This window comes from Dietzia massiliensis, assembly GCF_018390595.1.
Classification (GTDB): Bacteria; Actinomycetota; Actinomycetes; order Mycobacteriales; family Mycobacteriaceae; genus Dietzia; species Dietzia massiliensis.
Genome location: NZ_JAHBAV010000016.1, coordinates 1 through 55,751, shown reverse-complemented (window position 1 = coordinate 55,751; position 55,751 = coordinate 1). Strand labels below are relative to the sequence as shown.

Sequence of the window (55,751 nt, the reverse complement as noted above, 5' to 3'; positions counted from 1 at the left end):
GGGCGTGGCCCTGGGCCTGGTCGTGACGCTGGTCTGGCTGTACATCGAGATCCTGCGCCTCATGAGCTACTTCCGCGACTGACAACCCGGTCGGCACGCACCCCGCGCGCAGCGCGTCCGCGGCCCCGGCACCCTGCCCCAGGGAGGCCGGGGCCGCGGCGATTCTGGGGTCGGGGAGGCCGTCCCGCGGTGGTTGTGCACCCCTTTCGTCGCCTGGCGCCGGGGTTGTGCATCCGTTATGTCGTCGAACGGAAGCGCAACCGGGCGGGGTGCCGACGAATCGGAAGCACAACTGCCAGAAGCCCCCTGGCCGGACGCGCTCGACCGGCGACCGGCGGAAGCGACCCCGTCGTGGCCGCTCGCGGAGTAAAGTAGCGCCCCGTCACATCCCGCGACGAGAGGAACTCACCATGATGCCCACGCGTCCGACCGGCCCCCTCGGCGGCTTCCTGGCCGACCTGTTCGACGCCGCCGTCACCGGCCTGGCCGCCGCGAGCTCGGCTGTCGGGAGCGACTTCGAGCAGGTCGTGTACGACAACGCGTCGGTGGGGATCGCCCTCATCCCGTTCGCCGTGGGCAGCGGCCTGCTGGACCAGGCCGGTATCTGAGACGGCACGGCCCACATCCGCGCGACCGGACAGACGACGAGCCCCGCACCTGCTCAGAACAGGTGCGGGGCTCGGGCGTACCGCCCGCGGGGGATCAGCTCAGGCGCTCGAGCACCATCGCCATGCCCTGGCCGCCGCCGACACACATGGTCTCGACGCCGAACTGCTTGTCCTCGGCCTGCAGGTTGTTGATGAGCGACGCGGTGATGCGGGCGCCGGTCATGCCGAACGGGTGGCCGAGCGCGATGGCGCCGCCGTTGACGTTGAGCTTGTCCTCGTCGATGCCCAGCTCGCGGGCGGAGCCGAGCACCTGGACGGCGAACGCCTCGTTGATCTCGAACAGGTCGATGTCGGAGATCGACTTGCCGGCGATGCGCAGGGCGTTCTTGACGGCCTGGATCGGCCCGAGGCCCATGATTTCCGGCGACAGGCCGGACACGCCGGTGGAGACGACGCGCGCGAGCGGGGTGAGACCGAGCTCCTTGGCCTTGGTGTCGGACATGATCACCAGGGCGGCGGCGCCGTCGTTGAGCGGGCAGCAGTTGCCGGCCGCGACGGTGCCGTCGGGACGGAAGACCGGCTTGAGCTGCGAGATCTTCTCGTAGGTGGTGCCGGGGCGCGGGCCGTCGTCAGCGGTGACGACGGTGCCGTCGGGCATGGTCACAGGGGTGATCTCGTTGGCGAAGTGGCCACGCTCGACGGCCGCGACCGCGCGGTTCTGCGACCGCACACCCCAGTGGTCCTGCTCCTCGCGGGTGATGCCGGTGATCTGGGCGACGTTCTCGGCGGTCTGGCCCATCGGGATGTACACGTCCGGCAGGACGCCCTGGTCACGCGGGTCGGTCCACACGTCGGCGCCACCCTCGGCGCGCTGGGCGGTGCGGGCCTCGGCGTCGGCGAAGATCGGGTTGTGGGTGTTCGGGATGTGGTCCGAGGTGCCGTACTGGAAGTTGGAGACGGTCTCCACACCGGCGGAGATGAACACGTCGCCCTCGCCGGCCTTGATCGCGTGCAGCGCCATGCGGGTGGTCTGCAGCGACGACGAGCAGTAGCGGTTCACCGTGGTGCCGGGGACGGTGTCCATGCCGGCGAGCACGGAGACGACGCGGGCCATGTTGAAGCCCTGCTGGCCGCCGGGCAGTCCGCAGCCCAGCATGAGGTCGTCGACCTGGGCGGGGTCGAGCTCGGGCACCTTGGCCAGTGCCGCCTTGACCATCTGGGCGGTGAGGTCGTCCGAGCGGATGCCCACCAGGGACCCCTTGTTGGCGCGCCCGATGGGGGAACGGGCGTAAGAGACGATCACGGCTTCCGGCATGGAAGGCTCCTTCGTGTCTGGTGGCTGCTTCGTGTGTGGCAGGTGAGGGTCAGGTCTGGTCGGTCGGTTCGCCCGGGTGGGGGTCGTCCCGGGTGAGGCGTGCCAACCGGAGGATCCGGCTCCGTCGCCGGAGGGTGTCCGCGGCCTCGCGGGCATCCCCCGTGCTCTCCGGATCGGCGTCCACGTCCTCATTATGCAGGAACGCGTTTTCGCCCTCGTCGCCCGTGTCCTCGTGGGTGCGGACGAAGTCGGTGAGGCGTTTGGTGAGGCGGGCGACCACGGACTCACGGTGTTCGGCAGGGCCGGAGGCGTCGGCCGGTTCGGCGGCCTCGGCGGCGACGTCCGCGGCCTCGAGTGACGCGGCGGCCTCGGCGGCATCGTGCGGCAGATGCTCCTCGGGCACCTCGTCCCACACGCCCAGCGCCACACAGACCGCGGGCAGCAGCAGGCCGGCGGCGAGCTCGTAGCCGGCCGAGTTGGGGTGGAAGCGGTCGGGGGAGAACAGACTCTCGCCGCGACGGTGGAACTCGGGGGCCAGGGTCTCGGCCAGCGACACCGGGACGCCCCCGGCCCGGCGGACCTGCACGGCCTGCGCGGCGGCCAGTCGCCGGCTGAGCGTGGCCATGACCGACCGCAGCGGCTGCGGCACCGGCTTGATGATGCCCAGGTCCGGACACGTGCCCACCACGACGTGGGAACCGCCGTCACGCAGAGCCTGCACGGCTTCCCCGACGCGGCGGGCCGACGGGCCGATCGCGTTGCGCGAGGTGATGTCGTTGCCGCCGATGAGGATCACGGAGATGTCCGGCCGACCGTGCGCGACCTGCATCGCTTCGACCTGCCCCGCCAGCCCCTTGGAGGTGGCGCCGACGATCGCCTTGATGCTCAACCGGACGTCCCAACCGGCCTCCTCGGCGAGACCGCGGGCCAGCAGGACACCCGGTAGTTCGTCGGGAGAGTCGGCGCCCAGCCCGGCGGCCAGCGAGTCGCCGAAGATCATCATGTGGACGTCGCACGTCATGCCCGGCCGCCACGGATCTGGAGACGCCGCCCCGGGGCGGTACAGCCCGTCGCCGTCGTAGGGGCGGGAGGTGGGCTTCGGGATCACCCGGCGGGCGATCCTGGCCTGCTGTGCGAGCACCTCGTACGCGCCGCGATACGCGCCGACCGTCCCCACCGCGGCCAGCGCGAGACTCACCATGAGTCGGCGGGCGGGATCATCGGCGTCGTTCATCTGGCGTGTCGTCTCCCTTCCGTGCGGTGGCGGGCGGCGGGTGCACATGCGAGGGTGCGCGCGTGCTCGGCCAACTCGACGATAGCCCGACGGCTGTCGGCGGGGCCGCCGGAGAGGTCGACGGGGTACTCGACGATCGAGATGTCCGTGTGCACGATCCGCCGCGGCTGGGGAAAATCGTCACGCCGCTGGGCGGGGTACACCAGGTACGCGCGATCGACGCCGAGCGCCGTGCAGGCGGCCAACAGCCGGTAGTGCTCGGCCGCGCGGGTCCGGCGGTCCGTGGGATAGGTCGGTACGAACGTGGCGACCGGCTCGCCGTCGACCTCGTACACCAACCCGGTCCGCACCGAGATGTGGTCACCGTCCCCCGCGGCGGCGCGGTGACGGCCGGACGGGGTGTCACCGTCGGCCTCGGTACCGGAGTCCAGATTGACGACGGGGTTGTGCAATAGCCGCCCGCCCCGCCCGTCGAGGGCGGCGGTCAGCTCGGCCTCCACGTACCGTTCGAACAGCTCCGGCATCTCGGTGACGAACGCGGCCGACGCCGCGTGGCCGTCCTCGACCTCCACCGAGATGCGCCGCACGATGCGGTCCGCGAGCGACAGCGCGTCCTGGAACCGGGCGTTGAGCCGGCTCGGCGTCCACGCGGGCACCGGCGCCCCCTGGCCGATGAGCGAGGCGTCGGACAACCTGGCGTCGACCATGGCGAGCCGGCGGCGGGTCGCGTCGGGCAGCTCGGGCAGGAACTGCAGGCGGTGTGCGGCCGTGCGCAGGATGCGGTTCTCGGCGATGTCCGGCGTGAACTCGGAGTATGTGACCTCGAGCGGGATGGTCATGCCCGGGTGGCGGCGGATCTGGTCGCCGAGCCGGATCCTGCCGCGCACGGTGGTCAGCGCCTCGTCGACCCTGCGGTACCCCCGCAGCAGCCCGGCGGCCAACGCCTGGTGCGCCAGCCGCGCCATCGACTCGGCGACGGAGGACCACAGCTCGTCGTCGTCCCGCGCCTGGACGGCCGAGGCCAGGAACGCGTCGTCGGCCGCGTGATCCAGCAGGAAGAACAGCTGCGTCAGCCCGAGGCTCGCGGCCGGCAGGACCCGCACGGACAGGCCCTCGACCCGCACCGACCCCACGGCACCGCTGGGGATGAGCCGCCACGTGTCGCGGCCTGCGGGCAGGACCTCCACCAGCCCGGTCTGCGACAGGTGCTGCGCGCCCTCCCAGCTCAGGGTGACGAGCCTGCCCCGACGGTCGAACTCGTCGAACTCCAGGGACATCAGCTCGGACGCCCCCGGACCCGTCGAGGTCGCGGTCACGCCCGCCCGATCTTGCGGCGCAGCGCCGCCAGGCCGAACCGCTCGTGGACCTCGGCGCGGGTGAGCCGCCCGTAGTAGTGCTCCTCGAGGAGCGGCAGCAGGTCGTACCGCCAGATCGCCTCGAGGCCGCCGGGCTCGGTGGCCTGGTCCTTCATGAAGTACGACGGCCCGATCCGCAGGTCGCGGTCGGAGTCGTCGATCTCCGAGTTGAGCGCCTCGAGCAGCTCCGCCGGCTCGGTCGACGCGCCGCGTGCCTCTAGGTGACGGCGCAGCACACCGGCGACCGGCGGGGTGTCGGGGTGCAGTTCCATGAACGCGAAGCGGCGGCGGATGGCCGCGTCGACCATGGCGATCGAGCGGTCCGCGGTGTTCATGGTGCCGATGATGAACAGGTTGCGCGGCAGCCGGAACGACGTGTCGGGGGAGTACTGGGGCAGGACCGTGCGGTCGCGGTACTCGAGCAGGAAGTACATCTCGCCGAACACGCGAGCGAGGTCGGCGCGGTTCATCTCGTCGATGATGAGGAAGCTCGGGTGCTCCCGGCCCGACTCCGACGTCGCGCGCGCGGCCTGCCGACGCAGCGGGCCGGCCTGCAGCGCGAAGCCCGGCTGACCGGATTCGGTGAGGGTGGGGCGGTAGCCCTCGAAGAAGTCCTCGTAGGCGTAGCTCGGGTGGAACTGCACCAGCTGGACGCGGCTCGGGTCGTCGGGACCGGCGAGGAAGCGCGCGAGCTCCTGGGCGAGATACGTCTTGCCGGTACCGGGCGGGCCGTAGAACACGATCTGCTGACGCTGCTGCAGCGTGTCGACGATCTCCTGCAGTTCTTTGCGCGGCATGTGCAGGCCGTCGGCGAGCTCGTCGGTGACCTCGGGCAGCGTGGGCACCGCGCCCGCGGCGGGGGCCTCCGCGACCTGCGACTCGGTGGAGTGGCGCCCCGGGTGCATGGCCGAGAGCAGCGCGTCGAGCCCGTCGGTGAGGTCGACGACCGTGCCGGGCTCGCCGATCAGCTCGGACAGGGGGCTCGGCAGGGACTCGAGATCGAGGGTGACGGCGCTCCACAGCACCGACCGCTCGAGCTGCTGCCCGCCGTCCTCGACGTACCCGAGGTCGTCGGTGAGGGTGCCCAGGTGCAGCTTGGCGTCGGCGACGGTGGCCACCACGTCCTGCGGGCTCATCCGGGACAGGAACGTGTGCAGCTCGGCGGTGAGCTGGAAGCGCGCCTGGTAGTCAAGGTGCGGGTAGCCCTGCTCGACGGCCTGGGAGACCTCTAGCCGGCTGGCGTGGGCGGGGATACGCGGCAGGTGGGAGGCGGGCAGCGCGATGCGGTTCTGCGCGACCCACTGCCCGGACTGGCCGACGCCGCCCCTGCCGGGTCGCACGAGCCACGCGCGGCGGGAGTGGTCGTCGCGGTGCCGCTGCCACTGGTTGGCCACGGAGCCGCGGTACCAGTCCACGGGCTGACCGAGCTGCGCGGACAGCACCTCCGAGATCCGGTGGAGGTCCTGGTCGATGTCGAGCTCGTCGATACCGGACGGCCCGCCGATGAGGTCGGCGAACGCGTCGCGGATCCGCGTCTTGTGCTCGTGCTTGACGATCGGCTGGAAGTAGCCGGGCCACACCAGGTACTGGAGGCTGTAGCGGATGGCCCGCCAGTCGCCGGGCGTCGAGCGCGCGGCCCGCTGGAACTCCCACGGGTCGGACAGGGCCGCGTCGCGGACGGACGCGTCGAGCTCGGCCCAGTGGACGATGAACGAGCACAGCCAGCGCAGGTGCTCCCGCATCTGCACGTTGAAGCCCAGGCCGCCGGTCAGCGGGCCCTTCTCCGTGAGGACCTCGTCGAGGTCGGCGGGGATCTCCGGCGCCTCGTCCATCCAGGACAGCACGTCGCGGACGCGGCCCCGCTTGAGGCGCGCGGTGACGGTGCTCAGCGGAAGTTGCTGGATGTACAGCAGCTCGGCGGCCAGCAGCACCACCGGCCGCGGGGCGCCCTCGAGCTGGTCGTGCAGCGCCTGCATGACCGGGGAGCGGGTCGACCCGGGCGCCGCAGCCCCGGTCGGGCCCGCCCCGCCGCCGGCGGCGCCGTCCTCGGGATCGGCGTCCAGGCGGCGGGCGAGCTCCTCCGCGACCTCGGGGGTCCAGGTGTAGAGATCGTCCTCGAAGGGTGACTGGCCGGTCCGGAGTGCCGGACCCAGGACCCTCGCTGCGGCCGCCTCGATCGTCGGGGCAGGGCCGTGGGGCCTGTCCTGGGAACCGTCTGACACGTTGGAACTCCTGCTACGCCGGCGCTGAGTCGGGCGCGTCTGGGCGACCCGACATTCGTGAAGAACCTACCACCGGGATCTCCACGGAGCAGGTCAGCTCTGGTACGGCTCCGCGGTCACGACGGTGACGGAGACCTTCTTGCCGTTGGGGGCGGTGTACTCGCGGGTCTCACCGTTCTTGGCGCCCAGCACGGCCTTGCCGAGCGGCGAGTCGGGCGAGTAGATCTCGAGGTCGTCCTTGCCGGAGCCCTCGCCGCGGGTGCCGATGAGGAAGGTCTCCTTGGTGTCCTCGTTGCCGTTGTAGTACGCGCGGACGACGGAACCGATGAGCGCGACGCCGGACTCGGTGGGCGTCTCGCCGACCTGGGCGTTGGCCAGCAGGTCGTCGATGGTGCGGATCCGCGCCTCCTCCTGGCCCTGCTGCTCGCGCGCGGCGTGGTAGCCGGCGTTCTCCTTGAGGTCGCCCTCCTCGCGCCGTTCGTTGATCTCGGCGGCGATGACCGGACGGTTCGCGATCAGCGCCTCCTTCTCGGCCATGAGGCGGTCGTACGAGTCCTGGGTCAGCCAGTGGACCTGGGTGTCGTTCGCCATGAGCGCACTCCAATCTGTTCGCGTGCGTGAGTTAAGAAAAACACGGCCCCGCGAAACCGGGAGCCGTGCTGAAGCGCCAATATTAACACAGACGCCGCCGCGCGAGGGCGGCGGTCGGTCGGGCTCCCGGGCGCTCTACCTGCGCAGGTAGTCCGGGACGTCCTCGCCGCAACCGTAGACGTCGGCGATGAACGCACGGTCGGTGGTGAACACCGACGCGGTGATCTCGACGGTGCCGTTCTCGGACGGAGGAACGTAGACCTCACGCCGGCCCAGCTCGCCCTTGGACTCCTCCTGAGCCCGGATGATGCAGTAGGCGGGGGTGCCCGGTTCCTCGCGGGTGACGGTGAACGTGAGGTCGACCCGGCCGGAGTCCACGACCTCCACGCCGGTCGCCTCGCCCGAGATGTCGGGCGTCTGGTTGAGGCGGTACATCGTCACCACGCCGGCCACCAGCAGCGCGCCCACGAGCAGGACGAGGAGAACGGCGACGACCTTGCCGGCCAGGCCCGAGCCGCGGTCGGCGTCGGCGTACCGGTCGGCGGGCGGCCCCACGGGGCGCTGCGACGGGGCGTCCGACCTCGGCTCACTCATGGGGGCCAGGGTATCCGGGCGCGTCGGCGACGACGGTCGGGGGTCCACCGGGGCACGGGCCGGGGGCACGCCGCGCGACGACGCCCATAGAATGGTGCGGTCCTCCACCTACTCGAGAAGAACGGCAGGTGCACCCGATGGCCGGTCTGCGGCTGATGGCGGTCCACGCCCACCCCGACGACGAGTCGTCCAAGGGGTCGGCGACCATGGCCAAATACGTCGCGGAGGGTGTCCACGTGCTGGTCGAGACGTGCACCGGGGGAGAGCGGGGCGACATCCTCAACCCCGCGATGGATCGCCCGGACATCGTCGCGGATCTCCCAGCGGTGCGCGTGCGCGAGATGGCGCGCGCCGCCGACATCCTGGGCGTCGACCACCACTGGCTGGGCTACGTGGACTCGGGGCTGCCCGAGGGGGATCCGTTGCCGCCCCTGCCGGAGGGGTGCTTCGCCCTGGCCGACGACGACGAGGTCACCGAGGCCCTGGTCCGCAGGATCCGTGAGTTCCGGCCACACGTGATGATCACCTACGACGAGAACGGTGGTTATCCCCACCCGGATCATCTGAAGGTGCACTCGGCGTCGATGGCCGCCTACGAGGCCGCCGCGGACCCCACCCGGTATCCGGACGCGGGCGAGCCGTGGGCCATCGCGAAGGTCTACTACACGCACGGCTTCCCCAGGCGCCGCCTCGAGCTGCTCGACGAGGAGCTCTACGCCCGCGACGGCGTCCGCCACTTCGACGAGTTCCTGTCCCGCTGGAAGGACCGTCCGGACGTGATGGAGCGGGTGACCACCCGGGTGGAGTGCGCGGACTACTTCGAGCAGCGCAACTCGGCCCTCCTGGCGCACGCCACCCAGATCGACCCCAACGGCTGGTTCTTCGCCGCGCCGGTGGAGATGCAGCAGCGGGTGTGGCCGACCGAGGAGTTCGAACTGGCAGCCAGTCGGGTGGGCTTTCCTCAGCTCGGTGAGGGAGAATACGAGACAGACCTCTTCGCGGGAGTCGACCCGTCGGTCGAGCTCCCTGTCGGACCGAGCACGAGTGAGGACCCGAGATGATCACCCTGGGACCGGACGTCCAGATCCTGGCGTACGAGTCGGCGATGATCTTCGCTCAGAACCAGTCGCCCGGCACCCCCGGGTACAACGACAACCCGGTCGGCCCCGAGTTCGGCAAGGCCTCGCCGCTCGGCATCCCCCTCGTGCTGCTGCTGCTCATCGCCACGGTCCTGCTGGTGCGCAACATGAACAAGCACATCAAGAACCTGCCGGAGAGCTTCGACGTCGAGAACCCGGCGCCGGACCAGCTCGCCGACGAGGGCACCGACCGCTCGGGAGTGATCGGTGCCCCCGGTAGCGACGAGGTGGGCGACCCGCGCTGACGTCCCGCGGCGTCAGGCGGGCCGGCCGGGTGCCCGGTGCCGCTGCCGGTTCAGCGTCCCAGGAGATCGCCCATCGGGACGAAGTCGCTGAACTCGTCGTCGTCGCCCCGTCGTCCCCGCTTGTCATCCGCGCGCGTCGGCTCGACCGCGCCGGCGGTGACCCCCGCGAACCGCAGCATGTAGTCGCCCAGTTCGGTCCCCACCCGGACGGCGCGCGTCCGTAGCGAGTTCTCGTCGCCCGCGGTGGACACGGCGCCGAAGTCCTCGGCGGCCGCGAACACGGTGGTGGGCACGACGTCGGCCTTGAGGTAGGCGAACATCGGCCGCACCGCGTAGTCGACCGCCAGCGAGTGCCGCGCCGTGCCGCCGGTCGCGCCGAGCGCCACCGGCACCCCGGCGAGGGTGCCCGGCTCGATGACGTCGAACAGCGACTTGAACAGGCCCGAGAACGACTGGTTGTAGATCGGCGTCACCGCGATCAGCCCGTCCGCGCGGCCGATCGCGTCGGATCGCCGCGCTCAGCTTCTCGCCGGGGAAGCGGGTGAACGTCGCGTCGACGACCTCGTGGGCCAGCTCGCGCGCCTCGAGTACCGTCACCTCGACGCGCTGCCCGTGGCGGGCGAGGGCGTCGCGGGTGGCGGAGGTGAGGTGGTCGGCGAGCATCCGCGTGCTGGAGGGAACGGAGGTGCCCGCGGTGACGACGACGAGGTTGAGCGACCGCTCGTCAGGGGCGGTGTGGTCGGTCAGGTGCTCGGAGCTCACTTGGACTCCTTTCCGGCCGGCGCCTCGGCGAGGCGGGCCTGGGTGCGGCGGTTGCGGGCCAGCGACTCCTGCTGTGCCCGCTGCCCGCCCTCGGCGGTGAGGCCCGTCCAGTTGTCGCCGGTGCCGAAGCGGTAGGCGTCGGAGTAGGCGGGCTCGCCGGCGGCGGCCAGCTCGGCGTCACGGGCGGCGACCCGCGCGGCGTGCGTGGGGCCGTCCGGCACGTGGGCCGGGCGCAGGGCGTCGAGCTCACGGCGGAGGGTGGGGACGATCTCGGTGCCCAGGATCTCGATCTGCTCGAGCACCGTCTTGCGCGGCAGGCCGGCGTGGTCGACGAGGAACAGCTGGCGCTGGTAGTCGCCCACGTGCTCGCGCATCGTCATGTAGCGGTCGATGATCTGCTGCGGCGAACCCACGGTGAGCGGGGTCTGTGCGGTGAAGTCCTCGAGCGACGGGCCGTGGCCGTAGACCGGGGCGTTGTCGAAGTAGGGGCGGAACTCGTTCACGGCGTCCTGGCTGTTGGCACGCGCGAAGAACTGGCCGCCCAGTCCGACGATCGCCTGATCAGCCGAGTCGTGGCCGTAGTGCTCGTAGCGGCGGCGGTACAGCTCCACCATCTGCTTGGTGTGGTGGATGGGCCAGAAGATGTTGTTGTGGAAGAAGCCGTCGCCGTAGAAGGCGGCCTGCTCGGCGATCTGCGGCGAGCGGATCGAGCCATGCCACACGAACGGGGCGACGCCGTCCAGCGGGCGGGGCGTCGAGGTGAACTGCTGGAGCGGCGTGCGGAACTTGCCCTCCCATTCCACCACGTCCTCGTGCCACAGGCGGTGCAGCAGCTCGTAGTTCTCGATGGCCAGCGGCAGGCCCTGCCGGATGTCCTGTCCGAACCACGGGTACACCGGGCCGGTGTTTCCGCGGCCCATCGTCAGGTCGACGCGCCCGCCGGACAGGTGCTGCAGCATCGCGTAGTCCTCGGCGATCTTCACCGGGTCGTTGGTGGTGATGAGCGTCGTGGCCGTCGACAGGATGATCTCGCTCGTGCGGCCCGCGACGTAACCCAGCGTGGTGGTGGGAGAAGACGTGACGAACGGGGGGTTGTGGTGCTCACCCAGCGCGAACACGTCCAGACCCACCTGTTCGGCCAGGTTGGCGTACTCGACTATCGCCTCGAGCCGCTCGTGCTCGGTGGGTATGCGCCCGGTGGTGGGGTCCGGGGTGATGTCCGCGATGCTGAAGATTCCGAACTGCATGGTGGTCCCTCTCGTTGTCGATACGCCCAGCCGTGTGTCGATGCGCCCAGCGTACGTTGCTGACATGTCAAACAAAAGGGGGGCCGGCCGTATTCCCCTCATCCGGCGGTGCCGTGGCGACCCGCGCGCGGGGATGCCCGCCGACACTGCCGCCGCCCCTCGCCATGGCGCCTGGCCTGCGCTTCGGTGCGCGCGAGACGCCATGGCGAGGGGCGGCCGCGGGAGCGCGCGGCACGATCAGTGGCGAGTCACCACATCCGCGAGCGGCTGCGGCGGAGGCGTGGCGATCGCCGTTCGCAGTGACTCCGGTCAACCCCCGTCGTGGATGCGGCATTCGACGGATTCGTCGCTATCCGCACCGGAGCGATGTCACGATTCGTGGCATCCGGCAGAGGAGGGCCAGTGACCGAGTGGAAAGTCCGGCGGTGGCGTCGCTACGGCCACGACCGCCTTTACGCGTCGACGCCCGGTGGCACCGACCTCGGCTATCTCGACCTCACGACGGGCCGGTACCGCTCCGACGACATGTCTAACCTGCCATTGCTGCGCCGGGCGATCGAGGACCACCTCGCCGCCCAGCGACCGCCGCATCAGGGCCCCGGAACGACCCCGGCCCCGGCGCCTGGCCCGTCGGCAGCTCCTGGCCCGGCGCCGACGCGGTCCCCGGAGTTGGCGCGTACGGACACGCCCGATGCGGTAGTCCATGGCCGGGTTTCGCCGCCTCCGCCTCCGCCTCCTTCGCCGTCGCAGTCGCCGTCGCCGGGCCCGACCGGACCGAGGTGGCACGATCTCGCGGACGTGCGGGCGGGCGCCTCCGCACGCGAACGCGCGGTGGCCGAGCGTGCGGCGCAGGGCACGATTCGCCACCTGTTCGCCCGGCTTGTCGACGCGAGGACCGACGAGCGAGCGTGGCGGATCGGCGCCGACGGCGAGGAGGCGGTCGCTGAGCAGTTGGCCGGGCTGGGCGTGCACTGGCGCGTTCTTCATGCGGTGCGGGTGGGCGATCGCGGGGCGGACATCGATCACGTGGTGGTCGGCCCGGGTGGGGTGTTCACCGTGAACGCGAAGAACCACCCGAAGGCGTCAGTCTGGGTCGGCGGCGACGTCTTCCTGGTGAACGGCCAGCGCCACGACTATGTCCGCAAGAGCCGTTTTGAGGCGGAGCGGGCGTCCCGGATGCTCGCGGAGCACGTCGGTTTCCCGGTGCCGGTCACGGGCATCATCGCGGTGGTGGGTGCGCGGCGCGGGTTCACGGTGAAGGCTCAGCCGGCGGATGGCGCGGTAGTTGTGGTGCCGCGGCGCGGTATTCGCCGTTTCTTGCAGTCCCGGCCATCGCGATTGGGGCTTCGCGAGATCGACGCGATCCACGAGGTCGCCAGGCGATCGAGTACCTGGCAGCGCTGAGCGCGCCCGGGGGCCGGGCGGGATGTGGTCTGGCGGCGTGGCCTATGACGAGCGATGGCGGCGTTCGGCGCCGGGTGGGTTGGTGAGGTGGCCGTCGTCGGCGATGAGTCGGTCGAGGTGTTGGTGCCAGCGGTGGTCGAGGATGCGGTCGCGGGCCTGGGCCAGGGGGCCGTGGGGTCTGGTGTGGTGTTCGTGTCCGGTCTCGGTGATGATGGTCAGCTCGCCGAGCGGTCCGGGCCGGTAGGCGCAGTGGCCGAAGGTTTTCTCCCGGTGGTGTTTTCGGCACAGGCACACCAGGTTCCATTCGGCGGTGGGCCCGCCCAGCTCGGGCCGTTGGTGGTCGAAGGCGATGACGAGATCGATCTCACAGTCGTGGGCATCGACCGTGCACCCCGGGTGGCGGCAGGTGCCGTCGCGCAGGCGGATGCGTTCGGCCAGGGCGGGGCTGATGCGGTACTTCAGCGCGGCCTCGGGGGTGTCTTCGGTGCCCGGTTGCGGGTCGAGCAGTTCGAACCGGACCTTGGCGTCGCCGCCGGAGAGTAGTTCCTCGCACAGCCAGTCGAAGCTGGCGTAGGCGCCGGTGACGAACTCCACGCGGTTGGGCAGGCCCTGGGTGATGCTGTTGATCACCGAGATCCGGATCGGCTGGTCGGTGCCCCACGAGACCCCCAACGGCGCACGGCCCGCCGCGGCGTCGATGCGGCGGCGTAGTTTCTCGGCGTCGCCGGAGGGCAGGTGGGCCCACATGCTGGTCATGCCGTCGCGTTCGGGCCGGAATCGCACGGTGCGTTTCTCGGCGGCCGCGTCGACCGCGTCGCCGGCGCCCTGAGGGTCGTGGCGCTCGCGGGAGGCGTCGACGGTGGTGTCCAGGGCGGTGCGGCTGGGTCGGTGACCGCCGGCCAGGTCGCGGGTCAGCCGGGCCACGACATCGGATTCGACACCACTGATGATGTCGTCGGGAATGCCGGCCAGGCGGCAGGCGGCGTCGATGGCCAACTGCTCGGGCAACAGCCCCCGCTCCACGGCGTCGCGTAGGCGGGGCAGGCGGGTGTGGATCTGCACGCCGGCGGTGACCAGGTGGCGGGCGTGCCAGCCGGTCAGGGCCATCGCCGCGGCCAGGTGGTGGCGGGCCCGGTCGGCCGGGTCCAGGCGGGCGTGCGCGGGACGGGTATCGGCGTCGGGCTCGCCGTGGGCGGCCTCGTCCAGCGCCTTGAAGCTCTCGACCAGCAGGTGCGCGGCATGCAGCCGGGTGGCCCCGGCCAGGTTCTGCGCCAGCGTCACCGACCGCGCCACTTCGCTCAGCGCCGAGGCGTCCAACGACTCCAACGGCTCGTCCACCGCGCGCAGCGCGCCGAGACCGAACGCCCTCGTCGTCGTCGTATCCACCCGGTCACCCCCCGCCCGCGTCGCACCCTTATCGAACCTGCGATCGATTCTACCGGCGTGTCACTCATAGCACAAGGGTTCGATTGGCGGAGAGGGAGGATGAGCGGGTGGTGATCACGAGGGCGTGAATGGCCACAGCTGATCGGGTTCTGTTACGGTGGTCCGCATGTCGATCGCTCGCGCATATTGGCGCTTTATGTGGGCTCCGGGTGGAGCCCGCGCCGCGAGCGCACGCGTCCGCTAGACGGATCGTCGACACCCGGAGCCCAGAGGCGGTGACCACCATGGTCGCCGCCTTCCGCCTTTCAACAGCGGCGGATCCGGGGGCGACATGGGCACCGAAGAGGATCACGGCACCCGGCCCGCCACCACCGAATCGTCAGGAGCGACCGCCGTGACCATCACCGCCGAGAACCCCACCCAGACCGCCGACAGGCGCGTCCTGTCGTACTCACCGCTGCCGACCCCGACCGAGATCCTCGGCGAGCTCCCGCTCGGAGAGGCCCGCGAGGCGCTGGTCGAGCGGAGTCGGTCCGAGATCGCCGACGTGCTGGCCGGCCGCGATGATCGCCTGCTCGTCGTGGTGGGTCCCTGCTCGGTCCACGACACCGAGGCCGCGCTGGACTACGCCGGACGGCTGGCCGAGCTCGCCGCGGAGACGTCCGAGGACCTGCTCATCGTCATGCGCGTGTACTTCGAGAAGCCGCGCACGACGGTCGGCTGGAAGGGCCTCATCAACGACCCCGCGCTCGACGGGAGCTACGACATCCCGCGCGGCCTGCGTACCGCCCGCAAGCTGCTGCTGGACGTGCTCGACCTCGGACTTCCCGTCGGCACCGAGTTCCTCGAGCCGACCAGCCCGCAGTACATCGCCGACGCCGTGTCCTGGGGCGCGATCGGCGCCCGCACCACGGAGAGCCAGGTGCACCGCCAGCTCGTGTCGGGCCTGTCGATGCCGGTCGGCTTCAAGAACGGCACCGACGGCGAGGTCCAGGTCGCGGTGGACGGGTGCCGGTCCTCGGCGGCGGGACACGTGTTCTTCGGCACCGACGCCGACGGCCGGGCGGCGGTCGTGGAGACGGCGGGCAACACGGACTGTCACGTGATCCTGCGCGGCGGTACCCGCGGGCCGAACCACGACGCCGAGTCCGTCGCAGCCGCGGTCGCGGCCGTGGGCAAGGTCGGGCTGCCGGGTCTCGTGATGGTCGACGCCAGCCACGCCAACTCGGGCAAGTCGCACGAGCGCCAGGCCGAGGTCGTGGCCGAGCTGGCCGAGCGCATCGGCGGGGGAGAGCAGGGCATCTCCGGGCTGATGATCGAGAGCTTCATCGAGCCCGGCGCCCAGTCCGTCGGGGCCGAGGAACTGGTCTACGGGCAGTCCGTCACCGACGCCTGCATGGGATGGGACACCACCGCCGACGGGCTGCGTGCCCTCGCCGCGGCGGTGCGCGCCGGCCGCCGGGACTGACTCCCGCCGGCCGACGGAGCTGAGCGCGCAGCGGGTCAGGGGCACCACAGAGGAGGCGGTGCCGCGCGGTACTCTTTCCCGCGTGGCCACCTCCCCCCTGTACAAGTTCTACGAGTCCCGACTGCGGTCGTCGCTCGAGGGCAAGAGGCTGCCGCGGCACGTCGCCGTGATGTGCGACGGCAACCGCCGGTGGGCCAAGGAGGCCGGGTTCACCGACGTCGCACACGGCCACCGGGCCGGCGCGGTGAAGATCGCCGAGATGCTGGGCTGGTGTGACGAGCTCGGCATCGACGTCGCCACCATCTACCTCCTGTCCACCGAGAACCTCGGCCGCGACGCCGACGAGCTCGGCGAGCTGCTGCAGATCATCGCCGACGTCGTGGACGAAATCACCAGGCCGGAGCGCAACTGGGAGGTCCGCATCGTCGGGCGGCTGGAGCTCCTGCCCGAGTGGCTGGCCGATCGCCTGCGCCACGCGGAGCAGGTGAGCACCGGCCGACCGGGCGTCAAGGTCAACGTGGCGGTGGGCTACGGCGGGCGGCAGGAGATCGCCGACGCGGCCCGTGAACTGGTCGAGCAGCTGATCGACGAGGGCCGGACGGGCGCGGACCTCGTCGACGGGATCACCGTCGAGGGCATCGGGGAGCACCTCTACACGTCCGGGCAGCCCGACCCCGACCTCGTGATCCGCACGTCCGGCGAGCAGCGCCTGTCGGGTTTCCTGTTGTGGCAGAGCGCGTACTCGGAGATCTGGTTCACCGAGGCCTACTGGCCGGCGTTCCGCCGCGTGGACTTCCTGCGCGCACTCCGCGAGTACAGCGCCCGCAATCGCCGGTTCGGGCAGTGAGCACTCCGGCGAGCACCCCGGCGGGGTCCTCCGTGCCCGCGTCGTTCACCGTCCGGGCCGTGTGCGTGGTCGACCAGCTTCTGACCGTGCCCGGCCGGGTCGGCGTGACGGCGATCGACAAGCGCCCGGTCGAGGGCCCGGTCCAGGTCCGCGAGTACGGCCTCCACGGTGACGTCCAGGCCGACCGCAAGCACCACGGCGGCGTGTGGAAGGCCGTCTATCTGCTCTCCGACTCCGACGTCGAGCAGTGGGAGCCCGAGTTCGGCGGCCCGATCCCGCCCGGATACTTCGGCGAGAACCTCCGCGTGACTGGGATCGACACCTCGCAGCTGCAGATCGGCACCGTGCTGGAGGTGGCCGCTGCAGGCGCCGCCGGCGCCGCCGCCGGGGCCCCCGGCCTGCGCATGGAGGTCACCACCCCGCGTATCCCGTGCCAGACCTTCGCCCACCGTGTCGGGAAGCCGCGGTGGGTGCGTCGCTTCACCGAGGGCGGGCGGCCGGGCGCGTACGCACGGGTCCTCGCCCCGGGGCCGGTCGGGGCGGGCGACGAGATCCGGGTGGTCAGCGAGCCCACGCACGGTGTCACCATCGGGAGGGTGCTGTCCGGGGTCGACGACGACGAGGTCAGCCGCCTCCTCGCCGAGTACGACCTCTCGGAGCTCGCCCCGAGCCTCGTCCGGAAGCTGGATCCGGCCACGGACGACCGCCCGGTCGACGCGGACTGAGACACCGCCGGCCGGCCGGATCAGTCACGCGGCGTGGCCAGGTGGTCCCGCACGTCGTCGGCGGTCGACCACACCCCGGAAACGATGCCGCCACGGCCGGCGCGACCCCGGACCCGGCCCGATATGGGACGCTGATCCGCATGGGACTCCTCCGGCGATACCGGGCGACCGGTGCAGACCTGCCCTTCGGCGATCCGCTCCGCGCGCACGGCGTGGCCATGGAGGGGTACTTCCTCCGGATCACCGACCGCGAACGCGGGCGCGTGGCCATCGCGCTCATCGGGGTCAACCGGGGACCCGACGGGCACTGGGCGACGCTCGGCCTGGCCTCCGACGAGGTGATGATCCCGCTCGAGGCCGGTGGCGCCCGCCGGCCCGGTGACGGGGACTCCTCGTCGTCGTCCTCCGCGGCGGTCTCCACGCTCCGCCTCGCCGCCGCGCCGCACGGGTGGGCCGACCCCTCGCGCATCGGCGCCCGGTCCGGCGGACAGTTCGAGTACCGACGCGACGGCATCCGCGTGGACATGGGGGAGGGCGCGCGGCTCCACGTGGACATCACCGACCCCGTGGAGTGGCCGCATCGCGCCGTCGGCGGGTCGAGCATCTTCCAGTCCGTCCCCGCGCTCAACCAGTACTGGCACCCCTGGCTGCTCGGTGGGCGCGCCAGTGGGTGGGCCGAGCTCGACGGCCGGCGCTGGGACTTCGACGACGCCGAGGTGTACGGCGAGAAGAACTGGGGCGCCGAGGGCTTCCCCGACTCGTGGTGGTGGGGGCAGGCGCAGGCGTTCTCCGAGCCCCACACCTGCGTCGCGTTCGCCGGCGGCCAGATCCACTCAGGCCCGCTACGCACCGAGGTCACCGCGCTCGTCGTGCGGCTCCCCGGCGGGCGCGTCGTGCGGCTCGGCAACCCCGTGGTCTCGCCCGTGCGCGCCGACGTCACCGACGAGAGGTGGGAGCTCGAGGGACGCGGCTACGGCTGGGACATCCGCGTCAGCGGGCGGTCGCCGCTCGACCGCGCGCACGTCCTGCCCGTGCCGCTGCCGTCGGAGAACCGCAACTCCGCAGGGTCCATCGAGCACCTGACCGGGGAGCTCGAGGTGGAGGTACGACGGCGAGGGCGGCTCGTGTGGTCGGATCGCAGCTGGCTGGCCGCGCTCGAACACGGGGGTCTCGACCGGGCCGAGGCCGAGCTGCGGCGGCGGGGCGTTCCAGAGGGGGAGACGGGCGCGCCGCCGGTGTAGGCGGGGTTCGGGGAGTGCGCGCGGGCGCGGCCTCAGATCTTCCGCAGGCGCAGCCGCTGGATGGAGTGATCCGAGTTCTTGCGCAGCACCAGCGTGGCGCGCGGCCGGGTGGGCAGGATGTTCTCCACGAGGTTCGGCCGGTTGATCGAGTTCCAGATCTCGCGCGCGGCCAGGCGCGCCGCGTTGTCGGACAGGTCGGCGTAGTGCGCGAAGTGCGACCCCGGGTTGGAGAACGACGTGCTGCGCAGCTCGAGGAACCGCTCGATGTACCACTGCTCGATGTCCTCGATCCGCGCGTCCACGTAGAGCGAGAAGTCGAACAGGTCCGAGACCATGAGCCGCGGGCCGGTCTGCAGGACGTTGAGGCCCTCGACGATGAGGATGTCCGGCCGCTGCACCTCGATGTGCTCACCCGGCACGATGTCGTACTTGGTGTGTGAGTACACCGGCGCGCGGACCACGGGCGCGCCGGACTTGACCTCGGTGACGAAGCGCAGCAGCGCGCGGCGGTCGTATGACTCCGGGTACCCCTTGCGGTGCATGAGCCCGCGACGCTGGAGCTCGCGGTTGGGGTAGAGGAACCCGTCGGTCGTCACCAGGTCGACCCGGGGGTGCGAGTCCCAGCGGGTGAGCAGCGCGCGCAGCACACGGGCGGACGTGGACTTGCCCACCGCCACCGAGCCCGCGACACCGATCACGAACGGCATCGGCGCGTCGACGGTCTCACCGAGGAACAGGTTGGTGGACTGGAACAGCCGCTGACGTGCGGAGACCTGCAGGTGGATGAGGCGGCTGAGCGGGAGGTAGATCTCCGCGATCTCGTCCAGGTCGAGGTGCTCACCCAGGCCGCGGAGCCCTTCGAGATCCTGCTCGGTGAGGACCATGGGCATCGCACGCCGCAGCCGCCGCCAGCTCCGGCGGTCGAACTCCACGTACGGCGTGTAGTCGCCGGCATGTCTGCTCACGGGTTCCGATTGTGGCAGGTGGCCACGGGGGAGAGGGTGTCAGGGTGCGTGGCACTAGACTGACGACGACGACGAGACGAGCCGTGGCCCACACGATTCGTACGAAGCGAGAAGCCCACGCGCGAGGAGCAACGATGACCGACCCGAACACCGACGTGTTCTCCGCCTCCCTGTCCGAACTGGATCCGGAGGTCGCCGAGGCGATGGCCGGCGAGCTGGCCCGTCAGCGGGACACGCTCGAGATGATCGCGTCGGAGAACTTCGTGCCGCGCTCGGTGCTGCAGGCGCAGGGCTCCGTGCTCACCAACAAGTACGCCGAGGGCTACCCGGGACGCCGCTACTACGGCGGGTGCGAGCACGTGGACGTCATCGAGAACCTGGCCCGCGACCGCGCCAAGGAGGTCTTCGGCGCCAAGTACGCCAACGTCCAGCCGCACGCCGGGGCCCAGGCCAACGCCGCCGTGCTCATGGCGCTCGCCGCGCCGGGCTCCAAGATCATGGGGCTGTCCCTGGCCCACGGTGGACACCTCACGCACGGCATGAAGCTCAACTTCTCCGGCCAGCTGTACGAGGTCGCCGCCTACGAGGTCGACGCCGAGACGATGCTCGTCGACATGGACGCCGTCCGTGAGATGGCTCTGGCGGAGAAGCCTGACGTCATCATCGCCGGCTGGTCGGCCTACCCCCGGACGCTGGACTTCGCGAAGTTCCGCGAGATCGCCGACGAGGTCGGCGCCAAGCTGTGGGTGGACATGGCTCACTTCGCCGGCCTGGTCGCCGCGGGCCTGCACCCGAGCCCCGTCCCGCACGCACACGTCGTCTCCACGACCGTGCACAAGACGCTCGGCGGGCCGCGCTCCGGCATGATCCTCACCAACGACCTCGAGCTCTTCAAGAAGCTCAACTCCTCGGTGTTCCCGGGCCAGCAGGGCGGGCCGCTCATGCACGCGATCGCCGCCAAGGCCACGGCCATGAAGATCGCCGGGACCGAGCAGTTCCGGGAGCGGCAGCAGCGCACCCTCGAGGGCGCCAAGATCCTCGCCGAGAGGCTCACCGCCGAGGACTGCAAGAACGCCGGTGTCTCGGTCCTCACCGGAGGGACCGACGTCCACCTGGTCCTGGTCGACCTGCGTGACTCGGAGCTGGACGGTCAGCAGGCCGAGGACCTGCTGCACGAGGTCGGCATCACCGTGAACCGTAACGCCGTGCCGTTCGACCCCCGGCCACCGATGGTCACCTCCGGCCTGCGGATCGGCACGCCCGCCCTGGCGACGCGCGGCTTCACCGCAGACGACTTCCGTGAGGTCGCCGACATCATCGGCGCCGCCCTGGCGGCCGGCAAGGACGCCGACACCGCGGGCCTGCGCGAGCGGGTGACCGCCCTGGCGAAGGCCAAGCCGCTGTACGAGGGGCTCGAGGACTGGACGATCCTGGGCTGAGGACTCCTAGACACACGACGACAGGCGGGGGCCGGTGACCGACGAGAGCGCGGGCATCGGCCCCCGCCTGCGCGTGGGATACGTCCCAGGTGTCCAGCCCGACAAGTGGCTCACCCGGTGGCGCGAGCGCAACCCCGATGTGCCGATCACGGCTCGGCGTGTGGGGGACCCGCGGCCGGACCTGGCCCGGTCCGCCGGCGACGACGGGTTCGACGTGATCTTTCTCCGTGAGGCCGACGATGCGCCGCGGTCGGCGCCGCCTGGACTCCTGCGGATCCCCCTGTACACCGAGACCATGGCCGTGCTCGCCGGGAAAGATCACGAGCTCGGGGCGTTCGACTCGTTGAGCCCTGAGGACCTCGAGGCCGAGCGATGGCTCGATCCGGTCGACGCGGTCACGGCGACGCCGGAGGAGGTGTCCGCCGCCGTCGACCTGGTCGCGGCCGGGGTCGGGCTGCTCGCGCTGCCGCTGCCGTACGCACGGTCGCTGAGTCGTCGGGACGTGGTGGCCCGGCCGCTCGGGGGTGTGGCGACCACCCGCGTGGGAGTCGCGTGGTCGCCCGCGCGGGAGGGGGACCAGCTCATCGACGAGTTCGTCGGGATCGTGCGGGGCCGAACGGCATCGACGTCGCGGGGTGCGGGGGAGCCACCGCGCGAGAAGCGCACGGCCCGCGAGAAAACGGCGGCGAAGGCGCGGGCTCGCGCCGAGCGCGGGGTGCGGCCAGCGGAGCGGGGCGTGTCCCCGGCGAAGGGTAAGCGGAGGCGCTGACCGCCGCTGGTCAGTGGGCGGTCGCCCCGACCATCCGGCGGGCGAACTCGACGTGGCGACACACGACGTCGTCAGCGCTCAGCGGGCCGTCGGGTCTGTACCAGTTCGCGATGGAGACGCACAGTGATGCGATCGCCCGCGCCGCGTCCTCGGGGAACTCGCATGCGAAGTCGCCCGACTCGACGCCCGCGCGGATGGCGTCCTCGATCATCTCCTGCTGGGCATCGCGTTGGCCGACGTGGTGGGCGCGTACCTCCGGCTCCATGCTGCGCATCTCGGTGGAGGCGACGAACGCCTGGTCGCGCCGGGCCATGTGGAAGCGGGCGAGACACTCCACCACGTTCTCGAAGCGGGTCACCGGATCGTCGCCGGCATCGTCGGCGGCAGCGGCGGTGTTGGCGAGCATCTCGGCCATCGCGGTGTCGACCAGGGCGGCGAGGATCGCCTGCTTGGAGCGGTAGTGGTGGTACAGGCCGGGCACCGACAGTCCGGCGGCCTCGGCGATCATCCGGATAGAGGCTCCGTGGTAGCCGTGGCGCGCGAACACGCCCAGCGCGGCGCGTAGGGGAGGGGAGAGCGCGTCGTCTCCGAACTCGCGCCAATCCGCCGTGGTCGCGATCTCCTCACTCATCTCCATCACCCTATAGCCGCCCTCCGCTTGACACCCCATGTGGTGTACGCAACACTATGGCACACCGAGCGATCGCTCGGTCGGCTACGCCGGAACAGGCGGCGACGGGAGGAGCGAGATGAGTCAGAGCGAGCTGCGACCATGGCGGGAGCTATACCGTCCAGGGCTGGACGAGGGTGCGGTGGCGCGACGATCGAGCCTGGTCGAGGCGTGGCGCCAGCGTGTCACCGCGGCGCCGGATCGGGTGGCGATCGCCTACTTCGACACCGAGCTGTCCGCGGCCGAGGTCGACCAGATGTCCGACGCGCTCGCCACCGCGCTCCAGGTCCGCGGCGTGGCGCCGGGCGACCGGGTGGGCATCCACCTGCAGAACATCCCCCAGTACGCGCTGGCGATGCTCGCGCTGTGGAAGATCGGCGCGGCGGCCGTGGTGCTCAACCCGATGTACTTCGGACGCGAACTCCTACTCCCGGTCGCCGACTCCGGTGCCGTCGGGATCATCGCCACCGACAGGGACGTGCCCGCCATCCGGGACGCCGTCAGCGGTACGGACGTGGCCTGGGTCGTCAGCACCAGCGAGCGGGATCTGCAGACGCGGAACGATCCCCGCGCGTTCGGCGACGAGCAGCCGGCGGAGCCCTCCGCGGACGGGGACCTCGTCGAGCTCATCCGGCGGTTCGAGGGTCGCACGCCGGAGCAGGTCACGGTCACGCCGGACGATCTGGCGCTGCTCACCTACACGTCGGGCACGACCGGGCCGCCGAAGGGGGCCATGAACTCGCACGGCAACGTCGTCGCGGTCGCCCGGAGTCTCGCGGACTTCGTCGATGTGGCGCCGGGGGACGTCGTCCTGGCCATCGCTCCGCTTTTCCACATCACCGGCGCCGTCGCCAACGCCACGCTCGCCCTCATCGGCGACGCGACGCTCGTCTTCGCGGGCCGGTTCCGGCCCGAGGTCGTACTCGACGCGTTCCGTGAGCACGGCGTCACGTTCACGATCGGCTCGATAACCGCGTACAACGCGCTCATGCGCCTGGAGGGCGCGGGCCCGGAACACTTCGCCGCGGTCAAGACCCTCTACAGCGGTGGTGCCCCCATCCCGCCGTCGACGGTCGAGCGGTTCGCCGAGCGGTTCGGGCACTACATCCACAACGGCTACGGCATGACGGAGACGACCTCCGGTGTGATCGCCGTGCCGCCGGGCCTGCGGGCGCCGGTCGACGCCGCCAGCGGCACCCTGTCGATCGGCGTGCCGCTACCGGGGATCGATGCCCAGGTCGTCGACGCGGACGACGCCCCTGTCGCGCCCGGGGAGCAGGGCGAACTCGTGCTGTCCGGGCCGCAGATCGTCTCGGGCTACTGGCGCAATGAGGCCGCGACCGAGTCGACCATGCCCGGCGGGCGTCTGCACACCGGTGACGTCGCCGTCATGGACGCGGTCGGCTGGGTCTACCTCGTCGACCGGCTCAAGGACCAGATCAACGCCTCCGGCTACAAGGTCTGGCCGCGCGAGGTCGAGGACGCTCTCTACGAACACGACGCCGTGTTCGAGGCCGCTGTCGTCGGCCTGCCCGACGAGTACCGCGGGGAGAAGGTCGTCGCGTTCGTCTCGCTCAAGGCCGGCGGTACCGCCACGGAGGACGAGCTGATCGCGTTCGCCGCCGCTCGGCTCGCCGCCTACAAGCGACCGGCCGAGATCCACCTCGTCCCCGAACTTCCCAAGACCCAGACCGGCAAGATCCGCCGTCGCGAGCTCCGAGACGCGCATGCCCCCGACCAGCCCTGACCACGCGCCCCGAACCTCCCCTCACACCGAAGGACACTGACATGGCCGAGGCCACCCTGAACGCCGGCGACAACGGCGCCATTACCGCCGACGCCGCACCACCCGTGCAGACGGCACGGGGAAACCGCAGCAGCATCCGGTCCCTGGCCGCCAGCACCACCGGGCAGCTGTTCGAGTGGTACGAGTGGACCGCCTACGCGGTCTTCGCGCCCTACATCGCCGCAGCGATGTTCAACAACGACAACCCGGTGTCCGCGCTGCTGGCCACCCTCGCCGTCTTCGCCGTCGGCTTCCTCATGCGCCCCCTCGGCGGGATCGTCTTCGGCCGGATCGCCGACGTGAAGGGCCGCAAGTTCGTCCTCGTCACCACCATGCTCATGATGGCCGGCGCGAGTCTGCTCATCGGCCTGCTGCCGACCTACGGAGCACTCGGGATCGTCGCCTCCGGCCTGTTGCTGCTGTGCCGCATGGTCCAGGGCTTCGCGCACGGCGGTGAGTCGGCGACCGCCTACAGCTACGTGGCCGAGATCGCGCCCCCGCACCGTCGCGGCATGTGGGGCAGCCTCGTCTTTGTCGCCATCATGGGCGGCACGGTGATCGCCTACGGCATCGGCGGCGGCATCACCGCCGTGCTGTCGGAGAGCGCCGTGGGCGAGTGGGGCTGGCGCGTGCCGTTCCTGCTCGGCGCCGTGTTCGCCCTGTTCGTGCTCTACCTGCGTCGCGGCATGGAGGAGTCCGACGTCTTCGACAAGGCCGCGGCCGAGGCCGAGGCGTCCGGCACCGCGGTCACGTTCTCGCGGCGCAAGCTGGCCGGCGCCATCGCGCTCGTCGTGGCCATGGTCTCCGGCATGACGGTCGCGCACTACACGTGGAGCTCCTACGCGTCGACGTTCGCCATCACGCAGCGCGGCATGGACTCCGAGTCCGCGTTCTGGATGATCTTCGCCAGCCAGCTCATCGCGCTGGGCACCCTGCCGCTGTGGGGTCTGCTCTCGGACCACATCGGCCGCCGCCCGGTGATCTTCATCTTCGGTGTCGGCACCATCATCACCACGCCGGTGCTGATGGGGATGATCGACGAGCGCCCGTGGACGCTGTTCGTCGCCTCGCTCATCGCGATGACGCTCGTCGCCGCCGCCGGGTCGATCCTGTCCTCGTTCATGTCCGAGGCGTTCCCCACGAAGATGCGGACCGCCGGCATCGGGTTCGCCTACTCGCTCTCGGTCGCCGTGTTCGGCGGCAGCGCCCCGTACCTCAACGCCCAGTTCATCGAGTGGGACCTGTACTGGATGATCAGCGCGTACATCATCGCCCTGTGCGTCTGCACCATGGTCGCGACCGCCTTCATGAAGGAGACCCGGGGCCACGACCTGCACCGGGTCGGCCAGCACTGATCAGGCGTCTCCGAACTACGCAGCCCGGATCCGCTCCGAACCGTTCACCCGGCCGCCCATCAACAGCGAGGATCGAACTCCATGACCCCATCATCGTCAGAGGCCACGGGCCTGTCGCTCGACCAGCTGCTCCGCCCCGACATCGTGGGTCCGAAGATCGCCGAGGCCACCGGCGACCGGGCGTGGACCGACTTCGACGCCGAGCTCATCGCCGGCGGCAAGTCGAACCTCACGTTCACGCTCCGCTCGGACGCCGGCGAGCTCATCCTGCGGCGGCCGCCCACGGGGAAGCTCCTGCCGAGCGCCCACGACATGGGTCGCGAGGCACGCATCCAGCTCGGGCTCGCGGACACGGACGTGCCGGTCGCGAAGGTGGTGCTCAACGAGACCACCGGTGAGGACCTGGGCGTGCCGTACTACGTGATGGAGAAGGTGGTCGGCCACGTCATCCGTGACGTGCTACCGCCGGGCTTCGCCGAGTCCGACGACGACAAGGCGGCCATGGCCGACGCCCAGATCGACGCCCTGGTCGCGCTCCATGCCGTGGACCAGGACGCCGTGGGCCTGTCCGATCTCGGACGCCCGGAGGGCTATCTGGAGCGACAACTCCGACGCTGGCTGGGCCAGTCGGAGAAGTCCAGTGCCTCTGTCCGGGCCGAGCGCCTGCCCGACCTGGCGGCGCGTCTCGGCGAGAGCATGCCCACCTCGCCGTCGTCGCGGATCATCCACGGTGACTACCGACTGGACAACTACGTCGTCGACCCCGACGACCCGGGGCGCATCAAGGCGATCCTCGACTGGGAGCTGTCCACGCTCGGTGACCCCGTCGCCGACCTGGCACAGACCGTCCTGTACTGGGGCGATCCCGACGGGCCGACGGTGCCGCTCATCCCCACCGTCACCACCGAACCCGGGTGGCCGGGGCCGCAGCGCCTCCTCGACCGGTACTGCGACGCCACCGGCACGGACCCGTCCCACATGCCCTGGTACCTGGCGTTCGCCACGTTCAAGTTCGCCGCCATCGCCCAGGGCGTGGCCACCCGCTCCGAGGCCGGCGACATGGCCGGACAGGACTTCGGAGACATCGGCCCGCAGATCCGCGAGCTGGTCGACCACGGCCACTCGATCCTCGACTCCCGGAAGGGGACCAAGTGATGACCGACGCGACCACCGCCGCGCCGTCGCCCGTCGATCCGCGCACGGGACCGCAGTCGGCGGTGCCCGTTCTCGACCGCTTCCGCCTGGACGGCCGCGTCGCCGTGATCACCGGCGCGTCCTCCGGCCTCGGGGCGGGATTCACCCGCGCGCTGTCCTCGGCCGGCGCCACCGTCGTGCTCGCCGCCCGGCGCCGGGACCGGCTCGAGGCGCTCGCAGACGACCTGCGTGAGTCCGGCGGCACCGCGATGACCGTGGCCTGCGACGTCGCGGACCCGGAGGCCTGCGCGGCGATGGTCCGCGCGGTGATGGACGCCCACGGGCGCATCGACATCCTCGTCAACAACGCCGGACTCGGCACCGCCGTGCCCGCCCTCAAGGAGACGCCCGAGCAGTTTCGCGGCGTGGTGGACGTCAACCTGAACGGCGCCTACTGGGCGGCCAAGGAGTGCGCGGCCGTCATGCAGCCCGGCTCGAGCATCGTCAACGTCGCCAGCGTGCTGGGCCTGACCGCCGGCTTCGCGCCGCAGGCCGCGTACTCCGCGACCAAGGCGGCCGTTCTCGGCCTGACCCGCGACCTGGCCCACCAGTGGGGCAGCCGCCGTGGCATCCGCGTCAACGCGCTCGCCCCCGGGTACTTCGCCTCCGAGATGACCGACGAGATCCCCGAGAAGATGCTCGCCGACATCACCGGCAGCACCATCTTCGGCAGGCTCGGACTGCAGCCCGAACTCGACTCAGCGCTGGTCTTCCTCGCCTCCGACGCCTCGTCCTTCATCACCGGCGCGACCCTCGTGGTCGATGGTGGCATGACCCTGCACTGACCGCGTCCGCGCCGACAGCCACTACAGGAGTAGAAACAATGGAATTCGCTCATAGCCAGCGCAGCGTCGAGCTGCAGGAGAACATGTGGGAGTTCATGCGGGAGCACGTCTTCCCGGCAGAGCCCGTGTGGTCGGCTTACCTGCGCGAGCACGGCGACAACGCCTACCCGCCGATCATGGAGGACCTCAAGGCCGAGGCCCGCCGTCGTGGCCTGTGGAACCTCTTCCTGCCCGAGTGGTCGGGGATCTCCAACCTCGAGTTCGCCGCCGTCTCGGAGATCACGGGATGGTCGCCCGTCATCGCCCCCGAGGCGATCAACTCGCAGGCCCCCGACACCGGGAACATGGAGACCTTCCACCTGTTCGGCACCGATGAGCAGAAGGCCAGGTACCTCGAGCCGCTCAAGGAGGGGAAGATCCGCTCGGCGTACGCCATGACCGAGCCCGACGTCGCCTCCTCCGACGCGACCAACATCCAGACCGTGATCCGCCGCGAGGGCGACGAGTACGTGATCAACGGTCGCAAGTGGTGGATCACGGGCATCGCCGACACCCGCTGCGAGATCCTCATCGTCATGGGCAAGACCGACCCCGACGCCGAGACCCACCGGCAGCAGTCCATGGTCCTCGTCCCGCGCGACACCCCGGGGCTACGGATCGAGCGCAATCTGCCCCTGTTCGGCTACCAGGACCAGCACGGGCACTGTGAGCTGGTGTTCGACAACGTGCGGGTGCCCGCCTCCAACCTGCTCGGTGAGGAGGGCGCCGGATTCGCCATCGCTCAGGCGCGCCTGGGTCCGGGCCGCATTCACCACGCCATGCGCGCCATCGGGATGGCCGAGCGGGCGCTCGCGCTGATGGTCGACCGGGCCAAGTCCCGCCACGCCTTCGGTGGCTCCCTGGCCAGCCAGGGGGTGGTGCAGGAGCACATCGCGAACTCGCGGATCGAGATCGACCAGGCGCGCCTGCAGGTCCAACACTGCGCGTGGATGATCGACACCGTCGGCGCCAAGGAGGCCCGCTTCGAGATCTCGGCCATCAAGGTCATCGCGCCGCAGGTGGCGTGCGCGGTCATCGACCGGGCCATCGAGGTCTTCGGCGGCGCCGGCGTCTCCGACGACACCCCGCTCGCGTACTTCTACGCGTGGGCGCGGGCCCTGCGGATCGTCGACGGCCCGGACGCGGTCCACCGCCGCACGATCGCGCGAGGCGAACTGAAGAAGACCCCGCCGTACATCGGATAACCCTAGGATGTCCCACCAGTAGCCGGGGTGACCGGCGCCGGGGGACGCACGAGAGTGAAGGAAGAAGCACATGGGTGCAGTGATCGTGGAGGCCGTGCGCAGCGCGGTGGGCAAGCGCAAGGGCGGCCTGGCCGGGATGCACCCGGCTGACCTGTCCGGCGTGGTGCTCAACGGGCTCGTCGAGCGGGCGGGGATCGACCCGGCGGTCGTCGAGGACGTCATCTGGGGTTGTGTGACGCAGGCCGGTGAGCAGGCCGGCGACATCGCCCGGACCGCCGCACTGTCCGCCGGGTGGCCCGAGACGGTCAACGGCGTGACGATCGACCGGCAGTGTGGGTCGTCGCAGCAGGCGCTGAGCTTCGCCGTCGCGGTCGTCGAGTCCGGGTACCACGACGTGGTCGTGGCCGGCGGCGTGGAGTCGATGACCCGCGTACCGATGGGCTCGCACGTGTCCGCCGATTCGTTCCCCTACGGGCAGCACTTCATGGACCGGTACGACGGCATCGCGCCCAATCAGGGAGTGGGCGCCGAGATGATCGCCGAGCGGTGGGGCTTCTCCCGCACCCAGCTCGACGAGTTCGCGGTGGCCTCGCACGAGAAGGCCGCCGCGGCACAGGACGCCGGGTTCTTCACCGGGCACATCGTGCCGGTGACCACCCCGGACGGCGTGTTCGACACCGATCAGGGTATCCGCCGCGGGAGCACCGTCGAGGGACTGGCCGGGCTCAAGACGCCGTTCAAGGAGGACGGCGTCATCCACGCGGGCAACGCCTCGCAGATCTCCGACGGTTCGGCGGCGATCCTGGTGATGAGCGAGGAGGCGGCCGCCAAGTATGGCTGCGCCCCGCTGGCTCGCGTGCACACCGCGACTCTCGCGGGTGACGACCCGGTCATCATGCTCACCGCGCCGATCCCTGCGACCGCCAAGGCCCTGCAGAAGTCGGGTCTGTCGATCGATGACATCGGGGTGTTCGAGGTCAACGAGGCGTTCGCCTCCGTGCCCATGGCGTGGCTGGCCGACACGGGCGCGGACCCGGCCAAACTCAACCCCAACGGCGGCGCGATCGCGCTCGGTCACCCGCTCGGTGGCTCCGGCGCGCGCATCTTCGCCGACCTCGTCCACCACATGAAGGACAAGGACATCAAGTACGGCCTGCAAACGATGTGTGAGGGCGGCGGCCAGGCGAACGCCACCATCATCGAACTGCTCTGACCTGCCCGATCAGCGCGCCCCCGACCCCCGGTCCTCGCCTTGATGGCGGCGGGCCGGGGGTCGGTGCGAGTGGGGGTCGTTCGGCGGGGCCTGCTGCCGTCACCATCGAGAAGACGATTTCGCCCGTATCGGTCGAGTGGATCTGTGCGAAACGCTCTTCTCGACGAGGGCGCTCAGTCGCCGGTGAGGACGATGGCGCGCCCCAGCACCTCGCCGCGGTCGAGCGCCTCGTAGGTCTGCGGCGCCTCGGCCATCGGGACGCGCCGCGAGATGACCTGGCCGAGATCCAGCTTGCCGGCGGCCAGCAGACGGATGAGGGCGGTCACGTCCTGCCGGGCCCGCGCGCCGTACGAACCCTTGATCTGGATCTTCCGACGGACGATGCGCGCGAGGTCCGCGTCCAGGGACGTCCCGGCCGGCGGGATGCCCACCACCACGACGCGGCCGCCCTCTCTGGCGATCTCGGTGGCCTGGCGGGTCGTGACCGCGGAGCCGAGCGCCTCGAATGCCGCGTCGACCCCGCGGCCACCCGTGATCTCCATGACGGCGGCCGTCGCATCGGTCTGCGCCGAGTTGATGGTGTGGGTGGCGCCCATACGGCGGGCGAGCGCGAGCTTGTCGTCGTCGACGTCGATCGCGATGACCGATTCCGCGCCGCTCACCGCGGACAACTGGACGATGTTCTGGCCGACGCCGCCGACCGCCACCACCGCGACCGACTCCCCGGTGCGGACATCGCCGACGTTGCGGACCGCCCCGTATGCGGTGAACATCGAGCACCCGAGGATCGCGGAGTCGGTCAGGTCGAGGGGGTCCGGGAGGGCGAACACTGCAGTGGCGGGCGTGACGCTGTACTCGGCCAACCCGCCCATCGAGTACATGGACAGCGGTTCACCGGAGGCGCGGCGCAATCGGCTCTCGCCGTCGTACAGGGTCCCGCGCAGGCGGTTGTACTCGAAGAATGTGGAGCAGATGTCCTCCATGCCGCGCGCGCAGTTCTCGCAGTAGCCGCACGGCATGATGAACGAGCCCACTACCCGGTCGCCGGGGCGGACGGTGGTGACGCCGCGGCCGACCTCGGCCACGACGCCCGAGATCTCGTGGCCGAGCACTCCGGGGAGCGGGAATCCGACCTCGCCCTTCATGACGTGCAGGTCGGTGTGGCAGACCCCGCAGGCGTGGTTGTGCACGAGAACCTCGCCCTCCCGCGGTTCGGGGATCGGGATGTCCTCGATCACCAGCGGGGATCCGGTCTCGACACACACGGCAGCCTTCATGGCGCCGACTGTACTCAGGCACCGCTGTCCGTCTCAGCAGATCTGGTGGGACTCAGGGGCGGATGAAGCTCCCCGCTAACGATGATCATAGTTGGTAGCATCCAGGCGACGCGCTGGAAGCGGCGGAAGGCGGGCGATGGACACGACAGTGGCGGACCCGGAGGTCTCCGGGGACGATTTCGCGGACATTCTCGCGACGACGCGCGACTACATCCGTACGGTGGTGCTGCCGCGCGAGCAGGAGATCGCCGACGCCGACGAGGTCCCGGCGGACATCCGCGCGGGGCTGGCCGACCTGGGCCTGTTCGGTTACGCGATCCCGCAGCGCTGGGGAGGCCTGGGGTTGGACCTGACCCAGGACGTCGAGATGGCGATGGAGTTCGGCTACACGACCTTCGCGATGCGGTCCCTGTTCGGCACCAACAACGGGATCGCCGGGCAGGTGCTGGTGAACTTCGGGACGGACGAGCAGAAGGCGAGGTGGCTGGGGCCGATCGCCTCAGGGGAGGTGATCGCGTCGTTCGCCCTCACGGAGGACGGCGCCGGGTCGAACCCGGCTGGGCTGACCACCAAGGCGGTGCGCGACGGAGCCGGCTGGGTGATCGAGGGAGCCAAGCGTTTCATCACCAACGCGCCGCTCGCCGGCCTGTTCGTCGTGTTCGCCCGGACCCGTCCCGCCGACGCCGACGGCACTGGCGTCGCCGTCTTCCTCGTCCCCGCGGACACGCCGGGCGTGACGGTGGGGCCCAAGGACGAGAAGATGGGCCAGGAGGGTGCCTGGACCGCCGAGGTCAGCTTCCAGGCCGTCCGCGTACCTGACGATGCGTTGGTCGGCGGTGACGAGGACGCGGGCTACCGGGCCGCGATGACCTCGCTGGCGCGGGGCCGCGTGCACATCGCCGCGTTGGCGGTCGGTGCCGCGCAGCGCGCATTGGACGAGTCGCTCGCGCACGCCTCCACCGCCACCCAGGGCGGGACGGTGATCGGTGAGTTCCAACTGGTACAGGCGATGTTGGCGGATATCCAGGTGGGCGTGATGGCGGGTCGCGCGATGGTCCGCGAGGCCGCCGCGAAGTATCACTGTGGTGAGGACCGCCGGATCGCCCCGTCGGCGGCCAAGCTCTACTGCACCGAGATGGCCGGTCGGGCCGCCGACCTGGCCGTCCAGATCCACGGTGGCAGCGGGTACATCCGCGGCGTCCCCGTCGAGCGGATCTACCGGGACGTCCGGCTGCTGCGCCTGTACGAGGGGACCAGCGAGATCCAGAGGCTCATCATCGGTGGCGGCCTCGTCCGGGTGGCCACGCGGGCGGCGGGTAGCCGGTGACCGCCGCGGGGTCGGTGGGTGGTTCGCCCGACTCGGCGGAGCGGGCCGACAGTCTGGACCGGTTCGGTGTGCCGGCGGCGCGGCTCAACGACGTCGCCGGGCTGGTCGAGCACCCGCAACTCGCGGCCCGGAACCGGTGGCGCGGGGTGGGGACCCCGGCCGGGCCGGTCCGCGGACTGCTGCCGCCGATGACGTTCTCGGACGTCGAACTGCCGATGGGACGCGTGCCGGCGCTGGGCGAACACACTGAGGCGATCCTGGCCGAGCTGGCCGGGGCACTGGACGAAGGGGACACATGATGGGACTGCTCGAGGGTCGGACCGCGGTCGTCACGGGGGCCGCGCGCGGGATCGGGCTGGAGATCGCCCGGACGTTCATCGCGAACGGGGCCCGGGTGGTGGTCGGGGACATCGACGACGAGGCCGGCGCCGCGGCGGTCGCCGACCTGGGGGGCGAGGACCACGCACGGTACGTGCACTGCGACGTGCGGGACGGCGCCGCGGTCGAGGCGATGATCGACGTCGCCGAGGAGGCCTTCGGGCCGCTCGGGGTGTTCGTCAATAACGCCGGGGTCACCCGCGACGCCACGATGCGCAAGATGACCGAGGAGCAGTTCGACGACATCATCGCCATCCACCTCAAGGGCACCTGGAACGGCACCCGCGCGGCGGCGGGGCGCATGCGCGGCCACGGGGGCGGGGCGATCGTCAACATCTCCTCGATCTCCGGGAAGGTCGGGCTGGTGGGCCAGACCAACTACTCGGCGGCCAAGGCCGGGATCGTCGGACTGACCAAGGCCGCGGCCAAGGAGGTCGCCTTCGCGGGCGTGCGCGTCAACGCCGTCCAGCCCGGGCTCATCCGGACCGCGATGACGCTCGCGATGCCCGAGCACATCTGGGAGGAGAAGATGGCCGAGATCCCCATGGGGAGGGCGGCCGAACCGAGCGAGGTCGCGCAGGTGGTGCTCTTCCTCGCCAGCGACATGTCGAGCTACATGACCGGCACCGTCCTGGAGATCACCGGCGGTCGGCACATCTGAGACCGCGCCGCGCCCGTCACCAGGCGAGGTCCCATCGGATCGGCTGCTCCAACGCCGCGCGGAACTTCTTCTTCAGATAGTGGTGGTGGTCCGTGATGTGCTGCGCCATGAGGTCGTGGGCCGCCACGGCGTCGCGGTCGGCGATCGCCCGGTAGATGTCCTCGTGGATCGCGCACGTGTGGTCGCGCTGTCGCTTCGGGTAGGCCACCCCCATGGATGCGCCCGCCAGGATCCCGAGCAGCGCGTCGAAGAGATACCCGAACAGGACGCTGCCCGACCCCCACGCGATGAGGGCGTGGAACCGCTCGGAGTCCTCGGTGAAGTACTCACCCCCCTCGGCCCCCTCGCGCGTGGCCTCGACGTTGAGGCGGAGCTCCTCCAGCGCCTCGCGGCTCATCCGCCCGGCGGCGAGTCGCGCGATCGACGGCTCCATCGCCGCCCTCGCCTCCATGATCGTGGAGAACGGGGCGTTCTCGAACTGCATGAGCAGGCTCAACGCGGCGGCGAGCGTCCCGCCGTCGGGCTGCTGGACGATCGGGCCGCCACCTGGCCCGGGCTTCAGGGTGATCGCCCCCTGTAGTTCCAAGTACCGCAGGGACTCCCGCAGCGTGCCCCGGCCGACGCCGTACTCCTCCAGCATGAGGTGCTCGGGCGGCAGCCGGTCACCGACGGTGTTGCCGCGCCGGGCGATGTCCTCGACGATCCGCTTCGCCACCAGCAGCGCCGTTTTCTGCGGACGCGAGATCCCGCCGGGCCCGCGCTGCGTATCGCCTGTCGTATCCATGTGCACCATCATCCTGCATTCACGGCATGAGGACCGTGAAGGCCCAGTCCAGGACGTCCGCGTTGCCGTCGGGTCGGTGAGCACGCACCCGCGCGCGCAGATCGAGTGCGGTGCCGCCGCCCGAGCACCGTCAGCTCCGCCCGGCTGATGGTCGGTCATCACCGGTGCCACGACGTTCATCACCGACGCCCGTCGCTCGGGTCTCATCGCGCTGCCGTGCAAGACCGATCCGGAGGCGACCCCGCGGCACCCGGGGATGTCTATCGTGGTGGTGGAGCACGGCCCGGGATGAGGAGAGGATTGAAATGAGGGTGTTCGAGGGCCTGGACCAGGTGTCGGCGGCGATCGGCGAGCACGTGGGATACAGCGACTGGATGGAGATCACGCAGGAGCGCGTCGACGCGTTCGCCGACGCGACAGGGGATCACCAGTGGATCCACGTGGACCCCGCCCGAGCTGCGGAGGGGCCCTACGGTACGACCATCGCCCACGGGTACCTCACCCTGTCACTGTTGCCGGTACTCGGGAACCGGGTCATGGACATCCGCGGGTTCTCGATGATGATCAACTACGGGCTCGGCAAGGTGCGGTTCCCCGCGCCGGTCCCGGTGGGATCCCGGATCCGGGCCGGCGTCGAGCTGACCTCACTCGACCGCAAGCCCTCCGGCGCCCAGCTCACCACGCTCGTCACGGTCGAGATCGAGGGCGGCGACCGGCCGGCGGTGGTCGCCGAGGCCATCCGCCTCATGGTCGAGTGACGGACCGCGGCCACGGCCGAGCTGCTCGGCAAGCTCGACCTGAGCCTCGCGGACGTCGACCTCCTCGAGCTGAACGAGGCGTTCGCCGCTCAGGTGCTCGCGCGCCGGCGGGAGTGAGAGGCCTTCCACGGCTTCAGCACCGCTGACAGAAAGCGACCCAACGTCCACGGCACGGGGATCTCGCTGGGACACCCCGGCGGGCCGGAGACGGCGGACGCGGGAGGTCGCGGAGAATTCACGTCGACTTAACTACAGCGATGTGATTCGGGGCGTAGCGTCGGGGCCAACGGTCGGTGGGGAAGCCGACCGTCGGGAGGTCCCAGCCGATGATCGTTTTCCGCGATCGGGAGGGGGCCGGCACCCGGCCCTGTCGTCTCCGGACGACCTGGGCCGACCGGTCCATCCCGACACGACCGCGGGTGCCGCGGTCCAGGAGCGCGCCGTGACCGACACCGTCCGTACCTACGTCCTCGACACCTCGGTTCTGCTGTCCGACCCGTGGGCCGTCACCCGCTTCGCCGAGAACCGGGTGGTCCTACCCATCGCGGTGATCGGGGAGCTCGAGGCCAAGCGCCACCACCCCGAGCTGGGCTACTTCGCCCGCGAGGCACTGCGGCTTCTAGAGGACCTGCGCCTGCGCCACGGCCGCCTCGACGGCGACCTGCCCGTCACCGACACCGGCGGCACCCTCCGGGTCGAGCTCAACCACACCGACCAGTCGGTCCTGCCCGCCGGGTTCCGCGACACCGGCAACGACTCCCGGATCCTCGCCTGTGCGCTCAACCTGCGGGCCGAGGGCGACGACACCGTCCTCGTCTCCAAGGACGTCCCGCTCCGCGTCAAGGCGGGCTCGGTGGGACTGCCCGCGGACGAGTACCACGCGCAGGACGTCGTCCTCACCGGCTACAGCGGCGTCTCGGACCTGCCCGCCACCCAGGAGCTCGTAGACACCCTGTTCTCGACCGGCGGTGTCTCACCGCTCGCCGCCCGCGCGGCCGGCCTCGACGCCGAGACGCCCGTCCACTGCGGGGTGCGGGTACAGACCGACTCGTCCTCCGCGTTGGCCCGTGTCACCGACGACGGCGGCCTCAGGCTGGTCCGCGGCGACGTCGAGGTCTTCGGCCTGCGGGGCCGCTCGGCCGAGCAGCGTATCGCGATCGACTGCCTGCTCGACGAGTCGATCGGCATAGTCTCGCTCGGTGGCCGCGCCGGCACCGGCAAGTCCGCCCTCGCCCTGTGCGCCGGGCTCGAATCCGTGCTCGAGCGACGTCGACATCGCAAGATCGTCGTCTTCCGGCCCCTGTACGCCGTCGGCGGTCAGGAACTCGGCTACCTCCCGGGCAGCGAGTCGGAGAAGATGTCTCCCTGGTCGCAGGCCGTGTTCGACACCCTCGAGGGGCTCGTCAGCGAGAACGTGATCGACGAGGTGATGGATCGCGACATCCTCGAGGTGCTGCCACTGACCCACATCCGGGGCCGCAGCCTCCACGACTCGTTCGTGATCGTCGACGAGGCGCAGTCGCTCGAGCGCAACGTCCTGCTCACCGTGCTGTCCCGACTGGGCACCGGATCGAGGGTCGTGCTCACCCATGACGTGGCGCAGCGCGACAACCTCCGGGTCGGCCGGCACGACGGGATCCAGGCGGTGGTGGAGAAGCTCAAGGGCCACCCGCTGTTCGCCCACATCACGCTCAGCAGGTCCGAGCGCTCGGCCATCGCCGAGCTCGTCACGACCATGCTCGAGGAGTTCCAGCCGGACGCCTCGGTCGGTGCGCTGCGGCGCATCCACGCCGCCTGAGGCGGGCGGTCGGGGACCGGGCCCGCCCCTCGGGGCGAGGAATCCAGCGGAGAGAGGACGGCAGCGGCGCAGGGCCCGGGCGGAGTCGCCGGGGCCCTGCGCCTGTGTCCGGGTGCGGTGGCGGCGGGTCAGCGCTCGCGATCGAGACCCGTCATCCCGAGGACGTCGAGACGACGGTCGAGCTCCTCCTCGGACAGCGGGTCGGGGACGAAGCCCAGCGCGATGACCGCCTCGCGGATGGTCAGCCCCTCGGCGAGGGCGTGCTTGGCGACGCGGGCCGCCTCCTCGTAGCCGATCGCCGAGTTCAGCGGCGTGACGATCGAGGGGGAGGACTCGGCCAGACGGCGCATGCGGTCGACGTCCGGCTCGATGCCGTCGATGCACCGCTCGGCGAACAGGGTCGACGACGTGGACAGGATCCGGACCGACTCCAGCACGTTGCGGGCCATCACGGGGATGGCGGTGTTCAGTTCGAAGGCGCCGCTCGCGCCGGCCCAGGCGACCGCGGCGTCGTTGCCGACGACCTGGGCGGCGACCTGCGCGACCGTCTCGCACAGCACCGGGTTGACCTTGCCGGGCATGATCGACGACCCGGGCTGCAGGTCCGGCAGGTGCACCTCGGAGAGCCCGGTCATGGGGCCGGACCCCATCCAGCGGATGTCATTGGCGATCTTGGTCAGCGAGACCGCGACCGTGCGCAGTGCGCCCGACAGCTCGACGAGCCCGTCACGGGCGGCCTGGGCCTCGAACGGGTCCACGGCCAGGCGGAGCTCCTCGAGACCGGTGAGGGAACGCAGCTCCTCGACGACGGCGGAGCCGAACCCGTCCGGGGCGTTGAGCCCGGTGCCCGCTGCGGTGCCGCCGATCGGCAGCTCGCCCACGCGGGGCAGGGTGCCGCAGACACGCTCGATGCCGGCCCGGATCTGGCGGGCGTAGCCGCCGAACTCCTGACCGAGGGTGACGGGGACGGCGTCCATGAGGTGCGTGCGGCCGGGCTTGACCACGTCGCGCCACTGCTCGGCCTTCGACTCGAACGACTCCGCGAGCACGCCGAGGGCCGGCACGAGGTCGGCGATCACGACCTCCGTCGCAGCGACGTGCGTGGCCGTGGGGAACGTGTCGTTGGACGACTGCGACATGTTCACGTCGTCGTTCGGGTGGACCGTGACGCCCTCGGCCGCGCAGAGCGAGGCGATGACCTCGTTGGTGTTCATGTTGGAGCTCGTGCCCGACCCCGTCTGGAACACGTCGACGGGGAAGTGGTCGTCGACCTCGCCCTCGGCGATACGGCCGGCGGCCGCGACGATCGCGTTGACCTTCTCCCGGTCGAGCAGCCCGAGGCGCCCGTTGACGGTCGCGCAGGCGGACTTGAGCAGCCCGAGCGCGCGGATCTGCGTCCGCTCGAGGCCCCGGCCCGAAACGGGGAAATTCTCCACGGCGCGCTGGGTCTGTGCACGCCAGAGGGCGTCGACCGGGACCCGGACCTCGCCCATCGTGTCGTGTTCGATACGGAATTCAGTCTGATCGGCCATGGGGCCAGACTAGGCGCGCCCGCCGGGCCGTGCAGGAACTACGGCGCGGGCCCGGCGAGCGCGGGTGCCGTCAGCGGGCGTCGGCGGCCTGGCCGTAGTCGACGGCCGAGAACTCGCGGAGCTTCTCCATCTTGTGACGGCCCTCGACGTGGCGGACCGTGCCGGACTTGGACCGCATGACCAGGGACCGGGTGACGGCGCCGTTGGAGCGGTAGCTCACGCCCCGGACCATGTCGCCGTTGGTGATGCCGGTGGCGGCGAAGAAGCAGTTGTCGCCCTTGACGAGGTCGTCGGTGCCGAGGATGGCGTCGACGTCCAGGCCGGCGTCGACGGCCTTCTGCCGCTCCGCGTCGTCCTGCGGCCACAGCTGGCCCTGGATCTCGCCACCCATGCACTTCATGGCGCACGCGGTGATGATGCCCTCCGGCGTACCGCCGATGCCCATGAGCATGTCCACCGAGCTGTCGTCGGAGGCCGCCGCCACGCCGCCCGCGACGTCGCCGTCCATGATGAGACGGACCTTGGCGCCGGCCGCACGGATCTCGGCGATGAGCTCGGCGTGGCGGGGCCGGTCGAGCACGCACACCGTCATGTCGCCGACGTCGATGTTCTTGGCCTCGGCCACCGACCGGATGTTCCACTCGGTGGACCTGGACAGGTCGATCCGGCCGACGGCGTCCGGGCCGACCGCGATTTTGCGCATGTAGAACACCGCCGACGGGTCGAACATCGCGCCGCGCTCGGCGACCGCGATCACGGCGATCGAGTTGGGGCGACCCTCCGCCATGAGGCGGGTGCCGTCGATCGGGTCCACGGCCACGTCGACCGCCGGCCCGTCACCGGTGCCGACCTTCTCGCCGTTGTAGAGCATGGGCGCCTCGTCCTTCTCGCCCTCACCGATCACCACTGTGCCGTCCATGTCGACGGTCGAGATGAGCTCACGCATGGCGTCGACCGCGGCACCGTCGCCACCGTTCTTGTCGCCCCGGCCCACCCAGCGCCCGGCGGCGAGAGCGGCGGCCTCGGTCACACGGACCAGCTCCATGGCGAGGTTACGATCGGGGCGCTTGGCGTCTGACATAGGTGGTCTGGCTCCTCGGAGGCGGGCGCGGGCGCGACGGGGTCACGCGCGTGCGGCGGGTTGTCGGCGCTCATTGTTCCACCTCCGCCACCGGGCCGGGGCCCACGCACCGGAGTCGCCCCGGGTGGGTGGGATACTCACAGGCGTGGCCGAGGCGAAACCGAGAATCCTGCAGGGCAACCGCGACATGTTCTGGTCGGTGGTGGTGCTCATGGTCATCTGCGGACTCTTCGCCGGTGTCGCCGGACTGTGCACCTTCAGCCCGTCGGGCCCCGAGCAGGGGCAGATCCCGCAGTTCGACGCCGACGCGTCTTTGCGCCAGGACGCCCGCAGCCTCGAGTACCCGATCCGCTCGCCCGAGGTCCCCGCGGACTGGACCGCCAACTCCGGCCGCGTCCAGGGCTTCGCCGGCACCACCTCCAGCCACGTCGGCTGGGTGACCGGCGAACGCAGCTACGTCGAGCTCGTCCAGTCCGACGCACCGGAGGACGCGTTCCGCTCGCTGAACGGCGGCCCGCGGCCCGAGCGCACCATGGTGCCGATCGCCGGGCGGGAATGGACCGTCCTCACCGGCGACGACGTCCGCCCCGTGTGGGTGCTAGACCTCGACGACGTCCGCGTGGCCGTGACCGGCTCGGCGCCCACCGATCAGTTCGAGACGCTCGCCGCCGCCGTCCAGGACGCGGAGCCGCTCCCCGCGCAGTGATCGCCCGCGCGGGGAGGTGAGCCTTCCCGCATGACCGGGCGGCGGGCTCAGCCCCGGGCGGCGCCGCCCTCGTCGTCGTCGCCGAGGACCGCGTCGATGCGCGCACGGGCGCCGTCGAGATGCTCGGTGCACCGCGCGGCGAGTTCCTCGCCCCGCTCCCACAGGGCGAGGGAGGCGTCCAGGTCCTGGCCGCCGGCCTCGAGGATGCGGACCACCTCGATGAGCTCGTCGCGGGCCTGCTCGTAGCCCAGTTCGGAGACGGGGGTCTGCTCGTCGGACATCAGGACTGCTCCTCGGGGGTGTCGGACTCGGGGGTGTCGGACTCGGGGGTGTCGGTGGTGTGCGACCCGGTGGTGGTCGGCGCGGGGGCGGCGGTGCGGCCGGCGGCGGGCGTCGACCCGAGCACCGCCGCGGACAGGGCGCCGTCGGAGACCCGGATGCGCAGCTGGGAGCCGGGCGGGGCGTCGGCGATCGACGACACCACCCGGCCGTCGTGCACCCCGGCCACCGACTGGACCACCGCGTAGCCGCGGGCGAGGGTGGCCGCCGGGCCCAGGGTGGTCAGGCGCGCCGACAGGTGGCCGAGCGACGTGGACTCCGAGTCGATGATCCGGGTGATGTCGCGCCGCGCGGCCCGCAGCGCCTCGGCGACGACCTCCGCGCGCGAGTCGACGATCCCGTGGGGGTTCGCCATGCACGGCCGGGACCGCACCGCGGCGAGCTGGTTGCGCTCGCGCTCCACCCAGCCGCGCAGGGCCCGGGCGGTGCGGGCGCGCGCCTCGGCGATGCGGCGCCGCTCCTCGACCACGTCGGGGACGACGCGCTTGGCGGCGTCGGTGGGCGTGGCGGCACGCAGGTCGGCGACGAGGTCCGACAGCGGGGAGTCGGGCTCGTGTCCGATCGCCGAGACGACCGGCGTGCGGCACCGCGAGATCGCGCGGATCAACGCCTCGTCGGAGAAGGGGAGGAGGTCCTCGACGGAGCCGCCGCCGCGGGCGAGGATGATGACGTCGACGACGGGGTCCGCGTCCAGCTCGGCCAGCGCGTCGAGGATCTGGGGCACGGCCGACACGCCCTGCACGGCCGTGTTCCGCACGGCGAAACGCACGTCCGGCCAGCGGCCACGGGCGACCTCGACCACGTCGCGCTCGGCGGCGCTCGCCCGGCCCGTGATCAGACCGACGCACGTCGGCAGGAACGGCAGCGGTCGCTTGAGGCGGGGATCGAACAGACCCTCCGCCGCCAGGGCCTGCTTGAGCCGCTCGATGCGCGCCAGCAGCTCGCCCACGCCGACCGGGCGGATCTCCGAGACCTGGAGCGAGAACGAGCCGCGGCCCGTGTAGAAGCGCGGCGTGCCGCGCACCACGACCCGGCTGCCCTCCGTGACCGGGACGGGTGACTCGGAGATGAGCCGGGGCGGGCACGTCAGCGTCAGCGAATTGTCGACGGACGGGTCACGCAACGTGAGGAAGGCCGTGCGGGTGCCCGGGCGCAGACTCAACTGGGTGATCTGACCCTCGACCCACACCGCGCCCAGGCGGTGGATCCACGCGGCGATCTGGTCCGAGACGACCCGGACCGGCCACGGTGACTCGGGGCTGCTCGGGGTGCCGGGGGAGGAGGCGCTCACGCGTCGCGGGGGGTGACGCGGCCCGTCGGCACGTCCGGATCGTCATCGTCGTCACCGCCGCCGCGGGGCGCCCGCGACGAACCGTACACCCGGTAGGACACGTCGAGGACCTCCTCGGTCTCGTCCTCGTCGAACGTCGCCCACTCCGGCTGATCCGACCGGGCGGGGAAGACCGAGGCGAGCACCCTGTCGCCCTTGACGGCCAGGTCGGTGAGGGTCTGCCCCGCGTGCAGGTACGACTGCACCAGGCCGCCGGCGACCCGCACGGGCACGCCGGGCAGCGTGGACACCGCCTCGATCGCGCGGCCGGGCAGGGCCACGACGCGCTCGGCCGCGGTGGCGGCCAGACCGATCGAGGCACGGGTCAGAAACAATGGTCGGAGCATGCGGACCTCTCTGCCGGGGGGCGTGCGGGAGGCGTAATGGTCGAAATCCAGTATGAACCGTACCCTGGTGACATGACCGAGCAGACCGACATGATCGCCGAACCGGCAACCAAGCGGGTACTACTCGCGGAACCGCGCGGCTACTGTGCCGGCGTCGACCGAGCCGTCGAGACGGTCGAGAAAGCCCTGGAGAAGCACGGGGCGCCGCTGTACATGCGCAAGGAGATCGTCCACAACAAGTACGTGGTGGAGTCCTTCACCAAGCGTGGGGTGATCTTCGTCGACGAGACCGACGAGGTGCCCCAGGGCGCGAATCTCGTGTTCTCCGCCCACGGGGTCTCGCCCGCGGTCCGGGAGAGCGCCAAGCAGCTGGAGCTCACCACCTTCGACGCCACCTGCCCGCTCGTGACCAAGGTGCACACCGAGGTCAAGCGCTTCGCCCGGGAGGGCTACCAGATCCTGCTGGTCGGCCACGAGGGCCACGAGGAGGTCGAGGGCACCGCCGGCGAGGCGCCCGACGTGGTGACCCTGGTCGACGGGCCGGACGCCGTCGACACCCTCGAGGTGCCGACGGACACGGAGAAGCTCATCTGGCTGTCCCAGACCACGTTGAGCGTGGACGAGACCATGGAGACGGTCCGCCGCCTCAAGGAGAAGTACCCCACGCTCATCGACCCGCCGTCCGATGACATCTGCTACGCCACGCAGAACCGCCAGAGCGCGGTCAAGGCGATGGCGCCCCAGTGCGATCTGGTGATCGTGGTGGGTTCGAAGAATTCCTCGAACTCCGTGCGGTTGGTCGAGGTGGCCCTCCAGGCCGGCGCGGATGCCGCCCATCTGGTGGACTACGCCGACGAGATCGACCTGGCGTGGCTCGAGGGGGTCACCACCGTGGGGGTGACGTCCGGCGCGTCCGTTCCGGAGATCCTCGTCCGCGGGGTGCTCGAGCTCCTCGACGAGCACGGGTACAGCGATGTGTCGACCGTCAAGACCGCGCAGGAGACCATCACCTTCGCCCTGCCCCGCGAGCTGCGGATGCCGCAGAAGGCCTGACCCGACCGCCCGCTCCCCGCGGGCCGGAGGGCACTCACCGCCCCGGTACGCCCCGCCTCAGCGGCGGGCGTGTGCCGGGGCGGTGCGCTGGATATAGGGGGCCGCCGGCCGCGCGGGCCGCGGCTCCAGAACGAACGCCCGGATCAGGGCTATCGCGATGACGACGACGGTCGTGGCGACCATCAGGGGGAACCGGGTCGCCAACGGCAGTGCGACCGAGACGATCTGCGTCCGCGAGAACACGTCCGCGCCCGAGCCCGCCCCGGAGATCACGTAGACCAGCGGCACCAGCAGCGTCATGATGATCGGCGGCTGGACCGCGGCCACGAACAGCGAGCGGCGCGAGATCGCGAGCACCGACACCACGCACCCGAGGACGAACGCGACGGTGAACCCGACGCCGAGCTCGCCCGAGACCGAGTCGATGGCCACGCCGGTCAGCGTGATGGCCACCGCCAGCAGGACCGCGGTCCAGGCGGGCAGCCCGCGCATCGAGGAGACCACGGACCTCTCGTCCGCGGGCACCCGGCCACTCCTGCGTCTACTCACGGAAGATGACTCTAACCGCCCAGCCGACGGGCGAGGAAACGGCCGAAACGACGCAGCGGACGGGGCTTGGCCGCCTCCTCTCGCGGGGATGGCCGCGTGCCGGTGACCGCCATCGGGTCGGTGATGCCGGGTTCGGGCGGGAGCTGATCCGATAACGGCGGAGCGGCGAGGCCGGCGTCACCGCCCACCTCGTCGTCGTCACCCGTCGCGGCGACCCCCGCACCACCCGGCGCCGACGCGGCGACGGCCGCCGTGCGCGCTCCGGGCGTCGCCGAACGCGGCGGGGCGATGTCCGGCCGTTCGTCGATCATCCCGGCCATGATCGCGGTGCTGCTCTTACGGAGCGGAGCGAACCGCGAGCTGGACATCTCCCCGAGCCAGGCCGTCAGGCGGCCCTCGTCGGTCGCGGAGGCCAGATCGGAGGCGGTGACGTCGCCGGTGCGCAGATCGATCTGCTCGTTGATATACCGGATGACCACCGCGGCCACGGCGAGGATCGGCACCGCGAGGAACGCGCCGATGATGCCGAAGAGCGTGCTGCCCGCGGCCACACCCAGGAGGATGACGCCCGGATGCAGGTTCATGGCGCGCGACTGCAGGATCGGCTGGAGGACGTTGCCCTCGAGCTGCTGTACGGCGATGATGACCACCAGGACGATGATCGCGGTGGTGAACCCGTTGGCCACCAGCGCGATGAGCACGGCGAGCGCTCCGGCGGTGAACGCACCGACGATGGGGATGAAGCCCGCGATGAAGGTGATGACCGCCAACGCCCACGCCAGCGGTACGCCCAGGATCACGAGCGCGAGGCCGATGAGCACGGCGTCGACGAACGAGACGATCGCCTGGGCGCGGATGAAGCCGCCCAGTGTGTTCCACGCCCGGGTGAGGACCTCGGTGAGGTGGCGGCCGGCGGTGCGGCCGGTGTTGCGACGCACGAACGGCAGGAACCGCGGCCCGTCCTTGATGAAGAAGAACGTGAGCACCAACACCAGGACCAGGGTGACGACGAACGATCCCACCGCGCTGACTCCGGTGAACACGCCGGACGCGATCTGGTCGCCCCGGTCCTGCAGCGTCGAGCTGAGCTGGTCCAGCAGGCGGTCCAGCTGCTCGTCACGGATGTTGAGCGGCGGCCCCCGCAGCCAGTCCTGGACCTCGGTGATCGCCTCGGACGTCTGGTCGGCGAGCTGCACGCTCTGCTCCACGATCGACGGGGCGATCAGTGCGATGACGCCGGTCAGCAGCCCCAGGGAGCCGATGATCGACAGCATGGCGGCCAGGCTTTTGGGCACCTTGTGCCGCACCATCCAGCCCGTCACGGGCCACAGGACGGTGGAGATGATCAGCGCCAACAGGATCGGCAGGATCCCCACCCACAGCGCGCCGCCGATCCGCGAGATGAGCCATCCCGCGACCAGCAGGATGGCCAGGCGCAGGGCCCAGTCGGTGACCCATCGCCCACCCAGGCCGATGAGTACGGACCGGTCGACGTGCTGTTCCTGATCCTCGACGGGGGGATGCGGCTTCGGCTCGTCGCTCATGGGAGTCATCTTGTCAGAGGCCGCGTCGGTGCGCTCCCTGTGACGGCCCGACGGCCGCGGGGGAGGGCCGCAGGCCGCGGTCCGTAGACTGTGGCCTCGTGAGCCTCACCCTCGGAATCGTCGGACTGCCCAACGTCGGTAAGTCGACCCTGTTCAACGCCCTGACGAACAACGACGTCCTCGCGGCGAACTATCCGTTCGCCACCATCGAGCCCAACGTCGGCGTGGTCGACCTGCCCGATCCCCGCCTCAACCGACTCGCCGAGATCTTCGGCTCCGAGCGGATCCTGCCCGCCGTCGTGTCGTTCGTCGACATCGCGGGCATCGTCAAGGGCGCCAGCACCGGCGAGGGCATGGGCAACAAGTTCCTCGCCAACATCCGTGAGGCCGATGCCATCTGCCAGGTCGTGCGCGTCTTCGACGACCCGGACGTCATCCACGTGGACGGCAAGGTCGACCCGATGGCCGACATCGAGGTGATCGCCACCGAGCTGATCCTCGCCGATCTGGAGACCATCGAGAAGGCGCTGCCGCGGATCGAGAAGGACGCCCGCAAGGACAAGTCGCTGGTGGCGCAGCTCGAGGAGATCCGCAAGGCCCAGGCCGTGCTCGAGGACGGGCGCACCCTGTTCAAGGCCCAGGACGAGATCGACCGCGGCCTCCTGCGCGATCTGCACCTCATGACCGCCAAGCCGTTCCTCTACGTCTTCAACGCCGACGAGTCGGTGCTGACGAGCGACGAGCGCAAGGCCGAGCTCAGCGCCGCCGTCGCGCCCGCCGACGCCGTGTTCCTCGACGCCAAGGTCGAGGCCGAGCTGCAGGAGCTCGACGAGGACGACGCCATGGAGCTGCTCGAGTCGATCGGCCAGACCGAGCCCGGCCTGAACGCGCTCGCTCGCGCAGGCTTCCACACCCTCGGGCTGCAGACCTACCTCACCGCCGGCCCCAAGGAGTCGCGCGCCTGGACCATCCGCAAGGGCGACACCGCCCCCAAGGCCGCCGGCGTCATCCACACCGACTTCGAGAAGGGCTTCATCAAGGCCGAGATCGTCTCGTTCGACGACCTCGACGCCGCCGGCTCGATGGCCGCGGCCAAGGCGGCCGGCAAGGTGCGCATGGAGGGCAAGGACTACGTCATGGCGGACGGCGACGTGGTGGAGTTCCGCTTCAACGTCTGAGATCGCGCAACGGTGGCGGGGCCGCGGGTACCGGGAGCACCGGCGGGTCAGGCCCGTCCGCGCTGGTCCACCGGTCGCTCGCGGTAGTCGCGCCAGGCCCGACGCGCATTGTCGCGGGTTCCGGTCGGGTGAGTCTCGTGCCACGCGCGGGTGAACCGGTTGTACTCGAACTGCGAGTCGATCGGCTTCGCGTCCCGTCCGCGGGTCGATCGGTAGTGATCGAGTGCGTCCTGCATCGTGTGCGTTCCGTCGGTTCCGGCGAAGAAGGCGCGCATCTCGGCATCGAAGCTGAAGTGAGATCCCACCTGCTCGACGAACCACGCCCGGACGACCTGGCTGCACCTCTGGCCCCGCGGTATGACCGTTTCGAGCGTCAACGGGCCGGCGAGCTGAGCTCTCGCGGAGCGCGCGGGCGCCGGTGGCTCATCAAAGGGGACGCCGTCTAGCGCCGCCGCGAGCCGGCGGGTCAGCAGGTCCTTCCCGCCCGTCGCCCTGACGCCGAGTCTTCTGGCGGCCCCGGCCTGATATCGAGCAAGAACGGTCGGGTCGATGGCGCCCCGTTCCACTGATAATCACAGCATGACCGCACGACGCCCGGGACGAGATCGCATCCGCGAGCTGCTCGACGCCGTTCTCGCCGAGCACGAAGGCGGCGCAGTCCTGAACACGCTCGCGGCGGACGCCCACTCGTCGTCGTTCCACTTCAGTCGTCAGGTGAGCCGGGCGGCAGGAGAAGCGCCGGCGGCGATGCGGCGGCGTGTCCTCCTCGAGCGCGCGGCCTGGGAGATCCAAGGAGGACGCAGCGTCACCGATGCGGCGTTCGCAGCGGGATACGACTCGGTCGAGGGATTCTCGCGCGCGTTCTCGCGGGCGTTCGGGTGCCCTCCTGGCGCCATGCCGCCGCGACACGACCGGGGCCACTGGCTGCCTGCACCGAACGGCATCCATTTCCACTCCCCGACGGTGCTCTACGTCGACGCGGGACGGGAGATCTCGGCCGGCGACGTCGTCGCCTTGATGATCCGGCACGACCTCGACGACACCGCCGCGGTGCTCGCCGCCGCCGAGGGGGTCGACGACGACGAGTTCCGGCGCGAGAGGTTGCCGGGACACAGGGTGCTCGAGTGGGCGGGTGACGAGACGACCCTCGCGGACGTCCTGCGTCACCTGGCCCTGGACAAGCTGCCCTGGCTCGCGTGCATCGAGGGGGAGGACGAGCCGGACCTCGGCGTGGAGGACGACGTCGCGAGTCTCCGCAGGCGGCACTCCGAGATCGCCGCGCGGTGGCTGGCCATGACACGCGATGTGGAACGCCGTGGCGCGTGGGGCGACCGGGTGGTCGACGCGCTCTGTGACCCACCCGAGTCGTTCCTGCTGTCGCAGATCGTCGCCCACACCCTCACGTTCTCGGCCCACCGCCGCCAGCTCGCGCGCTGGATGCTCGCGCAGGCCGGCGTCGACATCAGGCATCTCGATCCCGACCCGATCATGTGGCATCGCCGCGCCTCAGGAGGACCCTCATGACCCGCTACCGCTACTACACCGCCACGACCCTCGACGGATTCCTCGCGGACGACGACCACTCGCTGGCCTGGCTGTTCAAGCAGGACATCGACGAGAACGGGCCGGGCAGCACCGACGCGTTCCTCACGGAGGTGGGGGCGCAGGTCATGGGGGCGTCCACGTACGCGTGGGTGCTCGAACACGACCGTGACTGGTTGCCCGAAATCCGCACCTTCGTGTTCACCCACCGGGAGCTGGAGGCGGTGAACGACCACGTCTCCTTTGTCGCGGGCGCCCCGTCTGATCACCGCGAGTCGCTGGAGTCCGCGGCCGGTGGTCGCGATGTGTGGGTGATGGGTGGCGGCGGGCTGGCAGCCGAGTTCGCCGGGGCGGGGATGCTCGACGAGGTGGTGGTCTCGATCGCGCCGGTGACGCTCGGGTCGGGCAAGCCGCTGTTCGGTGGCGCGTTCGACCTCGAGCTGAAGGGGTGCGAGCGCAACCGCGACTTCGTGGTTGCCCGGTACGGCGTCCGGGGACCTCTGTCAGACTCGTGAAGGCCGGCCCGTACAGCGGGTGGCAGCGCACGCGGTAGAGCGCCGCCAGGGAGGGCGGAGCCGGTCGCGCCGACCGATAGGGGAGCCAGTGACTGTTCTACGCGAGGTGACCGGTGTGATCGCTGCGGGCCTGTGCGGCGCGCTGCTCACCAACGCCGTGCCGCACACGGTCAAGGGACTGACCGGCGAGCGGTTCCCGACGCCCTTCGCCACGCACCCGGGCGTCGGGTTGTCCCCGCCACTGCACAACGTGGCCTGGGGCCTACTCAATCTCGCGGCGGGTGGCGCGCTGGCGCGTCGCGTGGAGTCACCGAGGGACAGGGCCGCTGCAGCCACCGGCGGCGTCGCCATGGCGTTCGTCCTCGCGCACTACTTCGGCGGCCTCGACCTCTCCGACGATCGGGCGGAGCGCTGACCGGTGTGCCGCGGCGGTCGTTGGTGGTCCGGGATCGGGGCGGTCGCGGGCATCGCATGCAGGGCGGGGCCGGCGCTCGCAGACCCGGCCCGATCCGTCAGGCGTGAGAGGTGACGAGCTCCTCGCGGACGAGGCGTGTTCCAGCGCTGAGTGCGCTGAGCTTCGCGAGTGCGACGTCCCGCGACAAGGGCGCCATGCCGCAATTGGTGCTCGGCAGGAGCTTGTCCGCGTCCACGAACTCGAGCGCGCTGCGGAGCGTGTCCGCGACCTCCTCAGGAGTCTCGACCTTCTCGCTGGCCACGTCGATCGCCCCGAGCATGACCTTCTTGCCGCGCAGTAGCCCGACCAGGTCGATCGGGACGCGGGAGTTATGGGACTCCAGCGAGATGATGTCGATACCGGACTGCTGCAGGAGGGGGAACGACTCCTCGTAGTGCCGCCACTCCGAGCCGAGCGACGCCTTCCAGTCGGTGTTTGCCTTGATCCCGTAGCCGTAGCAGATGTGGACGGCGGTCTCGGCGCGCAGGCCTTCGACCGCGCGTTCCAGGGCCGCCACGCCCCAGTCCTTGAGCTCGTCGAAGTAGACGTTGAAGGCGGGCTCGTCGAACTGGATGATGTCGACCCCCGCGGCCTCCAGGTCTCGCGCCTCCTGGTTGAGGATCGCCGCGAACTCCCACGCCAGCGCCTCGCGGCTGGAGTAGTGGCGGTCGTACAGCGTGTCGATCATCGTCATGGGCCCGGGGAGAGCCCACTTGATGGGCTTGTCGGTCTGCTGCCGCAGGAACGTCGCGTCGTCCACGAAGACCGGCTTCTCGCGGCTGACGGCGCCCACCACGGTGGGCACGCTGGCGTCGTAGCGGTTCCGGATGCGCACGGTCTCGCGCTGCTCGAAGTCGACCCCGTCGAGATGTTCGATGAAGGTCGTCACGAAGTGTTGCCGGGTCTGTTCGCCGTCGCTGACGATGTCGATGCCGCGATCGCTCTGCTCCTTCACGGCGATACGCAGCGCGTCCTGCTTACCTTCGGCCAGCTCGGGGCCCTCCAACCTCCAGGGCGACCAGAGGGTCTCCGGCTGTGCTAGCCACGACGGCTTGGGCAGGCTGCCGACGGTGGTGGTGGGCAGGATCGGGGACATGATCGACTCTCCTCTGGTGCTCATCCGACGAGCACCGGGTAGCGGGCGGCCCACTGTTCGAGCTGTGCTCGGTGCGGCTTCATGAGGGCTTCCTCCGTGAACCTGCCCTGCGCCTTGCCGAGCCGGTTGCGCTCCTCGCGGTCGTACACGATCGGGGTGGGTGAGAAGTCGCCGTGATCCAGAGTGGGGCGGTAGACGTCCGCGGCGGGGGACTGAGCGTTGTAGATCTCCGGACGGTAGATCTTCTGGAAGGTCTCCATCACGCTGATGGTGCCGATGAGCTGCAGGTCCGTGTAGTCGTGGAGCAGGTCACCGCGGAAGTAGAACGCGAGCGGCGCGACGCCGCCCGGTGGCATGAAGTACCGGACCTCCAGCCCCATCCGGGCGAAGTACTCGTCGGTCAGCGAGAAGTCGTCCTGCTGGTACTCGGTACCGAGGACGCGATGGTGGTGTCCGGTCCGGCGGTAGGTCCGGCTCGTCGACACGCTGATGCAGATAACCGGCTCCGCGGAGAAGCGCTCCCGGTACGCCTCCGAGGCGACGAAGCGCTGAAAGAGTCTGCCGTGCAGGTCGCCGAAGTCGTCGGGCACGGTGAACTCAGCGGTGTTCTCGTTGGCCGCCGGCAGGAGAACGCTGAAGTCGTAGTCCCGGACGTAGGACGAGAAGTTGTTCCCCACGATGCCCGGGTGACGCTCACCGGTGTCCCGGTCGAGGATCTGGACGTCCAGGACCTCGATCAGCGGGAACCGCTGGCTCTCGCCTGCCGAGGTGAACTGCAGATCCGCGGACACGATCTCCAGCTCGACGGTGTAGCGGTCCCGGCTCGGGTCGTGCCGGCCGGCGAGTCCGTTGAACCGGTCGTCGATCATGGCGAGGGCGCGGCGGAGGTTCTGCCGGCGGTGCTCGCCCCGTGCCAGGTTGGCGAAGTTCGTGGTGGTGCGGGAATTCTCCGACGGTGAGTAGTCCTCGTCGAAGCGGGTGGTGGTGATGCTGAACGCGAAGTCGTCCGACATGTACATCCAATGCGGGTCTCGATCGGCCGGGCTCGGCCTTGCGGAAAATCTGTGCCCTCATCCTGCAGCCCCAGTTCAGGCATCGGGTAACTACCGTTTGCTATGCGTCTCTATAGTCTGTGCATATGGGCAGGGCATCCAGGGGCATCACGCTGCAACAGTTGGAGTACTTCATCGAGGTCGCGGCGGAGGGGTCGATCACGGGCGCGGCGGAGCTCCTCTACGTCGCCCAGCCGACCATGTCCGCCGCGATGAAGGACCTCGAGTCCAGGGTCGGGCGCACGCTGCTCTCGCGGTCCGCCCGGGGTGTGACGCTGACCGAGGAGGGTGCGGAGTTCCTCGGCTACGCCAGACAGGTCGTCGAGCAGATGTCCCTGCTCGAGCAGCGGTATCTCGGCCAGCCACCGTCCCGCCGACTGCTCGGGGTCTCCGCGCAGCACTATTCCTTCGTGGTCGAGGCGTTCATCAGGATGGTGCGGTCCGCTGACGTGGAGCAGTACGAGTTCTCTCTTCGCGAGACCCGGACCTGGGAAATCATCGAGGACGTCCGGACGCTCCGGAGCGAGGTGGGCATCCTGTACCGCAACGACTTCAACCGGAAGGTCATCGACAAACTCCTGCGCGATTCCGGTCTCGTCTTCCACCCGCTCTTCGCGGCGGTCCCGCACATCTTTATCTCGAGGAAGAACCCGTTGGCCGCCCGCGAGCGGGTCACGCTCGGTGACCTGACCGACCTGCCCCGGCTCACGTTCGACCAGGGGGCGAACAACTCGTTCTACTTCGCCGAAGAGATCCTCTCCACCCTGTCGAGCAAGCGGGAGATCCGGGTCGCCGACCGCGCGACCATCTTCAATCTGATGATCGGACTCGACGGGTACACCATCTCGACCGGCATCATCAGTGACGACCTCGACCCGGAGATCGTGGCGATCCCGCTCGACGTGGACGAGAGCATCGAGATCGGCTGGATCAGCCACTCCGGCATTCCGCTCACCGAGCAGGCGCTGCGCTACCTGGCCGAGGTACGGGCCGTCGTCGCGGACTACGGAATCGACCTACTCGACTCGCCGTGACGCGGGTCGGAGTCTCGGCTTACTGTTCAGCGCTCGTCGCCTACACCACCGCGTGACCGGCCCGCTGGTTCTCCACAGGCGAGCCGAAGCCGGATCCTTCATCCACAGGTGGCCGCGCACGAGCTTCTCAGCACGTCGCTCTCCGCGATGCTGGGCTCATGGGAATCCGTTACTACGCATATGCCTTCGACGCCGACGCCACCCAGGCCGTGCTCGCCGACCCGCGCGCCTACATCAGCGCCGACCCCTTGGCGGATGCCTGGGGTTTTCCGCCCGGGTCCACGGTCGCCGCGACCGACTTTCGACAGGGCCCTCGGGAGGAGGACATGCTCTACCTGGACAAGGCGTGGAGAAATCTGCAGTTGATGACGTCACCGTCTGATCCGACTGACGAGCCCCGCCCGGCGTATCGCATGTTCGAGGGCGACGTGACGCCGCTCGCGAACTGGGAAGGGTGGCTGCCGTGGGTTCGGGCGATCCCGCCAGAGGACGTCGCCCCGATCGCCGATGATCCGGACACACTCACCCGTGCGGACTTCGTTCCCTGTCTGCCCCCGCGTGACGGAGATGAGCCGGGCAACGAGTCGGAAGCGGAGTACGTGGACCACTACGTGAACCGGACGAGACGATTTCTCCGCGGACTCGTAGAGTCCGGCCGGGGCTTCGCGTACCTGATCGGGTAGCGGGCATCACGGCTTTCCCGGGTCGACCGTCGTGCCCGGGGAGTCGTGCAGGCTGCGCCGCAACATTCACCCCGCGGCTACGCTTCCCGCGTGACCACATTCCTCGCCCCCGGGACATCGATCGACGTCATCGAGTGCCCCGAGATCCCGTGACGAGTGCTGCGTCCGCGCCGAGGATAGTGCGGAAGGTCGTCGGGTACGTCGTCCACGAGGGGCGGTTGCTGGTGTTCACGCATGACGGGTTCCCGCTCGTCGAGGTTGGCGTCCAGGTGCCCGCCGGGATGATCGAGCACGGGGAGTCCCCCGAGGAGGCGGCTGTCCGTGAGGTCGCCGAGGAGACCGGGATCCGTGCTCGCGTCGTCCGTTCGCTCGGCACGGAGCGCTACGACATGCGGCCGTCGAAGCCCGAGATCCACGAACGGCACTTCTTCCACCTCGAGCCCGAGGACCTGACGTTCCCCGAGCGTTGGCCGGCCGGCGAGCCGAGGCCGTCGGGCGGCGGCGAGCGTCAGGAATGGACGTGCTTCTGGATCCCGGTGGAGCGGGCTCATGTCCTGTGCGCGGGGTTCGGCGCGCGTGTCGGCGAACTCGCCGTCACCGCCGGACGCCGGCGGTGGTGACGGTGGTGCGTCGCGTGCTGGTGGTGGAGTTCCGGTTCGGGTAAGACGACGACGGCGAGGCGGATCGCAGGCGAGCTGGGTGTTCCCCACATCGAGCTCGACGCGTTGCACTGGGGGCCTGACTGGACGGCCGCGACTGCGGGGGAGATGCAGGAGAGGGTGCGTGAGGCCATCCGCCCGGACGCCTGGGTGGTGGACGGAAACTACCGGTCCAAGATCGGCACGCTCGTGTGGGATCGTGCGGACACCGTCGTCTGGGTGAGCCCGCCCCGCCCGGTCGCGGTGTGGCGCGCGCTGACCAGGACGATCCGCCGTGTCGCGACCGGGCAGGAGCTGTGGAACGGGAACCGCGAGCGCTGGTCGTCGCTGATGTTCTGGCGAGGAGAGGAGTCGCTTCTCTGGCTCGCGTGGGCGCTCTATCCCCGGACCAGGGATCGTTACGAGGCGGCCATGAGGGACCCGGCGAACGGTCACCTCCGGATCCACCGGGTGCGCACGGCGCGCGAGGTGGACCGCGTCATCGCGGCGTGGAAGTCCGGCCCCGGCGCATGACAGTCGTGGCTCGCGGGGAAGTTGCCGAGGTCGCCGCACTCATGGATGGTGAGGTCATGAGTTTCACCGTGTACCTGTCCGGCGAGATCCACACCGACTGGCGTGACCAGATCCGGAGCGGCGCGACGGCCGCAGGCCTCGATGTCACCTTCACCGAGCCGGTCACCGACCACCCGGCGAGCGATGCCGCGGGCGACCACCTCTGCGGGACCGAGAACCCCTTCTGGCGAGACCACCAGTCGGCGAAGGTCAACGCGATTCGTACGCGTACGTTGATCGAACAGAGCGACCTGGTGGTGGTGCGCTTCGGGGAGAAGTACAAGCAGTGGAACGCCGCCTTCGACGCCGGCTACTGCGCGGCCCTGGGCAAGCCCTACGTGACGCTCCACGATGCGGAGATCGTCCACCCGCTCAAGGAGGTCGACGCGGGGGCCCAGGCCTGGTGCACGACCACGGACCAGGTGGTGGAGATCCTGCGCTACGTGCTCGAGGCGTGAGTCCGGCGGCGCCCACGACGGGTGAGGTGCGGTCGCCGTGGGCGTGAGGGGCCGGCCCCGGCGTCCAGCCCCGCTGCGGGGTCGGCGACCTACGAAGCAGGATCTCGCCGCCTTCGCCGACCTGCAGGAGGACGGCGTCGACGACGTCCTGCCGGCCGACCCCGGCGCGTTGCGGCTCCTCATCGTGGGCATCAACCCCGGCCTGTGGACCGCGGCCGTCAACGCGCCCTTCGCGCGGCCCGGCAACCGTTTCTGGCCGTCCCTCCATCGCGCCGGACTCACCGATGACCTCGTCGACGCCACGACCGGACTCTCCGACGCGGACGAGGAGAAACTCCTCGCGGCCGGCATCGGGATCACCAACCTCGTCGGACGCGCCACGGCGCGGGCGGACGAGCTCTCCCGCGAGGAGCTGCGGGAAGGCGGGGCGCGTCTCGCGGAGCGCGCGGGCACACTCCGCCCGGGCGTCGTGGCCATCGTGGGGATCACCGCGTTCCGAGCCGCGTTCTCCCGCCCCGGTGCGACCACGGGAAGGCAGGACGGCACGACACTGCCCGGGTGGCCGGAGGACGTCGAGCTGTGGGTCGTGCCGCAGCCCAGTGGGTTGAACGCCCACGAGACCGTCGACTCGCTCGCCGAGTACTGGCGCCAGGTGTGGGCTGCGGTGCAGGCGCGCGCGCCGCACCCGGGGCGAGTGGATGGCGGCGCTCCAGCGGAAAGCTGATCCGTCCACCAGCGGTATCCTGGTGTCTCGAGACGGACCGGGAGGGCGACGATGGCTGTAGTGGTACAGGTGAACTTTCCGATGCGAGGCCCCTGGGGCGCGGAGATGGCGGAGGCGTTTCGCGGGCTGGCGGAGTCGATCAACACCGAGCCGGGATTTCTCTGGAAGGTGTGGATCGAGGACGAGTCGGCCGGCCGGTCCGGAGGGATCTACCTCTTCGACACGCGCGAGAACGCCGAAGCCTATGTCGCGATGCACACCGAGCGTCTCGCCGGGTTCGGGATCACCGAGGTGAGCGCGACCTTCTCGGACGTCAACGAGCCCCTGAGCACGCTCAACCGCGCCACGCTGGCCTGAGTCAGCCGAGATGAGATCGCAGCGCGCGCCGGGCGGAGAGAGTGTGCCGGGACGACGGTCCTCCCCGGCGACGTCGGGTCGTCCGCGGAGCCGGGCGCATTCCATCCGGTCCGCGGCCGGATCCGACGGGCGAAACGGGCACCGGTCGGCCGGTCGGCCCCCGCCCGCTCGCCGTAGCAC

At 70.6% G+C, this 55,751-nt stretch carries 57 protein-coding genes and 4 pseudogenes (1 of these 61 running past the window's edge); 38 read left to right on the top strand and 23 right to left on the bottom strand.

Annotation, left to right across the window (positions count from 1 at the left end):
* Together KHA85_RS06620 and KHA85_RS06615 are read left to right on the top strand one after the other, a co-directional pair.
* On the top strand, nt 1-82 hold the final stretch of the coding sequence (locus tag KHA85_RS06620) for a Bax inhibitor-1/YccA family protein (protein WP_131885489.1). It extends 779 nt beyond the left edge of the window; the window shows 82 of its 861 coding nt (coding positions 780-861); the start codon falls outside the window, past its left edge; it ends in the stop codon at nt 80-82.
* A gap of 328 nt (nt 83-410) precedes the next feature.
* A complete protein-coding gene (locus tag KHA85_RS06615; protein WP_131885491.1) occupies nt 411-608 on the top strand; it encodes a hypothetical protein in 198 nt (65 codons plus the stop codon).
* A 94-nt stretch (nt 609-702) separates the two neighbouring features.
* On the opposite strand, the gene KHA85_RS06610 is transcribed toward KHA85_RS06615, so the two are convergent.
* From KHA85_RS06610 to KHA85_RS06585, 6 genes are all read right to left on the bottom strand, one after another.
* The gene (locus KHA85_RS06610) at nt 703-1,923 is read right to left on the bottom strand and encodes an acetyl-CoA C-acetyltransferase (RefSeq protein ID WP_131885493.1); all 1,221 of its coding nucleotides are present in this window, start codon (nt 1,921-1,923) and stop codon (nt 703-705) included.
* A 49-nt stretch (nt 1,924-1,972) separates the two neighbouring features.
* Nucleotides 1,973-3,157, bottom strand: coding sequence for an SGNH/GDSL hydrolase family protein (locus tag KHA85_RS06605; protein ID WP_007630158.1), 1,185 nt, complete (start codon nt 3,155-3,157; stop codon nt 1,973-1,975).
* Nucleotides 3,154-4,473, bottom strand: a complete 1,320-nt coding sequence (locus tag KHA85_RS06600; protein ID WP_308936882.1) for an McrC family protein — start codon at nt 4,471-4,473, stop codon at nt 3,154-3,156. The genes KHA85_RS06605 and KHA85_RS06600 overlap by 4 nt, the downstream gene beginning before the upstream one ends.
* Nucleotides 4,470-6,734, bottom strand: coding sequence for an AAA family ATPase (locus KHA85_RS06595; protein WP_213185206.1), 2,265 nt, complete (start codon nt 6,732-6,734; stop codon nt 4,470-4,472). The genes KHA85_RS06600 and KHA85_RS06595 overlap by 4 nt, the downstream gene beginning before the upstream one ends.
* A gap of 93 nt (nt 6,735-6,827) precedes the next feature.
* Nucleotides 6,828-7,325, bottom strand: coding sequence for a transcription elongation factor GreA (gene greA, locus KHA85_RS06590; protein ID WP_007630145.1), 498 nt, complete (start codon nt 7,323-7,325; stop codon nt 6,828-6,830).
* Between the two features lie 135 nt (nt 7,326-7,460).
* The gene (locus KHA85_RS06585) at nt 7,461-7,919 is read right to left on the bottom strand and encodes a DUF4307 domain-containing protein (RefSeq protein WP_131885497.1); all 459 of its coding nucleotides are present in this window, start codon (nt 7,917-7,919) and stop codon (nt 7,461-7,463) included.
* Nucleotides 7,920-8,056: 137 nt separating this feature from the next.
* Here KHA85_RS06585 and mca point away from each other — a divergent pair, with 137 nt between their 5' ends.
* Both mca and KHA85_RS06575 read left to right on the top strand, forming a co-directional pair.
* The gene (gene mca, locus KHA85_RS06580) at nt 8,057-8,980 is read left to right on the top strand and encodes a mycothiol conjugate amidase Mca (protein ID WP_131885499.1); all 924 of its coding nucleotides are present in this window, start codon (nt 8,057-8,059) and stop codon (nt 8,978-8,980) included.
* Entirely contained in the window at nt 8,977-9,303 is a 327-nt protein-coding gene (locus KHA85_RS06575) for a hypothetical protein (protein WP_007630142.1), read from the top strand. Before mca ends, KHA85_RS06575 begins: the two co-directional genes overlap by 4 nt.
* A gap of 50 nt (nt 9,304-9,353) precedes the next feature.
* Here the strand turns inward: KHA85_RS06575 and KHA85_RS17870 are convergent, their stop codons facing one another.
* Together KHA85_RS17870 and KHA85_RS06565 are read right to left on the bottom strand one after the other, a co-directional pair.
* The gene (locus tag KHA85_RS17870) at nt 9,354-9,776 is read right to left on the bottom strand and encodes an NAD(P)H-dependent oxidoreductase (protein ID WP_308936881.1); all 423 of its coding nucleotides are present in this window, start codon (nt 9,774-9,776) and stop codon (nt 9,354-9,356) included.
* 285 nt (nt 9,777-10,061) lie between these two features.
* On the bottom strand, nt 10,062-11,312 hold the full coding sequence (locus tag KHA85_RS06565) for an LLM class flavin-dependent oxidoreductase (protein ID WP_213185205.1): 1,251 nt from the start codon (nt 11,310-11,312) through the stop codon (nt 10,062-10,064).
* 402 nt (nt 11,313-11,714) lie between these two features.
* On the opposite strand from KHA85_RS06565, the gene KHA85_RS06560 reads away from it, so the two are divergent.
* Nucleotides 11,715-12,716 (top strand): nuclease-related domain-containing protein, encoded by a 1,002-nt coding sequence (locus KHA85_RS06560; RefSeq protein WP_308936880.1) that lies wholly within the window; start codon nt 11,715-11,717, stop codon nt 12,714-12,716.
* 42 nt (nt 12,717-12,758) lie between these two features.
* On the opposite strand, the gene KHA85_RS06555 is transcribed toward KHA85_RS06560, so the two are convergent.
* The gene (locus KHA85_RS06555; protein ID WP_213185204.1) at nt 12,759-14,102 is read right to left on the bottom strand and encodes an HNH endonuclease signature motif containing protein; all 1,344 of its coding nucleotides are present in this window, start codon (nt 14,100-14,102) and stop codon (nt 12,759-12,761) included.
* A gap of 394 nt (nt 14,103-14,496) precedes the next feature.
* On the opposite strand from KHA85_RS06555, the gene KHA85_RS06550 reads away from it, so the two are divergent.
* The 4 genes from KHA85_RS06550 to KHA85_RS06535 all read left to right on the top strand — a co-directional run bounded on the left by KHA85_RS06550 (nt 14,497) and on the right by KHA85_RS06535 (nt 18,383).
* Complete coding sequence (locus KHA85_RS06550) at nt 14,497-15,570, top strand: 3-deoxy-7-phosphoheptulonate synthase (protein ID WP_213185212.1); 1,074 nt, start codon at nt 14,497-14,499, stop codon at nt 15,568-15,570.
* Nucleotides 15,571-15,652: 82 nt separating this feature from the next.
* Nucleotides 15,653-16,417, top strand: a complete 765-nt coding sequence (locus tag KHA85_RS06545; RefSeq protein WP_061230071.1) for an isoprenyl transferase — start codon at nt 15,653-15,655, stop codon at nt 16,415-16,417.
* Nucleotides 16,414-17,142, top strand: a complete 729-nt coding sequence (locus KHA85_RS06540; RefSeq protein ID WP_308936879.1) for an MOSC domain-containing protein — start codon at nt 16,414-16,416, stop codon at nt 17,140-17,142. Before KHA85_RS06545 ends, KHA85_RS06540 begins: the two co-directional genes overlap by 4 nt.
* A gap of 140 nt (nt 17,143-17,282) precedes the next feature.
* Nucleotides 17,283-18,383, top strand: a complete 1,101-nt coding sequence (locus KHA85_RS06535) for a tocopherol cyclase family protein (RefSeq protein WP_213185203.1) — start codon at nt 17,283-17,285, stop codon at nt 18,381-18,383.
* Nucleotides 18,384-18,415: 32 nt separating this feature from the next.
* Here KHA85_RS06535 and coaA read toward each other — a convergent pair whose 3' ends face one another.
* On the bottom strand, nt 18,416-19,348 hold the full coding sequence (gene coaA, locus KHA85_RS06530) for a type I pantothenate kinase (RefSeq protein ID WP_007631281.1): 933 nt from the start codon (nt 19,346-19,348) through the stop codon (nt 18,416-18,418).
* Between the two features lie 134 nt (nt 19,349-19,482).
* Between coaA and glyA the strand changes: the two genes are divergently transcribed.
* The gene (gene glyA / locus KHA85_RS06525) at nt 19,483-20,787 is read left to right on the top strand and encodes a serine hydroxymethyltransferase (protein WP_213185202.1); all 1,305 of its coding nucleotides are present in this window, start codon (nt 19,483-19,485) and stop codon (nt 20,785-20,787) included.
* A gap of 34 nt (nt 20,788-20,821) precedes the next feature.
* A complete protein-coding gene (locus KHA85_RS06520) occupies nt 20,822-21,556 on the top strand; it encodes a LysR family transcriptional regulator substrate-binding protein (RefSeq protein ID WP_213185201.1) in 735 nt (244 codons plus the stop codon).
* Between the two features lie 10 nt (nt 21,557-21,566).
* On the opposite strand, the gene KHA85_RS06515 is transcribed toward KHA85_RS06520, so the two are convergent.
* Nucleotides 21,567-22,193: a TetR/AcrR family transcriptional regulator gene (locus tag KHA85_RS06515; protein WP_438802045.1), complete on the bottom strand. Its 627-nt coding sequence runs from the start codon at nt 22,191-22,193 to the stop codon at nt 21,567-21,569.
* Nucleotides 22,194-22,305: 112 nt separating this feature from the next.
* Here KHA85_RS06515 and KHA85_RS06510 point away from each other — a divergent pair, with 112 nt between their 5' ends.
* The 6 genes from KHA85_RS06510 to KHA85_RS06485 all read left to right on the top strand — a co-directional run bounded on the left by KHA85_RS06510 (nt 22,306) and on the right by KHA85_RS06485 (nt 29,803).
* Nucleotides 22,306-23,973 carry a class I adenylate-forming enzyme family protein gene (locus KHA85_RS06510; protein WP_236885290.1) on the top strand — a complete coding sequence of 556 codons (1,668 nt, stop codon included), beginning with the start codon at nt 22,306-22,308 and terminating at the stop codon, nt 23,971-23,973.
* 41 nt (nt 23,974-24,014) lie between these two features.
* Nucleotides 24,015-25,367, top strand: coding sequence for an MFS transporter (locus KHA85_RS06505; RefSeq protein WP_236885289.1), 1,353 nt, complete (start codon nt 24,015-24,017; stop codon nt 25,365-25,367).
* Between the two features lie 81 nt (nt 25,368-25,448).
* Nucleotides 25,449-26,522, top strand: a complete 1,074-nt coding sequence (locus tag KHA85_RS06500; RefSeq protein WP_070722716.1) for a phosphotransferase family protein — start codon at nt 25,449-25,451, stop codon at nt 26,520-26,522.
* Nucleotides 26,523-26,584: 62 nt separating this feature from the next.
* Nucleotides 26,585-27,346: an SDR family NAD(P)-dependent oxidoreductase gene (locus KHA85_RS06495; protein WP_213185208.1), complete on the top strand. Its 762-nt coding sequence runs from the start codon at nt 26,585-26,587 to the stop codon at nt 27,344-27,346.
* 38 nt (nt 27,347-27,384) lie between these two features.
* On the top strand, nt 27,385-28,590 hold the full coding sequence (locus KHA85_RS06490; protein WP_007631291.1) for an acyl-CoA dehydrogenase family protein: 1,206 nt from the start codon (nt 27,385-27,387) through the stop codon (nt 28,588-28,590).
* A gap of 70 nt (nt 28,591-28,660) precedes the next feature.
* Nucleotides 28,661-29,803 carry a thiolase family protein gene (locus tag KHA85_RS06485; protein WP_213185199.1) on the top strand — a complete coding sequence of 381 codons (1,143 nt, stop codon included), beginning with the start codon at nt 28,661-28,663 and terminating at the stop codon, nt 29,801-29,803.
* Between the two features lie 173 nt (nt 29,804-29,976).
* Here KHA85_RS06485 and KHA85_RS06480 read toward each other — a convergent pair whose 3' ends face one another.
* Nucleotides 29,977-31,080 (bottom strand): zinc-binding dehydrogenase, encoded by a 1,104-nt coding sequence (locus tag KHA85_RS06480; protein ID WP_213185198.1) that lies wholly within the window; start codon nt 31,078-31,080, stop codon nt 29,977-29,979.
* A gap of 136 nt (nt 31,081-31,216) precedes the next feature.
* Between KHA85_RS06480 and KHA85_RS06475 the strand changes: the two genes are divergently transcribed.
* The 3 genes and pseudogenes from KHA85_RS06475 (at nt 31,217) to fabG (ending at nt 33,446) form a co-directional block, all read left to right on the top strand.
* Nucleotides 31,217-32,407 carry an acyl-CoA dehydrogenase family protein gene (locus tag KHA85_RS06475; RefSeq protein WP_213185197.1) on the top strand — a complete coding sequence of 397 codons (1,191 nt, stop codon included), beginning with the start codon at nt 31,217-31,219 and terminating at the stop codon, nt 32,405-32,407.
* A 29-nt stretch (nt 32,408-32,436) separates the two neighbouring features.
* Nucleotides 32,437-32,706, top strand: a pseudogene (locus KHA85_RS06470) (CoA transferase); the annotation flags it as partial.
* Nucleotides 32,706-33,446, top strand: a complete 741-nt coding sequence (gene fabG, locus KHA85_RS06465) for a 3-oxoacyl-ACP reductase FabG (protein WP_182642452.1) — start codon at nt 32,706-32,708, stop codon at nt 33,444-33,446. The pseudogene KHA85_RS06470 and the gene fabG, both read left to right, overlap by 1 nt.
* 16 nt (nt 33,447-33,462) lie before the next feature.
* On the opposite strand, the gene KHA85_RS06460 is transcribed toward fabG, so the two are convergent.
* Complete coding sequence (locus KHA85_RS06460) at nt 33,463-34,230, bottom strand: FadR/GntR family transcriptional regulator (protein ID WP_236885287.1); 768 nt, start codon at nt 34,228-34,230, stop codon at nt 33,463-33,465.
* A 154-nt stretch (nt 34,231-34,384) separates the two neighbouring features.
* Here KHA85_RS06460 and KHA85_RS06455 point away from each other — a divergent pair.
* From KHA85_RS06455 to phoH2, 4 genes and pseudogenes are all read left to right on the top strand, one after another.
* A pseudogene (locus tag KHA85_RS06455) lies at nt 34,385-34,519 on the top strand (acyl-CoA dehydrogenase family protein); the annotation flags it as partial.
* Between the two features lie 16 nt (nt 34,520-34,535).
* The gene (locus tag KHA85_RS06450; RefSeq protein WP_061914346.1) at nt 34,536-34,988 is read left to right on the top strand and encodes a MaoC family dehydratase; all 453 of its coding nucleotides are present in this window, start codon (nt 34,536-34,538) and stop codon (nt 34,986-34,988) included.
* A 9-nt stretch (nt 34,989-34,997) separates the two neighbouring features.
* Nucleotides 34,998-35,216: pseudogene (locus tag KHA85_RS06445) on the top strand (hypothetical protein); the annotation flags it as partial.
* 214 nt (nt 35,217-35,430) lie between these two features.
* On the top strand, nt 35,431-36,786 hold the full coding sequence (phoH2, locus tag KHA85_RS06440) for an RNA 5'-3' helicase PhoH2 (RefSeq protein WP_061227594.1): 1,356 nt from the start codon (nt 35,431-35,433) through the stop codon (nt 36,784-36,786).
* 128 nt (nt 36,787-36,914) lie between these two features.
* On the opposite strand, the gene KHA85_RS06435 is transcribed toward phoH2, so the two are convergent.
* Nucleotides 36,915-38,318, bottom strand: a complete 1,404-nt coding sequence (locus KHA85_RS06435; RefSeq protein ID WP_061227595.1) for a class II fumarate hydratase — start codon at nt 38,316-38,318, stop codon at nt 36,915-36,917.
* 70 nt (nt 38,319-38,388) lie between these two features.
* Nucleotides 38,389-39,399, bottom strand: a complete 1,011-nt coding sequence (gene glpX / locus KHA85_RS06430; RefSeq protein ID WP_061227596.1) for a class II fructose-bisphosphatase — start codon at nt 39,397-39,399, stop codon at nt 38,389-38,391.
* A 145-nt stretch (nt 39,400-39,544) separates the two neighbouring features.
* On the opposite strand from glpX, the gene KHA85_RS06425 reads away from it, so the two are divergent.
* On the top strand, nt 39,545-40,105 hold the full coding sequence (locus tag KHA85_RS06425; protein WP_061227597.1) for a DUF4245 domain-containing protein: 561 nt from the start codon (nt 39,545-39,547) through the stop codon (nt 40,103-40,105).
* A gap of 47 nt (nt 40,106-40,152) precedes the next feature.
* Here KHA85_RS06425 and KHA85_RS06420 read toward each other — a convergent pair whose 3' ends face one another.
* From KHA85_RS06420 to KHA85_RS06410, 3 genes are read right to left on the bottom strand one after another with little or no spacing between them, the layout of a single operon-like run.
* Nucleotides 40,153-40,386, bottom strand: coding sequence for an exodeoxyribonuclease VII small subunit (locus KHA85_RS06420; protein ID WP_061227598.1), 234 nt, complete (start codon nt 40,384-40,386; stop codon nt 40,153-40,155).
* Complete coding sequence (gene xseA, locus KHA85_RS06415; RefSeq protein ID WP_061227599.1) at nt 40,386-41,735, bottom strand: exodeoxyribonuclease VII large subunit; 1,350 nt, start codon at nt 41,733-41,735, stop codon at nt 40,386-40,388. Before xseA ends, KHA85_RS06420 begins: the two co-directional genes overlap by 1 nt.
* Nucleotides 41,732-42,109, bottom strand: coding sequence for a hypothetical protein (locus KHA85_RS06410; RefSeq protein WP_236885286.1), 378 nt, complete (start codon nt 42,107-42,109; stop codon nt 41,732-41,734). The genes xseA and KHA85_RS06410 overlap by 4 nt, the downstream gene beginning before the upstream one ends.
* Nucleotides 42,110-42,193: 84 nt before the next feature.
* Here KHA85_RS06410 and KHA85_RS06405 point away from each other — a divergent pair, with 84 nt between their 5' ends.
* The gene (locus KHA85_RS06405; protein WP_061227601.1) at nt 42,194-43,174 is read left to right on the top strand and encodes a 4-hydroxy-3-methylbut-2-enyl diphosphate reductase; all 981 of its coding nucleotides are present in this window, start codon (nt 42,194-42,196) and stop codon (nt 43,172-43,174) included.
* A gap of 57 nt (nt 43,175-43,231) precedes the next feature.
* Here KHA85_RS06405 and KHA85_RS06400 read toward each other — a convergent pair whose 3' ends face one another.
* Together KHA85_RS06400 and KHA85_RS06395 are read right to left on the bottom strand one after the other, a co-directional pair.
* Complete coding sequence (locus tag KHA85_RS06400; protein ID WP_243699642.1) at nt 43,232-43,723, bottom strand: DUF6542 domain-containing protein; 492 nt, start codon at nt 43,721-43,723, stop codon at nt 43,232-43,234.
* A gap of 11 nt (nt 43,724-43,734) precedes the next feature.
* Nucleotides 43,735-45,267 carry an AI-2E family transporter gene (locus KHA85_RS06395; RefSeq protein WP_061227602.1) on the bottom strand — a complete coding sequence of 511 codons (1,533 nt, stop codon included), beginning with the start codon at nt 45,265-45,267 and terminating at the stop codon, nt 43,735-43,737.
* 98 nt (nt 45,268-45,365) lie between these two features.
* Between KHA85_RS06395 and ychF the strand changes: the two genes are divergently transcribed.
* On the top strand, nt 45,366-46,445 hold the full coding sequence (ychF, locus tag KHA85_RS06390; protein ID WP_061227603.1) for a redox-regulated ATPase YchF: 1,080 nt from the start codon (nt 45,366-45,368) through the stop codon (nt 46,443-46,445).
* 47 nt (nt 46,446-46,492) lie between these two features.
* On the opposite strand, the gene KHA85_RS18445 is transcribed toward ychF, so the two are convergent.
* A complete protein-coding gene (locus tag KHA85_RS18445) occupies nt 46,493-47,011 on the bottom strand; it encodes a DUF6434 domain-containing protein (protein WP_308936877.1) in 519 nt (172 codons plus the stop codon).
* Between the two features lie 13 nt (nt 47,012-47,024).
* Here KHA85_RS18445 and KHA85_RS06380 point away from each other — a divergent pair, with 13 nt between their 5' ends.
* From KHA85_RS06380 to KHA85_RS06370, 3 genes are all read left to right on the top strand, one after another.
* Nucleotides 47,025-47,969, top strand: coding sequence for a helix-turn-helix domain-containing protein (locus KHA85_RS06380; RefSeq protein ID WP_213185195.1), 945 nt, complete (start codon nt 47,025-47,027; stop codon nt 47,967-47,969).
* On the top strand, nt 47,966-48,502 hold the full coding sequence (locus KHA85_RS06375) for a dihydrofolate reductase family protein (protein WP_213185194.1): 537 nt from the start codon (nt 47,966-47,968) through the stop codon (nt 48,500-48,502). Before KHA85_RS06380 ends, KHA85_RS06375 begins: the two co-directional genes overlap by 4 nt.
* Nucleotides 48,503-48,590: 88 nt before the next feature.
* Nucleotides 48,591-48,917 (top strand): hypothetical protein, encoded by a 327-nt coding sequence (locus KHA85_RS06370; protein ID WP_213185193.1) that lies wholly within the window; start codon nt 48,591-48,593, stop codon nt 48,915-48,917.
* Between the two features lie 97 nt (nt 48,918-49,014).
* On the opposite strand, the gene KHA85_RS06365 is transcribed toward KHA85_RS06370, so the two are convergent.
* Together KHA85_RS06365 and KHA85_RS06360 are read right to left on the bottom strand one after the other, a co-directional pair.
* Entirely contained in the window at nt 49,015-50,052 is a 1,038-nt protein-coding gene (locus KHA85_RS06365; protein ID WP_213185192.1) for a methionine synthase, read from the bottom strand.
* 20 nt (nt 50,053-50,072) lie between these two features.
* Entirely contained in the window at nt 50,073-51,065 is a 993-nt protein-coding gene (locus tag KHA85_RS06360; protein WP_213185191.1) for a putative oxygenase MesX, read from the bottom strand.
* A 125-nt stretch (nt 51,066-51,190) separates the two neighbouring features.
* On the opposite strand from KHA85_RS06360, the gene KHA85_RS06355 reads away from it, so the two are divergent.
* The 8 genes and pseudogenes from KHA85_RS06355 to KHA85_RS06325 all read left to right on the top strand — a co-directional run bounded on the left by KHA85_RS06355 (nt 51,191) and on the right by KHA85_RS06325 (nt 55,571).
* On the top strand, nt 51,191-52,138 hold the full coding sequence (locus KHA85_RS06355) for a LysR family transcriptional regulator (protein ID WP_043567952.1): 948 nt from the start codon (nt 51,191-51,193) through the stop codon (nt 52,136-52,138).
* A 158-nt stretch (nt 52,139-52,296) separates the two neighbouring features.
* A complete protein-coding gene (locus tag KHA85_RS06350) occupies nt 52,297-52,821 on the top strand; it encodes a DUF1877 family protein (protein WP_213185190.1) in 525 nt (174 codons plus the stop codon).
* Nucleotides 52,822-53,000: 179 nt separating this feature from the next.
* The gene (locus KHA85_RS06345; RefSeq protein ID WP_213185189.1) at nt 53,001-53,441 is read left to right on the top strand and encodes an NUDIX hydrolase; all 441 of its coding nucleotides are present in this window, start codon (nt 53,001-53,003) and stop codon (nt 53,439-53,441) included.
* 63 nt (nt 53,442-53,504) lie between these two features.
* Nucleotides 53,505-53,552, top strand: a pseudogene (locus KHA85_RS18605) (hypothetical protein); the annotation flags it as partial.
* Between the two features lie 36 nt (nt 53,553-53,588).
* Entirely contained in the window at nt 53,589-53,993 is a 405-nt protein-coding gene (locus KHA85_RS06340) for a P-loop NTPase family protein (protein ID WP_236885285.1), read from the top strand.
* Nucleotides 53,994-54,049: 56 nt separating this feature from the next.
* Nucleotides 54,050-54,490: a YtoQ family protein gene (locus KHA85_RS06335; RefSeq protein WP_213185188.1), complete on the top strand. Its 441-nt coding sequence runs from the start codon at nt 54,050-54,052 to the stop codon at nt 54,488-54,490.
* Between the two features lie 37 nt (nt 54,491-54,527).
* The gene (locus tag KHA85_RS06330; RefSeq protein WP_007631365.1) at nt 54,528-55,214 is read left to right on the top strand and encodes a mismatch-specific DNA-glycosylase; all 687 of its coding nucleotides are present in this window, start codon (nt 54,528-54,530) and stop codon (nt 55,212-55,214) included.
* Between the two features lie 51 nt (nt 55,215-55,265).
* The gene (locus KHA85_RS06325) at nt 55,266-55,571 is read left to right on the top strand and encodes a monooxygenase (protein WP_213185187.1); all 306 of its coding nucleotides are present in this window, start codon (nt 55,266-55,268) and stop codon (nt 55,569-55,571) included.
* Nucleotides 55,572-55,751 lie beyond the last annotated feature (180 nt).

Coding starts and splice junctions, on each gene's coding strand:
- KHA85_RS06615 (WP_131885491.1), top strand. CDS start 411: ATGATGCCCACGCGTCCGACCGGCCCCCTCGGCGGCTTCCTGGCCGAC.
- KHA85_RS06610 (WP_131885493.1), bottom strand. CDS start 1,923: ATGCCGGAAGCCGTGATCGTCTCTTACGCCCGTTCCCCCATCGGGCGC.
- KHA85_RS06605 (WP_007630158.1), bottom strand. CDS start 3,157: ATGAACGACGCCGATGATCCCGCCCGCCGACTCATGGTGAGTCTCGCG.
- greA (WP_007630145.1), bottom strand. CDS start 7,325: ATGGCGAACGACACCCAGGTCCACTGGCTGACCCAGGACTCGTACGAC.
- KHA85_RS06585 (WP_131885497.1), bottom strand. CDS start 7,919: ATGAGTGAGCCGAGGTCGGACGCCCCGTCGCAGCGCCCCGTGGGGCCG.
- mca (WP_131885499.1), top strand. CDS start 8,057: ATGGCCGGTCTGCGGCTGATGGCGGTCCACGCCCACCCCGACGACGAG.
- KHA85_RS06575 (WP_007630142.1), top strand. CDS start 8,977: ATGATCACCCTGGGACCGGACGTCCAGATCCTGGCGTACGAGTCGGCG.
- KHA85_RS06565 (WP_213185205.1), bottom strand. CDS start 11,312: ATGCAGTTCGGAATCTTCAGCATCGCGGACATCACCCCGGACCCCACC.
- KHA85_RS06535 (WP_213185203.1), top strand. CDS start 17,283: ATGGGACTCCTCCGGCGATACCGGGCGACCGGTGCAGACCTGCCCTTC.
- glyA (WP_213185202.1), top strand. CDS start 19,483: ATGACCGACCCGAACACCGACGTGTTCTCCGCCTCCCTGTCCGAACTG.
- KHA85_RS06515 (WP_438802045.1), bottom strand. CDS start 22,193: ATGGAGATGAGTGAGGAGATCGCGACCACGGCGGATTGGCGCGAGTTC.
- KHA85_RS06510 (WP_236885290.1), top strand. CDS start 22,306: ATGAGTCAGAGCGAGCTGCGACCATGGCGGGAGCTATACCGTCCAGGG.
- KHA85_RS06505 (WP_236885289.1), top strand. CDS start 24,015: ATGGCCGAGGCCACCCTGAACGCCGGCGACAACGGCGCCATTACCGCC.
- KHA85_RS06500 (WP_070722716.1), top strand. CDS start 25,449: ATGACCCCATCATCGTCAGAGGCCACGGGCCTGTCGCTCGACCAGCTG.
- KHA85_RS06490 (WP_007631291.1), top strand. CDS start 27,385: ATGGAATTCGCTCATAGCCAGCGCAGCGTCGAGCTGCAGGAGAACATG.
- KHA85_RS06485 (WP_213185199.1), top strand. CDS start 28,661: ATGGGTGCAGTGATCGTGGAGGCCGTGCGCAGCGCGGTGGGCAAGCGC.
- KHA85_RS06480 (WP_213185198.1), bottom strand. CDS start 31,080: ATGAAGGCTGCCGTGTGTGTCGAGACCGGATCCCCGCTGGTGATCGAG.
- KHA85_RS06475 (WP_213185197.1), top strand. CDS start 31,217: ATGGACACGACAGTGGCGGACCCGGAGGTCTCCGGGGACGATTTCGCG.
- fabG (WP_182642452.1), top strand. CDS start 32,706: ATGGGACTGCTCGAGGGTCGGACCGCGGTCGTCACGGGGGCCGCGCGC.
- KHA85_RS06460 (WP_236885287.1), bottom strand. CDS start 34,230: ATGGATACGACAGGCGATACGCAGCGCGGGCCCGGCGGGATCTCGCGT.
- KHA85_RS06450 (WP_061914346.1), top strand. CDS start 34,536: ATGAGGGTGTTCGAGGGCCTGGACCAGGTGTCGGCGGCGATCGGCGAG.
- KHA85_RS06435 (WP_061227595.1), bottom strand. CDS start 38,318: ATGGCCGATCAGACTGAATTCCGTATCGAACACGACACGATGGGCGAG.
- glpX (WP_061227596.1), bottom strand. CDS start 39,399: ATGTCAGACGCCAAGCGCCCCGATCGTAACCTCGCCATGGAGCTGGTC.
- KHA85_RS06420 (WP_061227598.1), bottom strand. CDS start 40,386: ATGTCCGACGAGCAGACCCCCGTCTCCGAACTGGGCTACGAGCAGGCC.
- KHA85_RS06405 (WP_061227601.1), top strand. CDS start 42,194: ATGACCGAGCAGACCGACATGATCGCCGAACCGGCAACCAAGCGGGTA.
- KHA85_RS06395 (WP_061227602.1), bottom strand. CDS start 45,267: ATGAGCGACGAGCCGAAGCCGCATCCCCCCGTCGAGGATCAGGAACAG.
- KHA85_RS06380 (WP_213185195.1), top strand. CDS start 47,025: ATGACCGCACGACGCCCGGGACGAGATCGCATCCGCGAGCTGCTCGAC.
- KHA85_RS06375 (WP_213185194.1), top strand. CDS start 47,966: ATGACCCGCTACCGCTACTACACCGCCACGACCCTCGACGGATTCCTC.
- KHA85_RS06365 (WP_213185192.1), bottom strand. CDS start 50,052: ATGTCCCCGATCCTGCCCACCACCACCGTCGGCAGCCTGCCCAAGCCG.
- KHA85_RS06360 (WP_213185191.1), bottom strand. CDS start 51,065: ATGTCGGACGACTTCGCGTTCAGCATCACCACCACCCGCTTCGACGAG.
- KHA85_RS06355 (WP_043567952.1), top strand. CDS start 51,191: ATGGGCAGGGCATCCAGGGGCATCACGCTGCAACAGTTGGAGTACTTC.
- KHA85_RS06350 (WP_213185190.1), top strand. CDS start 52,297: ATGGGAATCCGTTACTACGCATATGCCTTCGACGCCGACGCCACCCAG.
- KHA85_RS06340 (WP_236885285.1), top strand. CDS start 53,589: ATGCAGGAGAGGGTGCGTGAGGCCATCCGCCCGGACGCCTGGGTGGTG.
- KHA85_RS06335 (WP_213185188.1), top strand. CDS start 54,050: ATGAGTTTCACCGTGTACCTGTCCGGCGAGATCCACACCGACTGGCGT.
- KHA85_RS06325 (WP_213185187.1), top strand. CDS start 55,266: ATGGCTGTAGTGGTACAGGTGAACTTTCCGATGCGAGGCCCCTGGGGC.